50 protein-coding genes (1 of these 50 running past the window's edge) are annotated in these 53,329 nt (G+C 41.5%); 27 read left to right on the top strand and 23 right to left on the bottom strand.

Going from position 1 to position 53,329, the window contains the following annotated elements:
* Positions 1-534: 534 nt before the first annotated feature.
* Complete coding sequence (locus tag CYL18_RS14285) at positions 535-1,485, top strand: tyrosine recombinase XerC (protein WP_104850206.1); 951 nt, start codon at positions 535-537, stop codon at positions 1,483-1,485.
* 171 nt (positions 1,486-1,656) lie between these two features.
* Positions 1,657-2,100: a GNAT family N-acetyltransferase gene (locus tag CYL18_RS14280; protein ID WP_104850205.1), complete on the top strand. Its 444-nt coding sequence runs from the start codon at positions 1,657-1,659 to the stop codon at positions 2,098-2,100.
* Positions 2,101-2,392: 292 nt separating this feature from the next.
* On the opposite strand, the gene CYL18_RS14275 is transcribed toward CYL18_RS14280, so the two are convergent.
* Both CYL18_RS14275 and CYL18_RS14270 read right to left on the bottom strand, forming a co-directional pair.
* Positions 2,393-3,649, bottom strand: a complete 1,257-nt coding sequence (locus CYL18_RS14275) for an Nramp family divalent metal transporter (RefSeq protein WP_104850204.1) — start codon at positions 3,647-3,649, stop codon at positions 2,393-2,395.
* A gap of 97 nt (positions 3,650-3,746) precedes the next feature.
* A complete protein-coding gene (locus CYL18_RS14270) occupies positions 3,747-4,904 on the bottom strand; it encodes a DUF2515 family protein (protein ID WP_104850203.1) in 1,158 nt (385 codons plus the stop codon).
* A 195-nt stretch (positions 4,905-5,099) separates the two neighbouring features.
* Here CYL18_RS14270 and CYL18_RS14265 point away from each other — a divergent pair, with 195 nt between their 5' ends.
* The 23 genes from CYL18_RS14265 to CYL18_RS14150 all read left to right on the top strand — a co-directional run bounded on the left by CYL18_RS14265 (position 5,100) and on the right by CYL18_RS14150 (position 31,837).
* Positions 5,100-6,254 (top strand): acyl-CoA dehydrogenase family protein, encoded by a 1,155-nt coding sequence (locus CYL18_RS14265; RefSeq protein ID WP_236636488.1) that lies wholly within the window; start codon positions 5,100-5,102, stop codon positions 6,252-6,254.
* The gene (locus tag CYL18_RS14260; RefSeq protein ID WP_104850202.1) at positions 6,251-7,363 is read left to right on the top strand and encodes an acyl-CoA dehydrogenase family protein; all 1,113 of its coding nucleotides are present in this window, start codon (positions 6,251-6,253) and stop codon (positions 7,361-7,363) included. Before CYL18_RS14265 ends, CYL18_RS14260 begins: the two co-directional genes overlap by 4 nt.
* Entirely contained in the window at positions 7,338-8,150 is an 813-nt protein-coding gene (locus CYL18_RS14255) for an enoyl-CoA hydratase/isomerase family protein (protein WP_104850201.1), read from the top strand. Before CYL18_RS14260 ends, CYL18_RS14255 begins: the two co-directional genes overlap by 26 nt.
* 255 nt (positions 8,151-8,405) lie before the next feature.
* Positions 8,406-8,810 carry a PaaI family thioesterase gene (locus CYL18_RS14250; protein ID WP_104850200.1) on the top strand — a complete coding sequence of 135 codons (405 nt, stop codon included), beginning with the start codon at positions 8,406-8,408 and terminating at the stop codon, positions 8,808-8,810.
* 111 nt (positions 8,811-8,921) lie between these two features.
* Positions 8,922-9,701 (top strand): IclR family transcriptional regulator, encoded by a 780-nt coding sequence (locus tag CYL18_RS14245; protein ID WP_104850199.1) that lies wholly within the window; start codon positions 8,922-8,924, stop codon positions 9,699-9,701.
* A 17-nt stretch (positions 9,702-9,718) separates the two neighbouring features.
* Positions 9,719-10,921, top strand: coding sequence for a CaiB/BaiF CoA transferase family protein (locus CYL18_RS14240; protein ID WP_104850198.1), 1,203 nt, complete (start codon positions 9,719-9,721; stop codon positions 10,919-10,921).
* Positions 10,922-10,937: 16 nt separating this feature from the next.
* Positions 10,938-11,720 carry an enoyl-CoA hydratase/isomerase family protein gene (locus tag CYL18_RS14235; protein ID WP_104850197.1) on the top strand — a complete coding sequence of 261 codons (783 nt, stop codon included), beginning with the start codon at positions 10,938-10,940 and terminating at the stop codon, positions 11,718-11,720.
* Between the two features lie 24 nt (positions 11,721-11,744).
* Entirely contained in the window at positions 11,745-12,533 is a 789-nt protein-coding gene (locus CYL18_RS14230) for an enoyl-CoA hydratase/isomerase family protein (RefSeq protein ID WP_104850196.1), read from the top strand.
* 2 nt (positions 12,534-12,535) lie between these two features.
* Positions 12,536-13,711: an acyl-CoA dehydrogenase family protein gene (locus CYL18_RS14225; RefSeq protein ID WP_104850195.1), complete on the top strand. Its 1,176-nt coding sequence runs from the start codon at positions 12,536-12,538 to the stop codon at positions 13,709-13,711.
* 16 nt (positions 13,712-13,727) lie between these two features.
* Entirely contained in the window at positions 13,728-14,606 is an 879-nt protein-coding gene (locus CYL18_RS14220; RefSeq protein WP_104850194.1) for a hydroxymethylglutaryl-CoA lyase, read from the top strand.
* Positions 14,603-15,796 carry a thiolase family protein gene (locus CYL18_RS14215; RefSeq protein ID WP_104850193.1) on the top strand — a complete coding sequence of 398 codons (1,194 nt, stop codon included), beginning with the start codon at positions 14,603-14,605 and terminating at the stop codon, positions 15,794-15,796. The genes CYL18_RS14220 and CYL18_RS14215 overlap by 4 nt, the downstream gene beginning before the upstream one ends.
* Positions 15,797-15,818: 22 nt before the next feature.
* On the top strand, positions 15,819-17,105 hold the full coding sequence (locus CYL18_RS14210) for an acetyl-CoA hydrolase/transferase family protein (protein WP_104850192.1): 1,287 nt from the start codon (positions 15,819-15,821) through the stop codon (positions 17,103-17,105).
* 67 nt (positions 17,106-17,172) lie between these two features.
* Positions 17,173-18,267 (top strand): CaiB/BaiF CoA transferase family protein, encoded by a 1,095-nt coding sequence (locus CYL18_RS14205; protein WP_104850191.1) that lies wholly within the window; start codon positions 17,173-17,175, stop codon positions 18,265-18,267.
* Positions 18,268-18,405: 138 nt separating this feature from the next.
* Positions 18,406-19,578: an acyl-CoA dehydrogenase family protein gene (locus tag CYL18_RS14200; RefSeq protein ID WP_104850190.1), complete on the top strand. Its 1,173-nt coding sequence runs from the start codon at positions 18,406-18,408 to the stop codon at positions 19,576-19,578.
* Between the two features lie 468 nt (positions 19,579-20,046).
* Positions 20,047-20,352, top strand: coding sequence for a hypothetical protein (locus CYL18_RS14195; protein WP_104850189.1), 306 nt, complete (start codon positions 20,047-20,049; stop codon positions 20,350-20,352).
* Positions 20,353-21,305: 953 nt separating this feature from the next.
* Positions 21,306-22,589 carry an ABC transporter substrate-binding protein gene (locus tag CYL18_RS14190; protein ID WP_104850188.1) on the top strand — a complete coding sequence of 428 codons (1,284 nt, stop codon included), beginning with the start codon at positions 21,306-21,308 and terminating at the stop codon, positions 22,587-22,589.
* Positions 22,590-22,704: 115 nt separating this feature from the next.
* Positions 22,705-23,565 carry a carbohydrate ABC transporter permease gene (locus CYL18_RS14185; RefSeq protein WP_104850210.1) on the top strand — a complete coding sequence of 287 codons (861 nt, stop codon included), beginning with the start codon at positions 22,705-22,707 and terminating at the stop codon, positions 23,563-23,565.
* The gene (locus CYL18_RS14180) at positions 23,565-24,386 is read left to right on the top strand and encodes a carbohydrate ABC transporter permease (protein ID WP_104850187.1); all 822 of its coding nucleotides are present in this window, start codon (positions 23,565-23,567) and stop codon (positions 24,384-24,386) included. The genes CYL18_RS14185 and CYL18_RS14180 overlap by 1 nt, the downstream gene beginning before the upstream one ends.
* A 31-nt stretch (positions 24,387-24,417) precedes the next feature.
* Positions 24,418-25,473, top strand: a complete 1,056-nt coding sequence (locus CYL18_RS14175; RefSeq protein WP_104850186.1) for a LacI family DNA-binding transcriptional regulator — start codon at positions 24,418-24,420, stop codon at positions 25,471-25,473.
* Positions 25,474-25,665: 192 nt separating this feature from the next.
* Positions 25,666-26,346: a Na-translocating system protein MpsC family protein gene (locus CYL18_RS14170; RefSeq protein WP_104850185.1), complete on the top strand. Its 681-nt coding sequence runs from the start codon at positions 25,666-25,668 to the stop codon at positions 26,344-26,346.
* A 637-nt stretch (positions 26,347-26,983) separates the two neighbouring features.
* Positions 26,984-28,627 carry an FAD-binding dehydrogenase gene (locus tag CYL18_RS14160; protein ID WP_104850183.1) on the top strand — a complete coding sequence of 548 codons (1,644 nt, stop codon included), beginning with the start codon at positions 26,984-26,986 and terminating at the stop codon, positions 28,625-28,627.
* Between the two features lie 23 nt (positions 28,628-28,650).
* Positions 28,651-30,315, top strand: a complete 1,665-nt coding sequence (locus CYL18_RS14155) for an AMP-binding protein (RefSeq protein WP_104850182.1) — start codon at positions 28,651-28,653, stop codon at positions 30,313-30,315.
* Positions 30,316-30,337: 22 nt separating this feature from the next.
* The gene (locus tag CYL18_RS14150) at positions 30,338-31,837 is read left to right on the top strand and encodes a class I adenylate-forming enzyme family protein (protein ID WP_104850181.1); all 1,500 of its coding nucleotides are present in this window, start codon (positions 30,338-30,340) and stop codon (positions 31,835-31,837) included.
* A gap of 177 nt (positions 31,838-32,014) precedes the next feature.
* On the opposite strand, the gene CYL18_RS14145 is transcribed toward CYL18_RS14150, so the two are convergent.
* Positions 32,015-32,749 carry an AAA family ATPase gene (locus CYL18_RS14145; RefSeq protein WP_104850180.1) on the bottom strand — a complete coding sequence of 245 codons (735 nt, stop codon included), beginning with the start codon at positions 32,747-32,749 and terminating at the stop codon, positions 32,015-32,017.
* A gap of 508 nt (positions 32,750-33,257) precedes the next feature.
* On the opposite strand from CYL18_RS14145, the gene CYL18_RS14140 reads away from it, so the two are divergent.
* Entirely contained in the window at positions 33,258-33,635 is a 378-nt protein-coding gene (locus CYL18_RS14140) for an rRNA methyltransferase (protein WP_104850179.1), read from the top strand.
* Positions 33,636-34,290: 655 nt separating this feature from the next.
* Here the strand turns inward: CYL18_RS14140 and CYL18_RS19290 are convergent.
* Entirely contained in the window at positions 34,291-34,437 is a 147-nt protein-coding gene (locus CYL18_RS19290) for a hypothetical protein (protein WP_161497143.1), read from the bottom strand.
* 316 nt (positions 34,438-34,753) lie between these two features.
* On the opposite strand from CYL18_RS19290, the gene CYL18_RS14135 reads away from it, so the two are divergent.
* Positions 34,754-35,230 carry a hypothetical protein gene (locus tag CYL18_RS14135; RefSeq protein WP_104850178.1) on the top strand — a complete coding sequence of 159 codons (477 nt, stop codon included), beginning with the start codon at positions 34,754-34,756 and terminating at the stop codon, positions 35,228-35,230.
* A 133-nt stretch (positions 35,231-35,363) separates the two neighbouring features.
* On the opposite strand, the gene CYL18_RS14130 is transcribed toward CYL18_RS14135, so the two are convergent.
* The 19 genes from CYL18_RS14130 to CYL18_RS14040 form a co-directional block, all read right to left on the bottom strand.
* Positions 35,364-36,341: a Gfo/Idh/MocA family protein gene (locus CYL18_RS14130; RefSeq protein ID WP_104850177.1), complete on the bottom strand. Its 978-nt coding sequence runs from the start codon at positions 36,339-36,341 to the stop codon at positions 35,364-35,366.
* Between the two features lie 112 nt (positions 36,342-36,453).
* Positions 36,454-37,962 carry an ATP-binding protein gene (locus CYL18_RS14125; protein WP_104850176.1) on the bottom strand — a complete coding sequence of 503 codons (1,509 nt, stop codon included), beginning with the start codon at positions 37,960-37,962 and terminating at the stop codon, positions 36,454-36,456.
* A 152-nt stretch (positions 37,963-38,114) separates the two neighbouring features.
* Positions 38,115-39,614: a sensor histidine kinase gene (locus CYL18_RS14120; RefSeq protein WP_104850175.1), complete on the bottom strand. Its 1,500-nt coding sequence runs from the start codon at positions 39,612-39,614 to the stop codon at positions 38,115-38,117.
* Between the two features lie 157 nt (positions 39,615-39,771).
* The gene (locus CYL18_RS14115; RefSeq protein WP_236636487.1) at positions 39,772-40,149 is read right to left on the bottom strand and encodes a helix-turn-helix domain-containing protein; all 378 of its coding nucleotides are present in this window, start codon (positions 40,147-40,149) and stop codon (positions 39,772-39,774) included.
* A 361-nt stretch (positions 40,150-40,510) separates the two neighbouring features.
* Positions 40,511-40,699, bottom strand: a complete 189-nt coding sequence (locus CYL18_RS14110) for a YkvA family protein (protein WP_236636486.1) — start codon at positions 40,697-40,699, stop codon at positions 40,511-40,513.
* Between the two features lie 96 nt (positions 40,700-40,795).
* Positions 40,796-41,182, bottom strand: coding sequence for a DoxX family protein (locus tag CYL18_RS14105; RefSeq protein ID WP_104850172.1), 387 nt, complete (start codon positions 41,180-41,182; stop codon positions 40,796-40,798).
* A gap of 53 nt (positions 41,183-41,235) precedes the next feature.
* The gene (locus tag CYL18_RS14100; RefSeq protein WP_104850171.1) at positions 41,236-41,784 is read right to left on the bottom strand and encodes a DUF6241 domain-containing protein; all 549 of its coding nucleotides are present in this window, start codon (positions 41,782-41,784) and stop codon (positions 41,236-41,238) included.
* A 90-nt stretch (positions 41,785-41,874) separates the two neighbouring features.
* Positions 41,875-43,926 carry a thioredoxin domain-containing protein gene (locus tag CYL18_RS14095; RefSeq protein ID WP_104850170.1) on the bottom strand — a complete coding sequence of 684 codons (2,052 nt, stop codon included), beginning with the start codon at positions 43,924-43,926 and terminating at the stop codon, positions 41,875-41,877.
* Positions 43,927-44,110: 184 nt separating this feature from the next.
* The gene (gene nadR, locus CYL18_RS14090) at positions 44,111-45,178 is read right to left on the bottom strand and encodes a multifunctional transcriptional regulator/nicotinamide-nucleotide adenylyltransferase/ribosylnicotinamide kinase NadR (protein ID WP_161497142.1); all 1,068 of its coding nucleotides are present in this window, start codon (positions 45,176-45,178) and stop codon (positions 44,111-44,113) included.
* 196 nt (positions 45,179-45,374) lie between these two features.
* Complete coding sequence (locus CYL18_RS14085; RefSeq protein ID WP_104850168.1) at positions 45,375-45,683, bottom strand: DUF2087 domain-containing protein; 309 nt, start codon at positions 45,681-45,683, stop codon at positions 45,375-45,377.
* Positions 45,684-45,725: 42 nt separating this feature from the next.
* On the bottom strand, positions 45,726-46,334 hold the full coding sequence (locus CYL18_RS14080; protein WP_104850167.1) for an ABC-2 transporter permease: 609 nt from the start codon (positions 46,332-46,334) through the stop codon (positions 45,726-45,728).
* A complete protein-coding gene (locus tag CYL18_RS14075) occupies positions 46,315-47,196 on the bottom strand; it encodes an ABC transporter ATP-binding protein (protein WP_104850166.1) in 882 nt (293 codons plus the stop codon). Before CYL18_RS14075 ends, CYL18_RS14080 begins: the two co-directional genes overlap by 20 nt.
* Complete coding sequence (locus tag CYL18_RS14070) at positions 47,197-47,574, bottom strand: GntR family transcriptional regulator (RefSeq protein ID WP_104850165.1); 378 nt, start codon at positions 47,572-47,574, stop codon at positions 47,197-47,199.
* 448 nt (positions 47,575-48,022) lie between these two features.
* Positions 48,023-49,264 carry an RNA polymerase sigma factor gene (locus CYL18_RS14065; RefSeq protein WP_104850164.1) on the bottom strand — a complete coding sequence of 414 codons (1,242 nt, stop codon included), beginning with the start codon at positions 49,262-49,264 and terminating at the stop codon, positions 48,023-48,025.
* The gene (locus tag CYL18_RS14060; protein ID WP_104850163.1) at positions 49,264-49,680 is read right to left on the bottom strand and encodes a YciI family protein; all 417 of its coding nucleotides are present in this window, start codon (positions 49,678-49,680) and stop codon (positions 49,264-49,266) included. The genes CYL18_RS14065 and CYL18_RS14060 overlap by 1 nt, the downstream gene beginning before the upstream one ends.
* A 369-nt stretch (positions 49,681-50,049) precedes the next feature.
* On the bottom strand, positions 50,050-50,250 hold the full coding sequence (locus CYL18_RS14055; protein ID WP_104850162.1) for a cold-shock protein: 201 nt from the start codon (positions 50,248-50,250) through the stop codon (positions 50,050-50,052).
* Between the two features lie 413 nt (positions 50,251-50,663).
* Positions 50,664-51,218, bottom strand: a complete 555-nt coding sequence (locus CYL18_RS14050; RefSeq protein WP_104850161.1) for a thioredoxin family protein — start codon at positions 51,216-51,218, stop codon at positions 50,664-50,666.
* A gap of 92 nt (positions 51,219-51,310) precedes the next feature.
* Positions 51,311-52,891 (bottom strand): amidohydrolase, encoded by a 1,581-nt coding sequence (locus tag CYL18_RS14045; protein ID WP_104850160.1) that lies wholly within the window; start codon positions 52,889-52,891, stop codon positions 51,311-51,313.
* Positions 52,892-53,164: 273 nt separating this feature from the next.
* On the bottom strand, positions 53,165-53,329 hold the 3' portion of the coding sequence (locus CYL18_RS14040) for a threonine aldolase family protein (protein ID WP_104850159.1). It continues 894 nt past the right edge of the window; 165 of the gene's 1,059 nt are visible here — the last part of the coding sequence; the start codon falls outside the window, past its right edge; it ends in the stop codon at positions 53,165-53,167.

Below are 53,329 nucleotides of genomic sequence, written 5' to 3'. Positions count from 1 at the left end.
ATTTAATACACTTGGCATACAGTAGTATGTAGTGCTTCAAATCATCTTTGAATTGGTGTAAAGCATTACGGAAACTAACTGGGGCTTTAGTTAAACAACAGTGACAGCAAAAAGAGCTTTCTCTTTTTATAGTATTAGATACTATTGGTTCCAAGGAAGGTCAGATGACAAGCACCAAAACCCGAGAGAAATCGAATTCGTGGAGCGGCTGCCAAAAATACTTAGCAGAAATATATATAAAAATAAGCTTAAATAGGACGCTGTTCGGTATTCTTAAGGAAACGAAATGAATGGACCATTCCTTTGGTAAAGAGAAGATAATTTCGTCTGAGAGCCCCTCAGCAACATCCATAATTTAGAATAAAAGCTAGGTTTGATCTTAGGACGATGCAAAGACGGATCTTCATATTTATATCAAATAAGATGAATATCCCCTATAAATGAATAATTTTAATCAAAATCGAATAAAATGTTCCCAAATATGAATTTGGGAACATTTTTATGCTATAATCGCCTCAGGAAGAGGTGGCAGTATTGCAAGGAAAACAGCCAAAGTTATTGCGAGATTTTCTTATTTATTTAACGACCATTAAAGGAAAATCCATGAGAACGCGGAAAGAGTATGAATATGATTTGACCCTATTTTTCCGATTCTTGAAGATTACATATGAAGGCTTAGAGATTGAAAAGATTAATGAGGTATCCATTCATGATCTTTCGATAGAGACGATTCGGGACATATCATTAGAGGATATGTATCTATTTATCGAATATTGTGAGACAGTCCGTCACAATAATGCATCTGCCCGGGCGAGGAAGGTAGCGACACTGAAGTCATTCTTCAAGTATTTAAAGGGGAAGAGACGGTTGATTACTGATAATCCTGCGGAGGAGCTTGAGAGTCCAAAGCTTAGCAAGAAAAATCCTATTTATATGAATCTTGAGGAGGCACAGCTTTTCCTGGCTGGTATTGAACGCAATCATCATTATTATCGTAATTATTGTATGATGATGTTCTTTTTGAACCTGGGACTGCGCGTATCAGAGCTTTGTTCACTAACCATGAAATCCATACAAGGAAATGCGCTTCTCATTTCAGGTAAAGGGGATAAGGAACGGACCGTTTACTTAAATAAGGCTTGCAGGGATACGCTCGCAGACTACATGAAGCATGAGCGTATTAAGCTTCAAGGGCCTATTGATGCGGATTATTTATTCCTCTCCCAAAAAGGCACGAAATTGTCTCGGCAGCAAGTAGCCCGTATCGTAAAGAAAATCAATGAGCAATCAGGTCTGAAAAAGGATAAGCTTACCCCGCATAAGCTTCGGCACACATCAGCAACGATTATGTATAAGAGTGGCGCTGATATCAGGAGCCTCCAGCAAATTTTAGGCCATTCCAATATATCCACGACACAAATCTACACACATATCGAGGATAAAGAAATCGAGAAAGTCATCAATAATAATCCGTTTAATCATTAGGTAATCCTCAACTAGAGGGCTTTTAAAATAAATAAGTTAATAATCAAAAGACTGCTCTCATAAGGATTGTACCTTTAGAATAAAAGGGAAGCTTCTATCCATTTTACAGTGTAAAGATGTGAAATGAATAATATATATAAGCATTTGCATAAAAATAAGAGGTGAAATTTGATGAGCTGGAATTTAAAGAAATTCGATGAATTAACGAATACTGAACTATATAATCTTTTAAAGGAAAGAACCTTGGTTTTTGTGGTAGAGCAAAATTGCCCTTATCTAGAGGTTGATGGGAAGGATCCTTTTTCGTATCACCTTTTTAAAGAAAACAATGGAGAAATCGTTGCGTATTTAAGGATTTTACCTGCAGGTGTCAGTTATGAAGAAGCTTCTATTGGACGGGTCTTTGTAAAGAAAGAATATAGGGGACAAGGATTTGCAGAAGAACTTTTGAAAAGAGGGTTAGATTATATTCAAAACGAATTAGAAGAAACAAAGGTTAAAATACAAGCTCAGGATTATTTAAGGAAATTCTATGGTTCCTTTGGTTTTCAGCCTATATCGGAGACCTATTTGGAAGATAATATCCCTCACGTGGATATGCTTTTAGAAAAATAACACACTCTTCATGATCGGTTAGGGATAGGCATTATATTAATGCATAGAAGTGATTAAAAATATGACACGAACACAAAGGGCATTAATCGAGAAATGGAGGATTAATGTCTCTTTATGTTAGATTTATTATTAGAAGTTAAGGACGGCATTCCAGTCATAAATGAAAATAATATCGTGTTTTTTATGAAGAAAAGTACTTAAATAACTAGCAACAAAGTAACGAAAAGAACCTATCAAAAAAGCATCTGCCCGACTTCTAAGAAGTTCAGGAGATGCTTACCTAACCATTTGCTTAAGAGAAAATATTAATCAGTTCATTGATAGCGAGTACAAGGAATAATAGAATGCTGACGGATAGAACGACGTTGGAAACTTTTTGCGAGCGGTCGACTGTTCCGACATATTCCTTTTTATTGAGTAAATAGATTAGTGTGATAGCCAAGAATGGCATAAAGATGGCACCGAGTGCACCATATGCGATAATTAACCCGACCGGTTTTCCAAGGAAGTGGAGCAGCATCGGCGGGAAAGTCAGCCATAGGACAAAGAATCGGTACGATTTTGTTTTGCTCAATGAATCTTTGCTTATATTGCTATGAGTAATTGTTCGGACGAAATCAGAGAAAAGATAAGGAACCCCATTCCATACACCTAATACAGATGTGAAGGATGCTGACCAGAAACCAATCAGGAATAAATATTTCACAGCAGGATGAAGCTCATTGCCGATAATTCCTGCGAAATCAACTAATCCTGCCTCTCCGGCGATGTTTACATCCGTTCCATACAATAAACCTGCACCCATGACCAATAAGGAAAGGGTAAAGATAGCGGTTGCAATATAGGCTACTGCTGAGTCCATTCGAATAGCGTGAATAAAGGATGGTGTCGTCCATTTCTTCTCTTGAAGCCAGTAACCGTAAGAAGCCATGGTCAATGAACCGCCTACGCCCCCGATTAAACCAAGTGCGTAAAGTAAAGATCCCTCTGGTAAGGCTGGGACAGCCGTTCCTAAGACATCGCCTAGCTGAGGTGTAATGATGAGTGCGGATCCAACTACTGTAATGAACATAATTCCGATTAATACGTTCATGGCAGATTCAAAGATTTTATATTTTCCGGACCACACGAGCAAGAAGGCAGCAATACCGTGAATGATTGCCCATTGCGTGAGTGTCAATTGCGGGAACAGAGCCGACATTGCGAGCGCACAAGAGGCTGTTCCAGCCGCACCGTATACGAATCCCCAAATAATCGAATAAACACCGAAATAACCAGTGGCCCATTTCCCCATTTTGTGCCAGCCTTCAAGCATCGTCATCCCGCTTGTCACATGCCAGCGGCCAACCCCTTCATTCAAGGCAAATTTCAATATAGATCCAAGGATGATGGCCCATAAGAAAACGAGCCCATAATTCGTGCCGGCAACAAGTGCGGCAACAAGATCGCCAGCTCCTACCCCTGTAGCGGCGACAATCAGCCCTGGCCCGATGATGGATTTCTTAGAAATCGTTGCATCAGGCTGCAAATCTGTTTGATGTGCTTGCATAAATATCCCCCCGTTTGTTATATGTCTTTCTTTGCTCACTTTTATTCTCCTATTATTGTGTCAAAATATCAAATATTTATATAATTCAAATTTTTAACTAAAAGAGAGTGGCAGCATTTTTGGCAATGACCGTATATTCGAGCTTCTCTAGAGTACGGGAATACTCTTTATCAACGAAACCATCGAGATTCTCTTCTAAATCTGCTAGAAACAACAACACAGCCGTATCTTTAAACCATTCATTTCCGCTTGTCGAAGAATGAGAGATACTCTTCCAGACATTCTGCCATATGGGACTATACACTCTTGGTTCTCCTTGCTTTAACGAACCATTTTTGAATCGGCTATGCCTGCGTTTGATTCCTGGTACCTCCTCATTCACAAGATTAAATATATGCGGCCAAAAATCCATGCGAGAACCTGTGTGAGGGGTGTCAAAGGCCCAAAGAGCAGTCATTTGTAATTGTTCCGGTTCAAACAGGATGGCATATAAATAACGGCCTATCTGAATGCGGTTGTGCAGTTCCTCAAACTGATGGATGGTTTTTCCGCGCAAGCGTAGTCTATCTTTTCCTGTTACGGATGGAAAAAGGATTTGATTCATTGACAGGAGATCCTGCAGCTTAAATTCGATCTTTTCAAATACATTTTTCTTCATCTGTTTATCCTTCATGACGGTCTGCTCCAAATGGTTTTGTTCATTCACCACCAATGCGAGGGTAATCATTTGTGAATCACTATTTTTCAAAAAGAAGGACCAAATGACCTCCATAAAAATAGACACATTGAAGGAAGATAGCAGATAGAAATAATTTTTTTGCTCGTGTTTACTTTTTTCATATAGCAACAATTGGGGAAATGCATCCGCAAAAATAATCCAGTTTCCTTTTTCTAAAAAGGCATAAAAGCCTTCGCTTTCTTGTTTGGACAGCAAGCTTGGCAGGAAGGTGCCCTTTAAATCGGTCATGTTCCATCCAGTATTGCGTGAGACCATGTGAGCCAGGAAGGACCAATGAACCTCTGGGTTTCGTCTATAGAAGTCTAGGTAAGCTTTTGTGCGCGTTACATTATTCAGGTTGCAACGGTTTGTTTCTGCTTGAAGAGCGGCGACTAGCTGTTTTTCTTTATCCGAAAGAGAGAGATGAGGCCGAGGCAAACGGAGCCGTTCGGTTAGTGCCGCTTGCAGAGGTAAATATTTTTTAGGCGTTTTATTTGCGTGCAAGAAAATCGGAAACGTCCTCCTTTCAGGCAACATGGTTACATGTTTTCTCCTTAATTTATTCTAAAATCATTTGCTTATTCCAATAGGGGTTGGCATGCAAATTGCATGATTATTCAGGAGAGGATTAATGGATCTTTAGATAAAGGCAATATGAAGGCGCTGCTGCAAGGAGGAATCATTAGCTGCTGTCATATTAGCTAGGAAACAGAGGAAGGTTGGTGAAGGAACGTGAACATATTAGAAGTGCCTGCAGTTAGTCTGCCGATGGAAGCGGATGAGCTTCGCCGGCAGGTGCGCGACTTTTTAACGAATGAGTTACAAGCAGGAAGAATTGAATCCAATTGTGATTGCTGGCTGAGCGGTTTTTCGGCTGATTTCTCCAAAAGATTAGGGGACATGGGCTGGATTGGCATGACCTGGCCAGCGGAATATGGAGGGCATGAGCGTTCCTCACTTGAGCGCTATACTGTCATTGAGGAATTGCTTGCATTCGGGGCGCCGGTAGCAGGGCATTGGATCGCTGACAGGCAATCAGGCCCATTGCTATTGAAATATGGGACAGAAGAGCAGAAACGTCACTTCCTGCCGAGGATTGCGAAGGGAGAATGCTTTTTCTGCATCGGGCTAAGTGAGCCTAATGCCGGATCTGATTTGGCAGCCATTCAAACAAGAGCCACAAAGACTAAGGGAGGATGGATTCTTAATGGAAGCAAAATATGGACTAGCGGTGCCCATTTCTCTCATTATATGATTGCCCTTTGCCGAACAGACGACCTGGATACACAAAACAGGCATGCGGGGATGAGCCAGATGATAGTTGACTTGTCATCTGACGGAGTAACCATTCGCCCCATCCTCTTAATGACGGGTGAACACCATTTTAATGAAGTCTTTTTCGATGATGTGTTTATTCCTGATAACCGATTGATTGGCTTAGAGGGTGAGGGCTGGGTGCAAAGCATGGCCGAGCTCGCTTATGAAAGAAGCGGGCCTGAACGCTTTCTTAGCACCTACCCCCTCCTTAATGAACTGACGAATTTTCTTCTTGAGAAAGAGGAACATGAAGGCTTGCTGGTGATAAGCAGGCTTACTGCCCGTCTATGGAGCTTACGTAATTTATCCATCGGAATTGCTGACCAATTAGATAAAGATGTCCCATCCGATATATCGGCAGCTCTTGTTAAGGATATGGGGACACAGTTTGAGCAAGAAATAGCAGACCTAGCCAGAGAATATACATCCGTCATTCCGTCTGTTCAATCCTCAGACCGGTTAAGCAGACTTCTGGCAGAGTCTATCCTCCAATCTCCAGGCTTCACACTAAGGGGAGGCACGACAGAAATATTGAGAGGCATCATCGCAAAAGGAGTGTTCAAGGCATGAGTGACATGCAAGCCATAATTCTGCAGAGCGCAAATAAGATTTTTTTAAAGCATATGACCAAGGATGCTGTTGATCAGGCTGAGAACGGGCATTTTCCAACGGATTTATGGATGGATTTACAGGAAGCCGGCCTGCTCCTCATAGGGATAGAGGAAGAGGATGGCGGGAATGGCGGGGACCTAGCAGATGGTTTGAAGCTTATGCAGCTTGCGGGTAAATTTTCAGCTCCAATCCCGCTAGCTGAAACATTGATAGGTAATTGGCTTTTAGCGGAAACAGGATTGGGAATAAGTACTGAAATGAAAAGCCATCCATCCTTGTATTCGCTTAATGAGAATCATATATCTTTTGAATCAGGGTGTATATCTGGCATGGTTCCTTATGTTCCGTATGGCAGGGAAGCAAATCATGTCATGGCTTTCTTAGAGCGGGGGCAAGAGCTGGAATTAGTTCTTCTTCCTGTTCAAGCGGCGAAGATTAAAACGGGCAAAAATTTGGCCGGTGAAGTGAGAGACACGCTCGTTTTCGGCAAGGTGCCCCTCAAAGAATTGGAGCATTGCCCGATTGCGCCAGAATTACGCGAGCGCATGATTTGTTTAGGGGCATTGGCGAGAATAGGAATGATGACAGGAGCGATGGAGAGAATCATGGAATTGACTCTCGAGCATGTGCAAACACGTCATCAGTTCGGAAAGCCCCTTTCCCGCCAGCAAGCTATCCAGCAGCATATAGCGCTTCTTGCCGGTGAACTGGCCGCTGCAAAAGCAGCCTTTAATAACGCCGTTGCCAGCATAGAAAGCGGCTATCTGACGAGAGATATCGCATTAGCTAAGATCCGTTTGAATGAGGGGGCAGGCAAATTCGCAAAGACAGCCCATCAAATCATGGCGGCTATCGGATTTACCCATGAACATAGCCTCCATCACAGCACCAGAAGGCTTTGGTCATATCGAGATGAATTCGGAAGTGAAGCTGATTGGTCTAAGGTAATTGCGAACCAGCTCAGACAACGAAATCAGAATGGAAATCAAAATGGATTGTGGGAATATATAACCGGACAACATACACCGAAAGGAGAAAGAAATGAGCGACTTACTATTTACCGTTAAGAATCAAGTGGCACGGATAACGTTGAATCGTCCTGAGCGAATGAATGCGTTTAGTGAAGATATGATTCATTCCTGGATCAAAGCTCTTGAACAAGTGCGTGATTCACAAGAGATTCGAGTTTTAGTCATTTCCGGAAATGGACGCGCCTTTTGCTCTGGCGGGGATATAAAGGCAATGGCAAGGGGAGAAGGATTCTTGGACCATGAGGGCAAGAATGATTATGCCTCCACTGCCCTTGACCGAAAAAACTCCCTGTGGAAGAATGTCCAGCGCATCCCGCTTTTACTTGCCGAAATAGACATCCCGGTTATCGCGATGATTCAAGGGGCTGCATTTGGAGCTGGTTTTGACATGGCGCTTGCTTGTGATATCAGGATTGCCGCCAGGAGTGCTAAAATCGCTGAAAGCTATGTGAAAGCAGGCATTGTCCCTGGAGATGGAGCTGCCTGGTTCCTGCCAAGGCTGATTGGCACCGACAAAGCATTGGATTTATTGTGGAATGGAACGGTGCTGGAAGCTGAAGAAGCCCAACAGCTCGGTCTACTTACATATGTCGTTGACGACAATGAACTTGAACCTTTTACCGAGCAATATATCGAAAAGCTCAAAGAAGGCCCGAAGGAAACGATGCGCTTTATGAAAAGAGCTGTCTATCAAAGCCGCCAGCTCGATTTAAGAACTTCATTGGATATGATTTCTTCTGCTATGGGAATTATCACGGAGCTTGATGATTATCAGGAAGGCGTTCAAGCACTCGTCGAAAAGAGAAAACCAAAGTTTAATTGACTGATAGGGAACTCATCTGAATTTCAGAGGGTTCCTTCTTTTTGAAAGGATATGTGGGAAGTCGGGGTAAACATAGGTTGGCATAAATCTTGCATGATAGACATTAGCTGGGATGAGGTTTTACGTGATTCGAAAATGAATGAAAAGAATCAAGAGTGAATCAAAATGGCTCGAAAGAAGGTGAGCCAGATCGAAACCTATATGTCTAGAGCTAAAATGATACAGGCAGATTTGGTATAAGGAGGCAATGGAAGGATGGAATCACTTGATCACGTAAGAAAACTATTTGAAAACAGTGCATTCAATCAGCATCTTAACATCAGGACGGATATTTTCGAAGCAGGGAATGTCCGGTGCACTCTGCAAGTCCAAGACCATCATTTAAATGTGAATGGGGCCGTTCATGGTGGAGTATTGTTCAGCCTGCTCGATTCTGTGATGGGAGCCACGATCAGGTCTAAGACAGGAATTCCGCTTGTCACAGTTAATATGTCGACTCATTATTTAGCCGCGGTTTTTGAGGGAGAGAAGCTAACGGCAAGGGCTGAAATTACCCATTTAGGAAGAAGCCTTGTCACAGCAGAAGGTTTTCTTGAGGGAGAGGACGGGCTTCTTAAAACTAAAGCCATAGGGACCTTCAAGCTTCTGAGGAAAGCATGAATCAGTGAAGAAAGCACCAATTGTCAAAATATTCTATTGTTTCATTGACGAAAACTTTTTTCACTCGTAAAATTTACTTATTACCATTTTTTTCTATATGAGGTGGGCTAGATGAATCAAACGAAAGAGAAACAGAAATATACGGTCCCCGCACTTGAAAATGCTTTTTCCATTCTTCGTTTGCTTAGCCGTAACCGATTTAAGGAATCTACCATCACGGAAATTTCCAATGCGCTCAATCTAAACCCGGCGACCTGCTACCGATTGCTGCGTGTGATGGAAGAGATGGCTATCGTGCGTTATATGGATGAGAAGAAACGCTATACGCTAGGTCCATATTTGGTCGTGCTAGGGGAGCGGGCAAAGGAGCATCTTGATTACTTGCTGGTCATCCAGCCTTATCTTGAGAGACTGACGAAGGAAACGCAAATGACATCCATACTAGTCAATAAGATTAATGAACAAAAGCTTGCCATTGTCAGCAAAGCAGAAGCGAGTGATTTTGGGGTGACCGTTTCTGTCGGCAGACATTTCTCCATCACGGACGGCTCATTTGGCCTTTGTCTGCTTGCTTATCTCGATGAAGAAAAGAGAGCGGCAATCTTAGAACAGAATACTGGCTTAAGGCCGTATTCACCCCATGAGATAGCCAGGATAAAAAAAGAATGTGAAGCATTAAGGAAACGCGGCTTTCACATTACATATGGCGAGTATATCAAAGGCGTATGCGGGATTGCGGCACCTATTTTCACTGAAGGCGGTAAGGTCGACCTATCAATTGAACTGATTGGCTTTACTTCACGCCATGATGAAGAAGACCTGCAAGAAAAGGGACGGCTGATCAAGGAAGCAGCAAATGAAATCAGCCGAAAGCTATCAGGAAACGAATGAAAGAAGGAGAGTGCTTGATGGGAGCTTTATCCGGAATCAAGGTACTAGATTTGACGAGACTTCTTCCCGGACCCTTTTGTACGCTCATGCTTGCTGATTATGGAGCTGAGGTCATCAAAATCGAAGAACCCGGAAGAGGAGATTATATTCGTTCAAGGGAACCTGCGGTCAATGGAATTGGCGCGAGGCACTTGACCGTCAATCGCAATAAAAAGAGTGTGGAACTTAACTTAAAGACTGAAACTGGCATTGCTATCTTCAACAAGATGGCTGGTGAGTCGGATGTGATAATCGAGGGATTCAGGCCTGGAGTGATGGAGCGCCTAGGAATTAGCTATGAACAAATCTCCAAGATCAATCCGCAGATTGTCTATTGCTCCCTCACAGGCTATGGGCAAACGGGTCCCTATCGTTCACTGCCTGGGCATGACATCAATTATGCCGGATATTCAGGAATTCTCAGTCTCAATGGGGAGGAAGATGGAAGGCCAGTCATTCCCGGAGTTCAGATTGCGGATATTGGCGGAGGGTCTCTGATGGCACTATCCGGAATCTTGATGGCTTTATTATATAAAGAGAAAACAGGAAAGGGCCAATACATCGATGTTTCTATGACAGATGGCGCTGTCACTTGGCTATATGCCGCAGCTTCAGATTATTTTGTTTCAGGAGATGTGCCTAAACGAGGGAAAAACCGCCTGGATGGGCAATTTGCCTACTATCAGCTCTATGAGACAAAGGATGGTGAATTTCTCTCAATCGGGGCATCAGAGAGGAAGTTTTGGGACCGTTTTTGCGAGCTGATTGACCGGCCTGATTGGAAGGAATTGCACGAGGGTAAAACCGAAGTTCAGACGAAATTGAAGCAAGAATTAACAAACTTGTTCAAGGAACGAACGAAACAGCAATGGATGGAATTGTTATCACAAGAGCAAACCTGTGTCGGACCTGTCAATACACTAGATGAGCTTTTCCATGACCCGCAAATCCAGGAAAGGGAAATGCTGATTGAGCAAGATCATCCTATTGCAGGCAGAATCAAGCAAATTGGGTTTCCTATTAAATTTTCAGCGACACCTGGTGAGCTTCAAACGTATGCGCCAATTCTGGGGGAACATACGGCAGAATACTTGAACAGCTTAGGGTATACAGAAGAGGAAATCAGGAAGCTTCAGGAGGAGAATGTTATAGGGAATTCTCCGCCTATTCATCAATCGTGAAGGGGAGTGAAGACCTATGAACCATGTCCATTACAATCGATTAGGAACTAATCAGGAGATAGCCGAAATCATCCTTGACCGTCCAGAAGCGAGAAACGCTTTTACGACAGATATGGCAAGAGAAATTCTAGAACTGTGCCAGACCATTCATCACAGTGAGGCAAGGGTGGTCATCATTCGTTCTTCTACAGAAGGGGCTTTTTGCTCTGGGGCTGATTTGAAGGAACGGAATGGGATGAGTGAGGATCAGTGGAAGGAACAGCACAAACTGTTTGAAGCGATGTTTCATCAATTGCAGGACATGAAGCAGCCTGTCATCGCCGTTGTCGATGGGTATGCTCTAGCCGGCGGATTTGAAATTGTCCTAAATTGTGATTTTATCATCGCAACGGAGCAGGCCATTTTCGGTTTGCCTGAGGTGACAAGGGGGATTATGCCGGGCGGAGGTGGTACAAGACTTCTGTCTAGGAGAATTCCCATGCATAAGGCAAAGGAATGGATTTTGACAGGGAGAATGATTCGAGCGCAAGAGGCAGATCAGGCAGGTTTGATTAACCGTCTCACAACAAGGCAGTCAATCAAGGAAGAAACACTCGCCTTTGTGGAAAAAATGGCCTCTAATGCACCGCTTGCCGTCCAATATTGCAAGGCGGCGCTTGATGAACTATACAGTGCAGATTATCGGGAAGCGCGGGAGCTTGAAATAGATTACTATAATCGCTGTGTTGATACAAAGGACCGACTAGAGGGCGTTAAGGCCTTTGTAGAGAAAAGACAGCCGCAATTCATCGGCAAGTAAATGTGAAAGGCAGGGGTAATATTCATGGCTTATGAAACGATCACGACAGACACACAAAACGGAGTATGTACCGTACGGTTGAACCGCCCGGAAGTAAGGAACGCACTTGGCCTTCTTGCTCGAAATGAATTGAGAGATTTTTTCTCTAAAGCCAGTGAGGATGAGGCTATTCGCAGTATTGTCCTTACTGGCAGCGGACCTGCTTTTTCAGCTGGGGGCGACCTGAGCCAAATGGAGGGGCTGGATCCTATAAAGGGAAGGAAAAGACTTCAAAGTGGACACGCGATGATCCAATCTATGATTCAACTGGAAAAGCCGATTATCTCAGCGGTCAATGGTGCTGCAGCTGGCGCGGGAGTCAGTGTGGCGCTCGCAAGTGACATTATCGTTGCTGCCAGCAGCTCCATATTCATCCAAAGCTTCGTCCATGTCGGTCTCATACCTGATCTTGGCTCGATTTATTTTCTTCCTAGATTAGTAGGGAGGCATAAGGCAATGGAATTGATGATGACTGGGGAAAGGATTTCTGCAGCCGAAGCCTATCGGCTTGGTATCGTTAATCAGGTAGTTGATGACGAGATTCTCTTAGATAAGGCCCAAAAACTTGCCCAAAAGCTTTCTGATGGGCCGTCCCATTCCATCGGCTTAACGAAAAGACTCATCAATCGGAGCATCCTCTCTGACATAGAACACACATTGGAAGAGGAAGGATTGGCTCAAGGAATCTGTTTCCAAACAGATGACTTCCAAGAAGGAAGAAAGGCATTTTTTGAGAAGAGAAAACCAAATTTCCGTACATGGACGGAGGGATAAGCATGAATGCGGCAGATCAAAAGGAACAGTCAAAATTTCATGAGGAGTTACGTCAAAGCGTGCGCAGTATTTGCAGGAAATATCCTGATGAGTATTGGCGTGAATTGGACGCTGAATTAGCATACCCCGAGGCCTTCGTAGAGGATATTACGAAAAACGGCTTTCTCGCAGCCTTGATTCCTGAAGAATATGGCGGTTCTGGGTTAGGGATTATGGAAGCTTCGATTATCCTTGAAGAGATAAACCGTTCAGGAGGCAATGCTGGTGCTTGCCATGCCCAAATGTATACAATGGGAACCCTGCTTCGTCATGGCAGTCTGGAGCAAAAACGCGCTTACCTACCAAAAATAGCTGATGGAACCCTTCGGCTGCAAGCGTTTGGGGTAACAGAACCGAATACGGGCACTGACACGACAAAGCTTCGAACATTTGCCGAAAAAAAAGGAGACAAGTATATCGTCAATGGCCAAAAGGTATTCATCTCAAGAGCTGAACATTCTGATTTGATGATATTGCTAGTCCGTACGACACCATTAGAGCAAGTCAAGAAGAAGACAGAAGGATTATCCGTTCTTTTAGTTAATTTAAAAGAATCGGTGGGTAATGGTCTGACCATCAAGCCAATCCGTACGATGATGAACCATGCTACAACTGAACTTTTCATGGAGGATCTTGAGGTTCCGGCAGCAAACTTGATTGGGGAAGAAGGGAAAGGTTTTCGCTATATTCTAGATGGCATGAATGCGGAGAGAATCTTAATTGCGGCCGAGTGTATTGGGGATGGCAGATGGTTTGTGGAGCGGGCCGCCAATTATGCGAAAGAAAGAGTCGTATTCAATCGGCCGATCGGGCAAAACCAAGGAATCCAGTTTCCGATTGCCAAAGCTCATGTGCAGATTGAAGCGGCAGACTTGATGCGAATCAAGGCATCAGAATTATTCGACCGAGGGGAAACATGCGGGGCGGAGGCTAATATGGCTAAACTCCTCGCTGCAGATGCTTCATGGGAAGCGGCCAATGCAGCCTTGCAGACTCATGGGGGATACGGATTCACAGAAGAATATGATATCGAACGAAAATTTAGGGAAACAAGACTGTATCAGGTTGCCCCGATTTCTACGAATCTCATATTATCCTATGTTTCAGAACATGTTCTCGGTTTGCCCAGGTCCTATTAAACAAGGGGGATAGAAGATGTTTTTTCCAAAAGAAGTGGAAATAATCGAAGTTGGCCCGAGAGATGGCCTTCAAAATGAACCGAACCCCATCACGACTGAACAGAAGAAAGATTTAATTGACCGGCTGGCTGATTCAGGCTTTAAACGGATTGAGACGGCCTCTTTCGTCCATCCAAAATGGGTGCCGCAAATGGCAGATTCAGAGGAAATTGCCGCTTATTGCAATCAACTTGGACTGACCTATATTGCGCTAACCCCAAATATGAAAGCATTAGAAAGAGCGCTTGCTATGGATGTGCCCCAAATAGCCGTCTTTATCGGTGCGAGCAACGAATTCAACAAACGAAATGTCAATCGTACGACGGATGAATCATTAAAAGAGGCAGAAATACTGATTAGAGAGGCTAAACACGAGGGGAAATTCATCAGAGGCTATATCTCCATGGCTTTCAAATGTCCCTTCCAAGGCTATGTGTCATTTGAAGAGGTTAATCATGTATGCAGCCGATTTGTTGATTTGGGAGTTGATGAGGTTGACATCGGTGATACAAACGGAAAGGCAGATCCAAAACTAGTGTATGAACGTTTTGCTAGATTAACGGATTTATATCCAAATCAAACATTTGTCGCGCATTTTCATGACACATATAAAATGGCGCTCGCTAATGTAATCGCTTCCATGCAGGCGGGCATTACAAAGTTTGACAGCTCTGCAGGAGGATTGGGCGGTTGTCCGTATTCCCCTGGGTCCACCGGCAATATTTCAAGTGAAGAATTGATTTATATGGTGGAAGAAATGGGATGTACAACAGGAATCAATCAACCGAAGCTCGCCGAAGCCGGCAAGTACGCAAAAGGATTGTCGAGCGTGAAGCTGAAAGGGGAATTTATATGAAAAATGCCGTAATGATCGATTCTGTAAGAACGGCTGTTGGACGAATGGGCGGAGCCTTGAAAGAGATTGAGGTTGATTATTTAGCCGCTAAGGTTATCAGCGAGATTGTCTCACGCACTGGGCTTGATGCCAATGAGGTTGATGAGGTCATTCTTGGGCAGGCCAAACAAAGCACGGATTCACCTAATATGGCAAGGCTTGCTCTCCTAAGAGCCGGATTACCCATCGAAGTATCGGGGTACACCGTCCATCGCCAATGCGGTTCAGGTGTCCAGTCGATAAATAACGCTCATCAGCAGATTATGTGCGGGTATGCGGATGTCATCATTGCCGGAGGGGCGGAAAGCATGAGCACGGCTCCCTATTATTTAAGGAACGCTCGATACGGCTATGGAGCAGGAAACGGTCTGCTCCTTGATCCAAATACAGAAAGTCAGCCAAGAGCTCAACCAATTGAGACATATGGACCTTTGACAATGGGGATGACGGCTGAAAACCTTGCTGAAAAATATGCTATTTCGCGTACAGAACAAGATGAATTTGCGCTCAGGAGTCAAGAAAATGCCAAAAGAGCCATTGAAGGAGGTCTGTTTGACGAGCAAATTGTTCCATACGAACTGAAATCAAGAAAAGAAACGGTGGAGTTCCGGGTGGATGAGCACCCTCGTGCGACGTCAATGAACAAACTCTCATCCTTAAAACCTGTCTTTAAGGAGAACGGATCGGTGACAGCAGGTAACTCAAGCGGCAGGAATGATGGAGCTGGAGTGGTCTTGATGATGTCTGAGGAAGCCTGTGCAAGATATGAGAAGAAGCCAAAAGCGCGTATTATCGCTCAAGCAACGGCCGGCGTATCCCCAGAAATCATGGGAATCGGACCAGCTCCCTCTACTAAAAAGGCGTTAAAGCAGGTTGACTTGAAATTAGAGGATATCGGTTTAATTGAGCTGAACGAGGCTTTTGCCGCCCAATCCATTGCCGTTATCAAGGAGCTCTCCCTTGATGTTAATAAGGTCAATGTGAACGGCGGAGCCATAGCCCTTGGCCATCCGTTAGGCGGAACTGGGGGCGTGTTAATGACAAAGCTCCTTCATGAGATGGAGCGCAGGGGAGAAAAATATGGAATGGTGACACTTTGCATCGGTGGCGGACTTGGCATCACAACCATCATCGAGAATTTACTCGTATAGGGAGAATGGGGGCAAATGATTCATGAATAAATCAGACTGGCTCCATAATTATAAGAATCGGCAGGTAAAGGCGAATGAAGCAATATCCGTCATTCAATCTCATAATAAAGTTTTTCTCGCTCCTTTTTGCAATGAACCGCAAACACTAGTGGAAGAATTGGTCCGCCAAAAGGACAGATTTGAACAAACCATTCTCTATACCCTCAATATCGGGAGCCCTTGTCTGTATGCCACTCCTGACGCCGAATCACATTTCATCATCCATAGCTTTTTGCATTCTGCCCGTCTAAAGCAAGCATATGAGAATCATTTCTGTGATTATTTGCCTGTTAACTTATCGCAGATTCCGGCTTGGTTGAAGGAAAATCCGGTCGATGTCGCCCTCATTCAAGTGAGCTCTCCTGATGAGTTCGGAAAATGCCATTTAGGCATCTCGGTAGACATCATTCACACGCTCATTGAGCAGGCAAATATCGTTATTGCCCAGGTTAATGAGGAGCTTCCTGTTACACATGGCGATGTATATGTTGATGTGGCAGAGATCGACCATTTTGTCCTATCCAATCGCCCTTTACTTGATGTTCCATCTGCAGCTGGACGTGAAGAGGAGAAAATCATTGGGCAGTATGTAGCAGAGATCATTCCTCACCGAGCAACCATTCAAGTAGGGGTCGGACGCCTTGCGGATAGTATCCTTGGCTCTCTGAAGGAAAAAAGGGATCTTGGCATTCATTCTGGCTCGATTACAGATATGGCTGTTGACTTAATGGAGTCCGGCGTTGTGACAAATGCCTATAAAGAAATCAACCAACATCAAACGATATGTACGACGCTGACGGGAACGAAGCGATTATATGCCTTTGCCCATCAGAATGAAGCCATTCATCTGCAGCCGGTAGAGTACACACATAATCCTGCTGTCATTGCTCAAATCAATCAGTTTTATTCCATTAATTCCGCACTTGAAGTGGACTTGTTGGGGAATGTCAATGCTGAGCAGGCAGGAAGATACCCGCTTGGAGGTGTCGGCGGGCAGATGGATTTCATCCTTGGCTCCCGTCTTTCTACTAGAGGGCGTTCGATTATTGCCCTGCCATCAACCGCCAAAAAAGGAACGGAATCAAGGATCAGGCTATCGACCTCATTTGTCACCTCAGTAAAGTCAGAAATTGATTATGTCGTGACCGAGTACGGAGTGGCCAGTTTATTCGGAAAGACCGTCAAAGAAAGGGCTGCCGAATTGCTCGCAATCGCTCATCCTGCCTTCAAGGATAAACTTGAATGGCAAGTAAAGCAAAATGGAAGTTGACTTAAAGAATGTGTGTCAAACAATAGAAAGCTGTAACCGCTAAAAAAATGGAAAGGTGTTGGTCTGAATGTTAGAGGGAATTCGCGTCCTGGATTTCACACAATACTTACCCGGTCCGCATGCCACTTTGCGTCTTGCGGATATGGGCGCAGACGTCATTAAGGTCGAGGCGCCCTTTGGTGACCTTGCCCGTTTTTCCCTGGATGAGCATGAGCAAAGCCCCGTTTTCCTCGCCCAGAACAGGAAGAAGAAAAGTGTCGTCTTAAACCTGAAGAATGAGGAGGACAGAAAAACTGCCCTTGAACTTGCCCGGGAAGCCGATGTTGTCATAGAAGGATTCCGGCCAGGGGTCGCCGCACGAATCGGCATCGGGTATGAAGAAATCAAAAGCGTTAAACCGGATATTATTTATTGCTCCCTGACAGGCTACGGACAGACTGGGTCCATCAGCCATCTTGGCGGCCATGACATCAATTATATGTCTCTAAGCGGGATGCTCGCTCAAATGAAGGACCATAATGGCAAACCTCATCTTCCAAGCAATACGATTGCCGATTTCATCGGCGGAATAAGTACCAGTGAAGCGATATTAGCTGCCTTGGTCAAAAGAATGCGCACAAATGAGGGCTCATATATCGACCTTGCTATCACGAAAACTTTACTGCCGCTCATGTCCAATCATATTGTCATTGAGAGCCTGACAGGTGAAGAGCATGGTGTAGAAAGATTAAGCGGTGCTTTTGTTTGCTACACTCTCTATGAAACATCCGACCAGCGCTTTATCGCGATTGGCGCACTTGAAGAGAAATTTTGGTGCAACTTCTGCAAGGGAGTAGGCAAAGAGGAATGGGAGAAGGAACAATTTTCTCGGGCTGAGAGCGGGAATCCCGTTTACGAGGAAATCCATGCGCTTATCCGTACAAAATCATTATCTGAATGGTCCAGATTTGCGCGCGAAGTGGATTGCTGCATGTCCCCTGTCCTTGAAACGAGCGAGCTCATAGATACTGAGGAGTTAAAGGAATGGAACCTCATTAGCGACAGCGGCTCATACCGTTATGTGACCAATCAAGCGACAGGATTCTTCGGAGCGACTCCTGATACAGAGCCCCCAGCACTTGGGGCACATACAAAGGAATACGTTGGCAAGCTCAGCCGGTAAGATGATTATAGAAAAAAATCTCCATTTCTCATCTGAATCGATAAGACAGATTTACATACAACGAATATGAAAAAGCGGGGATAGATAAAGCGCAAGCCTGTTGAATTAAGATAAAAACGAAGGAAAAGGGGAGATGACATGAATTTTTCATTAAGTGAAGAACTGATTGAAATGAAGAGGTCCATTCGTGACTTTATTGATCATACAGTAGACCCGCTCGCCCAGCAAATCGAGGAGGAGGATGAAATACCGGAGAAAATTATGAGCATGAGCAAGGAAATGGGGCTGTTTGGACTCAGCATCCCGGAGGAATACGGCGGAATCGGTATTGATATGGTCGGAAAGTGCGCCCTTTATGAGGAAATCGGTCGCACATCTAACGGCTATACGACTGTCATCGGCGCCCATACCGGCATTGGTTCGGTAGGTATCGTTGAAATGGGAACCGACGAGCAAAAGAAGCGTTATTTGCCAGACATGGCCCGGGGTAATCGCATCGGTGCTTTCGCCTTAACGGAGCCGAGCGCTGGTTCAAACGCTGCTGCTCTCAAAACAACCGCGGTCAAAAAAGGGGATAAGTACATCCTAAACGGCTCGAAGCATTATATCACGAATGGGCCGATTGCCGATGTTTTTACGGTCATGGCCGTTACAGACCGAGATAAGGGAGCAAAAGGGATTACGTCCTTCATCGTTGAAAAGGATTTCCCCGGCTTTATCGTCGGCAAGAAGGAAGAAAAGATGGGGCTTCGCGGCTCACATTCCTCTGAAATTTTCTTTGAGGATTGTGAGGTTCCGGCTGAAAATGTTCTTGGGATGGAAGGTCTTGGCTATATCAATGCTTTAAAAATTCTCGCAAACGGGCGGGCAGGCCTTTCCGCCCGAAATCTCGGCTCCTGTCAAAAGCTGCTTGAGCTATCAACGAAATATGCCCATGAACGTGAACAATTTGGAAAGCCCATCTTTGAACAGCAAATCATCCAGCATTATCTCGCTGAAATCGCACTTGATACCGAAACCCTGCGCTCGATGACATACCGCGTTGCCTGGATGGTCGACCAAGGTATGAATGTGATCAAGGAGGCGGCCATGGCAAAGCTTTTAGGTTCAGAGATTTATAACCGAATCGCGGATAAGGCTGTCCAAATTCATGGCGGAATTGGCTATATTAAAGAATTCCCGATAGAAAGATATTACCGGGACGCACGGATAACGAAAATTTATGAAGGAACATCGGAAATCCAGAAAAATATTATCGCAGCCCAGCTTCATAAGGAATATGAGAAAAATGCCCGGTCTGTGCAAGTATAGATAATAACACTGAACAGTTGAAGGACCCTGCTCTTTTATACAATGAGCAGGGCTCTTCCATTGAGGCTGCAAGGAACCTATCTGTGTGTTTGCTAATAGTATGGAGGAATCAACACAAACGGCTCTTTACTGCTCCTGTGTTGTGAAAGGAAAGGAAATCTGGTGAGGATGTATAACATTGTCTGCCTTAAGATTATTTTTCTTTGTGAGATTACCTATCAAATTGCGTGCAAAAGCAAGGAATATAGCTAATAATTAAGTATGCCAGCCTAAATAGTTATATTTAACTTTCAATCATATACATAAAAAGACTTTCCAGTTTTTTTAGTATCGGAAAGATTTCTTAAGTTTCTTACCATTCCGGTAACATAGGCTAGGCAGCCACAACAATCATATGTAAAGAGGAGCGTACCTAGATTACGTTTACGAAATATTCTTGCCAATATCGAAACGGAGGAGGCTAGCCCAATGGATATAACAAACGTGATTTTGAATGAAATGGGTAACATAAAACAAAAAAGAAAACTGTCTTTAACGCTGACGGTCAACAAAATACATTATCACTTACAAGTTGATCCAACTGATTGCGTGGTCGACCTATTGCGTGACAGGCTCTTGTTATTTGGCAAAAAAAGAACCAGCGAAAGTGCCATGTGCGAGCATTTCAGCGTGTTAATAGATGGGAAGATAGCAGAGCCTTCCAAGCTTTTGGCCAATCAAGTTAATGGAAAATCCCTTGTTATCCTTGAAGGTTTACCGGCATCAATTAGATGATGCACATTCTATGACTATAAAACGATTGTAGATGTCGATTAACTATACATCGGAACGGTCCATCCTATTGTCATGAATAAATTGGGAAGGTGCAGGTTCATCTATTGAATGGGCAATTTTATCAATGGTCTGCCCTGCATAAAAACGCCACCTATACTCATTTACTATTACTAGCGTCTTAATCCTACCGGACATCTTTTGTAAAAGGTAGAATAGAAGATGAGTATCAAAACTGAATTTTAATGGTTTTAATCACTCGCTGAGAATTACGAATCGGAAGGTCAAACCCAAAATCGTTTAGAACCAATATATCATCCCCTTTCTTTATTAAAATCGCCTTTTCTCCTCCGGTAATCTCTACGGCCCAGAGATATCCTATCAGTCATTCAATTCTTTTAACTCCTATTCGTAAGTTCATCCAACTCAATAAGCTTTTTTGTTAAATCCCTTAATTATATTTAAGGGGTTATTTGTGTTCTGGGAGGCGGTTTGCTGATCATGTAATGATGAGGGCAGTACAGTATAGCCAAATGGTGCATCTGCCTGATACCTCCGGTGGGATGCTTGCTTTAAAGTTGATTTGCTAAGTCTTTCGATATTTATCTGAAGATGAAAGACATAATAGCCAGAACAAACGGGTATAGGTAATTATTTCCTATAAGATTTTTTAGGTCTATCTAATATCTTTTATCACTTAAAGAAAAACTTATGCAAATGTTTTCGTAGAATGTTCGCTTTGATTAAAACCTATTATTTTACATACTTACCATTTGTAGGGTTTTATTTTTAATGGTAAGATATGTATATAAAACTTTGGAAGCGTTTGCCTTATGGATTTCTGTATCTTTTGAATCAGCTAGAACAGCAGTTTAATAGAACAAATATTAATCGTTTTTAACTTTTATGCAAACGTTTTCGATAGTTTTTGGACTATTTTTAAGGAGAGTGGCCATATGTTAAAAAGCAAAATCGTAAAAGGAACATTATCTGGTTTACTTTTATCGAGCCTTTTCTTAGCTGGATGCTCATCTTCCAGCGGTGGGGATGGCGGCGATAAGACAACGGTAGAGATTTTTCAATTCAAGGTAGAGTTCAAGCAGCAGTTTGAAGCGGTTGCGGAGCAATATGAGAAGGAAAATCCGGATGTTGACTTGAAGATCACGACTGTCGGGGGCGGAAATGATTATAAATCCGCGATTACTTCTAAATTCTCTTCCGGCGAAGAACCAGCGATTTTCAATATTGGCGGGCCGACAGATGTGAAACAGTTCAAAGACCGTTTGACGGACCTAAGTGACACAGAGGCCGCCAAAGCTGCTCAGGAGGGCACACTTGACGGAGTAACGGTTGACGGAGAAGTATTAGGGGTTCCATACAACCAAGAGGGTTATGGATTCATTTACAATAAACGTATTTTAAAAGAAGCGGGAATTGACCCTATGAGCTTGACTACTTATGACAAGTTAGAAGAAGCCGTCAAAAAACTAGATTCCCAGAAAGATAAATTGGAGTTAGATGCGGTATTCGCCTACCCAGTTAAAGAAAAATGGGTAACGGGCAATCATCTATCCAATGTATTCCTCGCAAATGAATTTGATGGGGATATCTTGAAAACGAGCGAATCAAAAACTGTTAGTTTTGAAGAAGGCGATGCCTTCAAGCAAATGATTGATTTGCAAAACGAATATTCCGTTCAGCCGACTACAAGCCTTGACTATTCTCAGCAGGTGGAGGAACTATTCTCTTTAGAAAAAGTTGCTTTCATCCAGCAAGGGAATTGGGTCTATAACACAGTGTATGAAATGGACCCAGAGCTAGCTGAAAAAGGCATAGGCATCATCCCAATCCCGAATGGTGATGAAGCAAAAATGCCTGTTGGCGTACCAAACTATTGGTCCGTAAACAGCAAGGTGGATGAAGAGGTACAAGAAGAAGCGAAGAAATTCCTTGACTGGCTTTACACATCAGATGAAGGGAAAACAGCTGTCTTGGAAGAGTTTAAATTCATCCCTGCCTATGAGGGGTATGATACAGAAAAAATCTCTGACCCGCTATCCCAGGAAATCTACAAATATGCTGAGGAAGGAAATACACTCGGCTGGGTCTTTATGGGCTATCCGGTTGGCTGGAATGAAGACCTCGGAGCGAGCGTTCAAAAATATGTATCCGGTGATCAAACATGGGACGAGCTCGTGAAAGAAACACAAAAAATCTGGGAAGATAAAGCTGATCAATAATCATTTCATCTAAGAAGACAGCCAGACGCTCCAAAGGCAGAGTGATGATAATCTCTTGGCTGCTTTTGGGGCGCGGTTGTCTTCTTTTCACACATTCATAAAGGGGGCGTTTCCCATTCGAAATCGTGATTTGGCGTTTTGGCTTTTCCTGACTCCTGTTCTGGCCGCTCTCATTATTGTCGTAATTATTCCGTTATTGTTTGGATTCTATTATTCCTTCACTAATTGGAATGGTTTAGGCAGGCTGGACTTCATTGGTTTAGAGAATTATGTCAATCTATTTAATGATAATGCTTTCTTAAGCGCATTTTGGTTCACGGTGAAATTCTCTATCGCATCGATTGTGCTCATTAATATTATCGGTCTAGGACTCGCTTTGCTTGTGACATCAAAACTGAAATCAAGCAATTTCCTGCGGACTGTCTTCTTCATGCCTAATCTGATTGGCGGATTGATTCTCGGGTTCATATGGCAATTCATTTTCATTAAGGTCTTTGGCAGTATCGGGGACCTTCTTGGGATCGAGTCCTTAAACGGCTGGCTATCCACGACAGATACCGGTTTTTGGGGTCTCGTGATTTTGACAGCCTGGCAAATGGCTGGTTATATCATGATTATCTATATTGCCTATTTGCAAGCAGTGCCAGGCGATTTGCTTGAAGCGGCCGAAATTGATGGGGCAAATGCATTCCAGCGCTTCCGGCATATCACGTTCCCGCTCGTTGCACCAGCCTTCACAGTCAGTTTATTCCTGACATTGTCCCATTCTTTTAAGATTTACGATCAAAACCTTTCCTTAACAGGAGGGGCACCATATAATTCGACAGAAATGGTCGCCATGAATATCATTCGTTCCGCCTTTACGGACAATGAAATGGCCTATGCACAATCAAAGGCTGTCATTTTCTTCGTTATCGTGGCCATCATATCGCTTCTGCAAGTTTACTTTAATAAGAAAAGGGAGGTTGAACTATAATGGAGAGGAAAAAATGGCAGCTGCGCATCCTTGGCCTCATCGGCATCTTGCTCGCTTTATTATGGCTCAGCCCGTTTTACTTGATGATTGTCAATGCCTTTAAGAGCAAACGGGATATTTTTGCCGATACGCTCGGCCTGCCGCAAGAATTTACGAGTGATAACTTCATCCAGGCCTTTGAACAGCTTGATTTTCTGCGGACCTTGCTTAATTCTTTGGTGATCTCAGGCTTGAGTGTAGGGATCATCATCGTCTTTTCCGCGATGGCAGCTTATGCGCTATCAAGAAACAAAAGTAAGCTTAGCTCTGTAATCTTCTTTATCTTTGTCGCAGCAATGCTTATTCCATTCCAATCGGTCATGATTCCGCTGATTAGTCAATTTGGCCAATTTGGCATGTTAAATCGAGCGGGTCTGATTATCATGTATCTCGGTTTTGGATGCAGCCTCTCGATCTTTTTATATCACGGTACGTTAAAGGGCATCCCGCAATCCTTGGATGAAGCAGCAAAGATTGATGGAGCGAACCGTTTCCAAGTGTTTTGGTATATTATTTTCCCGCTGCTGAAACCAATGTCCATAACAGTCGGCATCCTGAATGTCATCTGGATTTGGAATGACTACTTGCTTCCTTCACTCGTATTGGGTGAGGCAGGTACAGAAACCATCCCGCTCAAGCTATTTTACTTCTTTGGCCAATACACGAAACAATGGCATTTGGCTCTAGCTGGGTTAACTTTATCAATCATTCCTGTCATCGTCGCGTATTTCTTTGCTCAAAAACAGATTATTAAAGGAATCTCTGACGGAGCGGTCAAATAACCGTATCAAAATACAAGGTGGGATTGTTTACATGGCTGTTACGATAAAAGATGTTGCCAAAAAAGCGAATGTGGCACCTTCCACCGTATCAAGAGTGATTGCTGACAATCCGAGCATCAGTGATAAAACCAAACGGAAAGTCAGGAAAGTCATGAAAGAGCTCGGTTATCATTTGAATGCGAATGCCCGTAATCTCGTCACAAAGAAGACAAAAACGATTGGGATTGTCCTAAAGCATTCGGCCAGATACTCCTTGCATAACCCATTTTTTCAGGAAGTCATGCGAGGGATTGGCTCCCATTGCAGGGAAGAAGGGTATAGCCTCTCCATTACGACTGGAGATTCTGAGACGGCTATTTATGAGGATGTCATTCAGATGGTTGAAGGAAGGCAGGTGGACGGATTGATTATTTTATATTCCCGTAAAGGAGATAAAATGATTCGCTACCTTCTGGAAAAGAATTTCCCCTTCGTTGTTGTCGGCCATCCAGGTCAGGACTACACAGGAGTCACATATGTCGATAATGATAACCAAAAGGCGGCAAAGGATTTGACCGAATTCCTTCTCTTCCTCGGTCATAAGCATATCGCCTTCTTTGGCGGTGTACTAGAATATGATGTTGTCAGTGACCGGCTGAAAGGGTATAAGGAAGCACTTAATACGCATGGAATCAAGTTCTCACCAGACTATGTAAAGCCATTGCCTTATAGCCGAAAGGAAGCGATGATTGCTATTGATGAGCTATTTGCGTTGCCGGATTCTCCCACCGCTTTCTTAGCGCTTGATATTGATTATGCAATCATCCTTTCGGGCGTTCTAACCAAGAGGAATATGAGGATCCCGGAAGATGCCTCCATCGTTTGCTTTAATAATTATGAGGTCGCCGACTATACAACCCCTTCCCTTACAACAATGGATATCCATACGTATGAGTTAGGGGCAGAAGCAGCAAGATATGTGATTGAACTTATCATCAATCCTCAAGCAATCGAAAAGAATGTGTTAATACCGACGAGAATCATTGAGCGGGAATCACATCGCCCGATTAAACAAGAAAAGCCTGCTGAAGATGTGCTTATGCACTAATTAGCAGGCTTTTTTCCAGCCGATGTAGAAATATTAAGTATAGATAGGAAAAAAAGTCCTGCTGCAATCGTCCATTTATTACTTATTAGGCTAATTTCCCTGATATTTTTCCCAATATTGTGCCATGTTTAGAGGTTTCAATCCATAAATTAGGGATAAATGTTTAGAAAGTCTCACAGTCTGAGGTGTAGCATGAATAAAATTGCCGTTGAAAAAGATATTGGCAGTTATATAGGCCGGCTCTTACGCGAGAACTTCGGCCGGGGTCCTGGTCATGTGTTAGCCACATTGTCCTATCCCTTTCTCGCAGTTCATTTATCCAACTTCCTTTCACCGATAGAGAAGTCATTAATAGCGAATAACAATAGCATCTATGTTCATAAGACAAGAGATCTCGTTATGGAAACACTCATGAATGACATTATTACCTACATAGAATTAACGATGAATCAAAAGGTGAAAGAATTTTTCTATGATTGGAATCTTGACTGCCTAACAGGAATGTTTATTATCCGTTTGGATGGACATCAATGCGACCACGTTTCATATCCGAATAAAGAAAACGTTGAGAGAGAAATGATTGAAATCAGTGAAATTGCTCAGAAGGAGCCAGAAGAAATTTATTCACATATGCTGAACAAAAGGCAGCTGATTCTGGTCAGAAAAGGGATATTGATTCGTATTGAAAAAGAATTCATACGCCTTGGTTTCAAGGAGAATCTGATGATTGCCAAACGGAATCTAGAAAAGACACTATTGAAAGAGAGAAGAAAGCATTTTGAAGGCCATCTTAACAGAAAAGTGATAGATGAATTTACCTTTTGGAATTTTGAAGAGGATTCTAGTTACATTATATTAATCCTTGATTCTTGAGAGTCTATGTATGTTGGGAAAATTCTTCATATATTGAATCATAACTCACAATATGGTAAAATATGATAAATGATAATAATAAATATCTGATGGCAATGAATGGGCATAGAACCAGTCATAAGTCAGAGAAGGATGCTTCCCGCACCTTTTCTGACTTTTTTTATTGGTTGAAGAAAACGCATAGGAGGGATTAACTATTAGTAAATTGACGTATTCCCAAAAAGAAAAGGAGCTGTTGACCAGTATTGAAAGATATAAAAAACATCAATTAGCTTTAAATAGTTCGAAAAATAAACCCAATATGATATTGAGAATCGAGCTGGAGCTGTATATTGAAAATATAGCGACTTATTTAAGCATCCCATACAAAAAAGAGCGCAAACCGACTAATACGATCTATCATTTCTGTATGGGAGAGAGGGAACTGCAGGTAAAGGTTCTCTATCGATATGGGACTTTTTATACAAGGCACCAGGCCATATTTCCTGAATAACGCAAAATTAGCTATTGATGACCGAAAAACAGTCAGATAATTCAATCAACTGATTGACCGCTTTTTAGCTTGTGGCTATACTTATATCAATAACAGCATAAAGAACCTATACATAGATGTCAGAGGAAAGGCTGGACTTAGACAATGAACGATGAAGTCATAATCATTGGAGCGGGACTTGCCGGTTTGGTCGCGGCTTGTGAAGCAGCAAAGGCAGGAAAAAAAGTTCTGCTCCTGGACCAGGAACCTGAAACAAACATAGGAGGACAAGCCTGGTGGTCATTCGGCGGTCTCTTTTTAATTGATTCACCTGAGCAGCGCAGACTGGGCATACATGATTCGAAAGAGCTTGCCTGGCAGGATTGGGTTGGCTCTGCCGGCTATGACAGTGAAGATGATGAATGGGGAATGCAGTGGGCAAAAGCATATATTGACTTTGCAGCCGAAGAGAAACGTCAATGGCTTCATGATATGGGTGTCCGCTTTTTCCCGATTGTCGGCTGGGCCGAAAGAGGAGGTCATTTAGCGAATGGGCATGGCAATACGGTCCCTCGTTTTCATATCGTCTGGGGTACTGGTCCGGCCATTGTGGCACCGTTTGAAAGACAAGTGCGCAATTTTATCCAAAGCGGGCTAATTGATTATAAAGCTCGGCATCAGGTTGATCGTTTGATAACAGCAGATGGACGAGTCTGCGGTGTCAGCGGAACGATATTAGCTCCTTGCACGTCCAAAAGAGGCGAACGCAGCAACCGCAAAGCAATAGGCGTATTTGAGTATACTGGTCATGCCATTCTTATCTCAAGCGGAGGCATTGGCGGCAATCATGAGCTGGTACGCCAAAACTGGCCTAAAAGGCTTGGAAAAGCGCCTCAAAGGATGATCTCCGGTGTGCCGGCACATGTGGACGGAAGAATGCTTGCCATAGCAGAACAGGCAGGCGGAAGACTCGTGAATAGAGACCGTATGTGGCATTACACGGAGGGAATTCATAATTGGAATTCTGTCTGGGAAAATCATGGTATACGCATCCTTCCCGGTCCATCATCCATGTGGTTTGACGCAAAAGGTAAGCGCTTTCCGATTCCAGGCCTGCCTGGATTTGATACACTCGGTACTTTAAAGCTGATTCAGGACTCCGGCTACGATTATTCCTGGTTTATTCTGACAAAAAGCATTATCGAGAAGGAATTTGCTTTATCCGGCTCAGAACAAAATCCTGATTTGACAGGCAAATCTATCGGGAAAATCCTGAAGCGCGCTCTGCCTGGTGCCCCAGAGCCCATTCAATCTTTTTTGGATCATGGAGAGGATTTTATCATCAAAAATACGATAGAGGAGCTCGTTGAAGGAATGAATGAGCTGACAGGCGAGCATTTGCTTCAGGTTGATGACATTCGTGCTCAAATTGAAGCACGTGACCGCGAGATAGAGAACTCCTTCGGGAAGGATTTACAGCTGTCCGCCATTCGGGGAGCAAGAAAGTACATCGGTGATAAATTAATCAGAGTAGCTAAACCTCATAAGCTGCTTGATCCAAAGAACGGACCTTTGATTGCCGTTAGATTGCATATTGTCAGCAGGAAGACATTAGGCGGGCTGCAAACAGATTTGGAGGCTAGAGTACTGGATGCACATCAAAAACCTATTCCGGGACTATATGCGGCTGGTGAAGCAGCCGGTTTCGGAGGCGGCGGGGTTCATGGGTACCGTTCACTGGAAGGCACCTTTCTCGGCGGATGTTTATTTACGGGTCGAACCGCCGGCCGGGTAATAGGCCAGCTCTAAAGCAAAGAATGGAGGTAACGATAATGGTAAATGTAAAGGAAAAACCATACTGGCCTGATGGAGTTCCAGCAGACCTAATGTATATACATGGCGAGAAGCCTATTCATGAATACCTCAAAATGCATGCAGCCATCCGACCTGACAAACCGGCCTATCTTTTTTATGGAAATCCGATTTCATATAGCGAGCTCGATTATTCCGTTGACTGTTTTGCCCAATTCCTACATAACCAGCGCGTTGCAAAAGGCGATAGAGTCGCTCTCTATATGCAAAACTGTCCTCAATACATCATTGCTCATTATGCCATTCAGCGCATTGGCGCAATCGTGGTACCGTTAAACCCGATGTATAAGGAGGCTGAATTGCTTTACCTCTTGAATGAAGTGGAGGCTAAGGCCATCATAGCTGGCACAGAGCTATTTCCGAGATTGAAATCCATCCGCTCACATATCCCATCCATCGAGTTTATCATCACCGCTCATTATGCAGATTTTCTTCCCAAAAAACCGCTCTTGCCCATACCGCAAGAATTGACTACAAAAAAATATACGATTCACGATGCAATTGATTTTAAACGAATTTTATATTATGCCACACCCTTCAAAGAAACTGTGAAGGTTGATTTATGGACTGATATAGGGATGATGGTCTTTACCTCTGGAACGACTGGTCGTCCAAAGGCAGCTATGCTCACCTATGGCAGCAGTTTATTTAAAACAGCGGCAACATTTTCGGCGAATCAATTTGAAGAGGGATCCTATATGTCAATTGCGCCGCTTTGCCATATTGCCGGGATGGTCATGGGTGTATACTTGCCCATATACTGCGGGGAATCCTGCGTCCTGCTGACCCGTTTTGATGCCGTCGCCGCAGCACAAGCCATCGAGCAATATCAGATTTCTCATTGGTACAGCACTGCCCCTATGAATCTAGCTATGATGAATCTTGAAGAAATGAAGGCTAAGGATCTATCATCCTTGAAGCAAAATCCGGCCACAAGCTTTGGGTCTTCTGTCACGGAGAAACTCGCAGCACAATGGGCCGAGCTGACAAATGGATGTCAGCTATATGAAGCGGCCTATGGGCTAAGCGAGACTCATACATGTGATACCTTCATGCCTAAGGACAGGGTGAAATGGGGAAGCTTCGGTATACCTACTTATGAGACAGAAATCAATATAATCGACACGGTGACAGGTCAACGCCTGCCTGCAGGAGAAAAGGGAGAGATACTCGTCAAGAATCCAGCTGTATTCAAAGGTTATTATAAGAATGAACAAGCGACAGCTGAGAGCCTATTAGATGGATGGGTCCGAACCGGTGATATTGGCAGCCTGGATGAGGAAGGGTATCTCTATTTCCACGGAAGGCTCAAGGAAATGATTAAGACCTCTGGTTTTAGCGTATTTCCAGAGGATGTGGAAGCAATGCTGAACGAGCATCCCGCCATTTGGCAGAGCGCCGTCATTGGCGTGCCCGACGGACAAAAAGGAGAGGCTATCAAAGCCTTCGTCGTCTTAAGACCTGGCATTAGCCATAAGCCAACAGCCAATGAATTGAAAGCATGGGCAAGGGTGAAAATGGCTGTCTATAAGGCTCCAAGCCATATCGAATTCATAAGGGAGCTTCCAGCAACGAGCACCGGAAAAATCTTAAGAAGATTATTAAAGGAAGGGTCTATACATTAATAGTCATTGGAGGTAATGGAGGATGTATATATCTAAGCAATTAATGGAGCATGCGATTCAACACCCGGAGAGAATCATCACCTCATTCCAAGGTCATGAAATGAGCTATGAAGAGTTTTACGAGAAGGCTTGTAATCTGGCGGGTTATCTGAAGAAAGAGCATTTTACCAATGACGACATTATCGCACTGTATTTGCCTAACTCAGATTCTTTCCTGATTGCCTATTATGCCTGTCAGATGGCAGGACTGCCTGTTCTGCCGATCAATACGAAGCTTGCTCCCCCTGAGGTAGAGTATATTCTCAAGCACTCAGAGGCAAAGGCCCTTATATATGATAAAAGGCTTGAGCCTGGATTACAGAATATTCGCTTGGATACGTTCCGAACTGTTCTGGAAATAGGAGGAGAGAATTCCCTTCCCGCTGTGCTTCATGATACAAAGCCCAATTTTGAGCCGCCATCGTTAAAAGGTGAGGATACAGCGGTTATATTCTATACTTCAGGGACAACAGGCAGGCCCAAAGGTGTCATGCTTTCGGTTAGCAATGTTGAGGCGATTGCAGAAATATGGGCGGGTTCTCTTGAGATAACTCCGTCTGACCGGATGCATATCGTGACGCCGCTATTCCATTGTGCAGCAAGCCATTGTTTCTCCATCCCGACGATACAGCGGGGAGGAACAGTCATCATTGAGGAGACCTTTTCACCGGCGGAAACCCTTAACACAATGGAGAAAGAAAAAGTCACGATATTCTTTGGTGTTCCTGCCATCTACAGCACGCTTTTGAATACACCATTAATGAAAGAGAAGGATTTGAGCCATCTTCGCCTGTTCGCCTATGGGGCAGCGCCTATGCCATATGAGTTAGTTAAACAGCTGAAAACCCGGTATTCGGATGTGTCGCTCCAAAATCTATACGGGCAGACTGAAAACTCTCCAGGCGCAACGACTTTGAAGGATGAATATGCCTTAGAGAAAATAGGATCGGTAGGCGAACCTCTCCCTAATACAGAAATACGTGTTATCAATCCTACCGGACAAGATGCGGCACCTGGTGAGGTCGGAGAAATCCTAGTTAAAGGCCCACAGATCATGAAAGGCTATTTGAAGAATAAGCAGGCAACAGAGGCTGCACTTAAAGACGGCTGGCTCTATAGCGGAGATCTAGGAAGGCTGGATGAGGACGGATTGCTTTACATCGTGGATAGGAAAAAGGACATGCTCATTCGCGGCGGAGAAAATGTGTACCCGGTCGAAGTGGAGGAAGTTTTGTATCAAATGGAGGGAATCCTTGAAGCGGCGGTTGTCGGCATCCCGCATGATACATACGGAGAAGTTCCGAAGGCTTACGTCGTTTTGAAGGGATCAACGCAGCTGACAGAAGAAGAAATTATTCTTCATTGTAGAAAGAACCTGGCTAAATATAAGGTACCAAACAGCATCACATTTATTGATGAGCTTCCTCGCAACGCAAGCGGGAAAGTCTTGAAGCATACGTTAAGGGAGCAAACAATGGTCTAAAGACGTTTATAAAATCGTATAGAAAGCCTATCTTATTTAACCGTAAGATAGGCTTTCTTTTTATCTATCTATGTAAAAAAACAACAACAAACTACAACAACTATGTGCTAAATCTTCAAGGTTACAAAAATAACTCATCAACAAGAAAATATAAATCAAATTAAGAATAACAGACCCTCATTCATCTTCTTTAAATAACTCGTCCAACATTTTTTCACGATGCTGCAAGAAATATTTCGTGATTGTGTAATGGTCTGTCATCTCATAGGATACCTCTTTAATCTCATTGTCATCAAAGCTGTAAATCTGCGCATTCGGATAACCAAGTAATATAGGTGAGTGGGTAGCAATAATCATCTGAACATTTTTCTGTTTCACTAGATCATGGATGACCCGTAAAAACGTCAATTGGCGAGCGGGAGAGAGGGCCGCCTCTGGCTCATCCAGCAGATAAATAGCTTTACCATGAAAACGATTGGAAAAGAGATTCAGGAAAGATTCACCATGGGATTGCTCATGAAGGGATTTACCACCATAATCCCTAAAATTATTCCCATCGTTTCTTTCGATTTTATCAAGATAGGAAGCAAAATGATAAAAGGTTTCAGCACGAAAGAAGAATCCATTTGAAATCTTCGGCAGCCAAGATAAACGTAAGCATTCCTCTAGTTGTGTAGAAGAGGCTCCGACATCAAAAGAATTGCTGCGACTCCCGCCGCCCGGATTAAAGCCTATATTCGCCGCAATTCCTTCCAATAAGGTGGATTTTCCAGTTCCGTTTTCACCAACGAAGAAACAAATAGGTTTTTTAAAATGAAGAGAATCAAGTGCTTGAATGGCTGGGATGGAGAAGGGATATTGGTCTGCGGCAGGAATCCGATCCCGCAATAACGTCACTTTCTTTAAAAACATCATTATCCTCCTTATCAGTTACCACATTATCTCAATTAAACCCTTTCCTTCAACCAATTTCAACAACTATTCCGAAAAAGAGCAAGTAGCAGTTAGAACAACATTCTTCTGAAACTATGTTCTAAATCTTCATAGTGACAATTTAACATTATCATTAAAATGAAGAAAGACCTACCTTGAATTGCCGAATATCATAGGATTATAGAAGATTATTGTTCGGATTTAAGATGGTGAAATGCGATTTGCTCACTGGCTGAATACCAAGACTTTTACGTAAAACACGAATAATAACAAAAATGTTATTCATTTTAACATTTGCTGTAAAATCCAATCTTAAAATAGGGCAAAAGGGGGGAATTGATATTTTTAGTATATAGGAACATATGTTCTTAGGGAAGGGAGGGGATGTAGTACTGATTTAGAATCATCATGAAATTAAATCTGTCCGCCCATAGCTAAATCATTTATACTTCATATATATAAGAAAATCATTAAGGAAGGATCAACAATGTGGAAAAAAATTGACGGACGTTTAATTCAAGCAACAGACACTTCACGTGTGAAATTCAGGACTAATATCAGTAAAAAGATTCTTGATCAACTGGCTGATATGGCTGATGAGCATGATACATATATCAATTATTTATTAGAGACAGGCCTTGAGAATGTATTAAACCGCGGTGAGATTATCTACAGCAAAGAAACCCGGCCTAAGGATCGCATCCAGTATAAAACAACGTATGATAAGGATTTATTAGAAAAAGTAAAACAGTTCGCCAAGGATCATCATTTATTCATCAATGATGTCATCGAATACAGCGTCAGCTATATTGATATTGACAAAACCAAGGACCGCGATTATAAAAATCGAATTGAGCATCAATAAATCAGCTTTTTACCTAAGATAACTGCAGTCAGCCTGGCTGCGGTTTTTTATATGCTTTATAATGGAATGCGACTTGCTGATCCAGAAACATAAAGATGGTGTAATACAAGGAACCATACATGTGATTAATTTATATATACATGTTAATCATAGCGAAAGGTGCATCGAAGAATAAAAAATACATTAGCGGGTGCAGGAAAGGGAGAGATTAAGATTAAATTGAATTTCTAAATCAACGCCCCGAACATAATATGTATTATAGGAAGTTATTGATTTGGAATTTATAAGTGTCTCATTTCTAAAGATTACTTAAGCAATTGAGACAAAACAGAGAAATTTAAGAAAGTATCACATTTAATTATTAATTCTAATTTTAGATTCATTTAATAATTATATGTATCAGCTTACAGATATTTATTTAGCAGCGTATTAAAAAGCATTTTAAATCATACTGAATAATTTCTGTTTACTATTCATTCTCAGCAATTATCCCATTAATTAGGATGCTTCAAATTAGCTCTCAGACGAAATTAACTTTTATTTTGTGAGCAACTACCCAATTCATTTCATTTCTTCTCGTTCTAGTTAACATAATACATTTATAGTTTTATTCTTCTATTAAAAACCGCGCCAATTGAATTAGCGCGTCTTCCAATTATAAATTGGTCGTATCAATCCGATTTTTATCATATGTCTCATAAGTCTGGATGTTCTCGATTTCATCGAGCATATCTAGTGTATGCTGCTGAAGTTCTTCATTTTTTTCATTGTCATTTGTCTTTTTGTTTTTTTCTTTCATCATAACCACTCCTTTCATCGTTATCGATAGTTTGGCTTTATAGACAGCATATATACAAATTTCTTCTTCAGCCAAACGTCATTCATGTAAATGCTGCTGGAATCGTTACGATCACAAAATCATTTACATTTGCTCTGCAGCTGTTTATTCTGCCCTCCTCCCTCCTTCTTTCTGGATTTACTTTATAAAAATGGCTGTTTTCAGATAGATTGTTGCTTTTGAATAATAAGGGACAAATCAAATTTGTGATACCATTAAATGGAGATACTTTCTTCAACTAAAGGGAAAGGTTATTTTAAGATATGAAGGGGAAGTTTATATGAAAAATAAAAATTTATTAGCAATTGTAACGGTTGGTATTGTGTCCGTTTTTGTTTTAGTAAATCTATTAATGAAGGACTTATGGGATATTAATGAAGATTTATTGAAAGAAGAAGTATTATCTATTGATAAAACTGTTGAAACAGTAAATTTAAGCGATATAACCCCATTTGAATGGGATGTAGTTTATTCCTTTGATCCATATACAACAAAAGATACGATATATGAAACAGTTGGCTATAAATGGGATAACATTAGTGAAACAGTAAATGAAGGAATAAACCAAATTGTTTTTTTAAAGGATGGTAAAGTTGTATGTTATTTGTATGGATACCCACAAAATAATGGTTACGGGATATATTTTACCAGTCAAAATGAAACAGGGAAAACCTCTTCCTCTATTCTTAGTATTAAGGATGACTTGATCTTCGAAATAACAAGAAGTGATGATGTTGTGGTTTTATCGAATAATTAATAGGCAAATACATATTCAACTAACGCGGAGGCTTTGGCTCAATAACGGAGGCAGCAAAAAAAGCTGTCTTTTTTTATGGCATTAGCAACAATCCTTACGAAAACAGCCATAAAAAAGAAGCCTTAAAGGCCTCTTATTTCACTTGATTGGCTGCAAAGATTCGATCGATGATTCCCATGACTTCAATAGAATCAGACCATGTCATATATGGGGATTCGAGCAAGCCCTCGTTCATGCATTTTACGGCTTCTCTGATTTCATATTCAAAGCCATTGATTTCATATGGCTCAGCAATCGTTTTTTCTTTGCCGGAATCAAAATATATCGTCGCCGCCTGGGCATTCGAAAAGATAGGGATATGTATGCGTCCTTCTGTACCTAAAATACTTGCTTCTTTAGTGGTATTCACTTGGATCGTTGAATATAATTGAGCTGTTGCTCCATTCTCATAACCAAGCTGGATAGCATTGCTCTCATCAATACCTGTTACCCCATAAGTCAATTGGCTATCAATCTTTAAAGGATTGCTGCCTAAGAAGTAAGCAGCATAGGAGACTGGGTAAATACCAATGTCTAGCAAGGCTCCTCCTCCCTTTTCCTTATTATAAAGACGTCCTTCCGGGTCAAAATCTGCTTTAAATCCAAGTTCTGCGCGCATATTACGTACGTCCCCAATGATACCCTCTGAAATTAGCTTTCGCAGCTGGATGTTAATCGGCAAAAATCTGGATTTCATGGCTTCCATAAAAAATACGTTATGTTGTCTCGCAACCCTTATAACTTCCTCTATTTCATTCTTGTTCATCGTCACTGGTTTTTCACATAAAACACCCTTTCCATGCTCTAGGCATAGGATAGCCTGCTCTTTATGGAATGGATGCAGTGTTGCTATGTAAACAGCATCGATTTCTTCATCATTTACAAGATCTTGATAGGAACCATAGCATTTTTCACTCGGCACATCATATTGCTTGCCAAAAATCTCGGATCTTCCCTTATCTCTTGAAGCAATGGCAGCAAGCTCCATCCCATCAAGCTTTTTTACAGCAGTTGCAAAACGGTGTGCTATCGTGCCAGCACCAATAATTCCCCATCTTATTGCCTGTTTCATTTTGTTCCTCCTTGCCTAATTAAATCGTACTACTATTAATTCTATCAAGTTTTATTCGGTGAAGATATGGTTAATAGATAAATAAAAAAGACACTTCATAAAGAAGTGCCGTTTAATTCACGGATGATTCTTCTACATGCTTAACATGTTTAAATGTAATCACAAAACCAGTTGTATTTGTTGAACTTTGGACACTTACGGCAGCATCGTAGATCTCTGTAATATTCTTAATGCTCCATAATCCAATTCCAGCGCCGACCGTTTGTTCTTTTGCCCAATTTGTCCGATAATATTTATCAAAGATTTTGCCGATTTTGCTATATTCAATGCTAGAATCGGTATTTACAACATCCAAGACGACAATATTATCATGTAATTGCTCACGAATGCCTACAAAAATAGAGGAACCATTCTTGGAGTATTTGATTGCGTTATCAAGGAGGTTTCTTATAATAAGTTCCAGGGAACCGTTGTCAATCCATATTCGCACATTTGAATGGATGCAATAATTATAATTGAATTTCCGATCCGGTCGTTTAGTACGGTATTCTTCAAAAATCGGCTCTATAATATCGACTGGATGCACCCAAATGTCAGGAGCTGCAGCGCCTAAATAATAGATATCATACATAATTTTTATGCTAGATAGCAGCGAGCTAATATTTTCCGTTTCCTTTTTAACGGATTCAAGTCCTCTTTTTATCTCTTCATCTTCGACATAATCCTCAATCAATTCAAGTTCATTCTTAATGTTATGAGCAGGATTTTTAATTTCATGAACCATTTCGTCAAGGAATGATTTGGACTCTTTTAATCCATCCTGTAGTTCCAAAATTGCTCGATTTACTACGTCCACAGTTTCATGTATTTCTTTAATAGCTGGTTTTTTACTTTTGTACACTTTCATATTAAATTTTGTCGAATTAAGATAATGGTTTTTTAAATCTTCTAGGGGTTTAAAATATAGTTTTTTATTAACATAATAATTAAGTAAAATGATAGCAATAAAGACCATTAATAATTTTAAACATTGATAGAAAATATGTTTGAAATCATTTAAAATTTCCATGCTAACATTACTAAATAAAACAATTTCTCCTTTAAAGGAGTTCGAATCAACTTCTGTGCCAATTTGAACAAAGGCACAATCTAAATGTTCAAACACACGAAGATCAACATAACTATCATTATAAAAATTGTTGACATCTCCCAAATCAATATGTACTAGCATTTTAGTTAATATAGAATTAAATAGTTCATCATGATAGGACAATTGATTAAATTGTTGGATATTTTCATTTTGATAATGAATTCTCTTGTCTTTCGTGTTTTCATTATGTACATATAGATATTCTTTTTCTATTGGAAGTAATGAAAACAGTTCTTCTATCTTTTTACTTGTAAGATTTTCATCCTGATTTATAATGTGCTCAACATTAAGGTAGGTCTGATATAAATCGTAAGCTTCCTTCCTTAGGTTAATTGCAATTCTGGTATACCCATAAAGAAAAATAGTACTCGCAATAAGCACGATTAATAATAGATACGGTATCGTGATCCAAGACCGCTGTGATAATTTCCAATTGGGTGGTTTAATCTGCCGATCAGTAAATTTCTTCACCTTTTCACCTTTTCATCTTTTATGCTATCAAAAAACACAATATACATTATATCAAAAAAATAACAGTTCATTATTATTAACATTATTCTAATTTTTATGCAAAATAAAAAAGCTGGCAGATAAGCCAGCTTTTGCTTTTAATCATTTGAATCTTATGAAGGTATCGCCTTATTCTCAGTATGATGATCCTTTTGAACCACTTCTTTATAATGCTTGGTTGAAAATACAAATCCAGTTGTATTTGTTGAACTATGTACGTGGACATTTGCTTTATAAATTTCTGCAATGCTTTGGACCAGCCAAAGTCCAATTCCTATGCCATCTGTTTTCGCTTTAGCTTGATTTGTTCGATAATATTTTCCGAAGACTTTCCCTAGATTACTATATTCAATACTCGAATCAGAATTAATCACATCAATAAGGATCTTGTTGACTGCCTTGTACTCGCGAATGCCAATAAAGATTGTAGACCCATCTTTAGAATATTTAATTGCGTTATCAAGCAAGTTTCTAATCATTAATTCGATTGAACCTGGATCAATCCAAATATGTATATTGGGATTAATATGATATTTGAAATGAAATTGGCGGTTAGGGTATTTTTCCTTGTATTCTTCGTAAATTGGTTTGATTTTCTCAATAGGATTCAGCCAGCTGTCTGGAGGAGCTGCTCCTAGATAATACAAGTCATAAATAATCTTAATGCTAGATAAAAGCGAGGTGATATTTGTCGTTTCATTCATGACGGATTGAAGTCTGGATTTAATTTCTTCATCCGCTTCAGGAAGCATATCATCTATGAGTTCTATCTCATTTTTAATATTATGGGCTGGGTTTTTAATTTCATGAACCATTTCATCAAGGAACGATTTTGATTCTTTGAGCCCATCCTGTAAATCCAACATCGTTTTATTAACCGCGTTTACCGTCTTTTGCACTTCAGGAATGAACGGTTGGTCATATGTAAAAGGTTCTAAATGAAAACGTGACATTTTTAGATAATGCTCTGTCATTTTTTCTAATGGAGAATAATACACTTTTTTCATAAGTTTATAGTTTAGAATGATAAACGAACATGAAAGCCCAAAGATTAAAAAACATTGTCCCAATGTATTCTTAAACTCCACTAAGAGGCTTTTAGTGACGTCGCGAAAAGCAACAATCTTACCTGTAAAAGCATCTGTTTCAACATCGTGGCCAATTTGAATATGCATGGAGTTCTCGTGCTCAGCTAATTGAATATCAATATGCTGGTCAATATAGGCATTATAGACATTTCCTAAGTCAATTTGCTTAAGTAACGAGTTCAATAAAGGGATTAACATTTCATCCATGTCAGCATACTGTGGGCTCAATACGGTTGAATCTTTAAAATATAAAGCCCTTTTCTTAGCTTCAGTGTCATAAAGATAGATATACTCATTGTCCTTCGGAATCATCTGCAACAATTCGGATAAATCCTCGATATCCTTATACCGATAAATTGTTTCCTCTATCCAAATATGGGTCGGAAACAATTTATATGCTTCATGACGCAGAGAAGTGGACATTCTGGCACTACCATATAAAAGCGTTGTTAGAAATACGAGTAAAACGAATAAAATATGGGCAAGCAGTAAATACAAGGACTGATTATTTTTATACTTTTTCATAATTCTTCTTATTTAACACGATTAAATCCTTTCTCTGTTTTTATCAAACTTTATTATAACAAAATATTTATTTTCTGATATTTGTATTTAATTCCATTCTTTTTAATATAAAGAAACAGCCATCTTATCCATAAGGATGGCTGCTTCTTGTCTGAGGTTATTTTTTCACAGGTCCATAATGGTCTTCCAATGCGGTCTGCAAAATACCGATGGATCGCTCTAGTTCCACCTTCATAAGCTTGCGGTAAACTTCTAACTCCTCTTTCCCCTTTTCTGTTAAATAATAAATGAACACCTCTTGAATATTTTCATGAGGGTCTCCCTTAATCTCGCTTCTTCTTTTGACGAAGCCTTGTTTATATAATTCTTTATATGTTTTGTAAAATTCGGTATGTGACGGAGAATATCCGTATGGCTTAAACTTTGCTCTCAAATCGTCCAGTACAACAGAACCATAGTCTTTCGGGCTTGCGGCAATTTCCAGCAAATACAGCTTTAAAAAAGCTTTTTGTTTCAATAAAAATCCTCTGCTCACTGACGTCACCCTCTCTCAACCCTTCCATTCTTATCTATAATTATACAACTAATTGAGAGAAAACACTTGATTTTGAGCCATTTTTTGTTAATTTCTCCTTGTGGACTTTGGTTATAGATAACTATGAAGATTTGGAACATAGTTTTATTAGAACTATGTATGAGAACATGATTGATTCTCTACGTTTGTCTTACTCTTACAGCTAAAAATCTTTTGTAAGAGTCTCAGTTTTTCTATATACTTAGCTACCATATGCTTAGTCACCATGAAGATTTGGAACATAGTTATTTTATATCGTTAATCGATGTAAAAGCACAGAAAAAATCCAGGCTTATTATGAGCCTGGTCTCGGATACATCATTTATAGAATTCTCGCTTTTTTTGATTTTTTCAAATCTGCGTATAAGCATTTGAGCAAGTATGTTGCTACTCCAAGATCATCTACCTGGCCAAATCCAACAATAAAATCTGGAATCAAATCTAATGGTATAATAACATACAATCCCGCTCCCAAAAGAGCTACTTTCGTTTTCTTAGATAGCTTCGACAACAGCTATATCCTCCTTTATCCCACTATATCGGGCTTGACCCATTTTAGCAGAATCATAGGGATGCTGTCTATGAAAAAGTTATTATATATGTAGTATCATTTTTCTGTACTTTTCTTCTCTTCTAAACTCCACCGATATGCCCCAATGATCAATGGGATTTGCAGCGGAAGACGAAGCCATAGTGCTGCTGGGTATGCTTTTTGGTTTGGACCAAGCGGTTTTTTCTTTATAGCCATATAGATATTAACGGGATAGATAAGAATCATGAAGATGGTTAAAAGAGTGCCTGCCAGCTTCTTAAAGAGGTTAAAAAAGAGGGCAATTCCGGCTAGAATTTCGCAAATTCCAGTAAACAAAACGAAGAATGAACGAAATGGAATGATTTTTGGCATGATAAATACAAAGTTCTTCCTTCGCGTAAAATGAAGAATTCCTGCTGTTATCAAGATAAAACTGTAAAGCAAACGAGTAATCTTTTTCATATAAGTTCTCTCCCTTCCCTCTTTAGATTCCTTAAGAATAGGGAGTTTAAACATTATTCCTTTTTAGAAAATTTACCGAAATTATTCTCAATAAATTCTTTTTCTTGTTCTTCTGTCATAATGCCATAGGCTTTCCCAATGGTGCCGCCTTGCTTTTTCCAGAAATAATTATGGTCATGGTCTATTTGGGAGAAGTCTTCCCTTTCCCATTTAGCGAGTATTTGTAGCAAATCGCTTTTATCCTGAATATTCAATTGGGAGATTTGCTCCTTCGCTGCGCGGACATTCGCCTCCGTCATCGGAATGGCTCCCCATTTATCTTCTGCGGTAACTTTTTGATGGGTCATTTTATGTAGAGTTTCTAGTGCATCATCAAGCTTCTTAATTGAATCATTTTCAATGGTCTGCTCGATTCCTCCAATAAAACCAGTCTGTTCTTGTCTTCCATTTTTCGTTGACTCATTTGTTGAATGACGGTCAGTTGCGGAAGCCTCTTGCTCTTTGCCTCCCTCATCTAATGAGGCCATAATCCAAATAACGCCAAGAAATAGGGCTGCTCCTAATGCTAGTGATGCAAAGATCCATAGTAACGGTTTTTTCATCGTTATCATCCTCAGATTATGTCCTATCTAAATTGTGACAAAATATTATAATTATTTCAAGATGTTTACAAACAAAAAAAGCCGGTATTATTACCGGCCACTTGTTAATTGCTCAATCGCTTTTTCTGGGTCTGTCTCTGGTGCATGGCAAACAAAGTTTTCGCATATATAATAGGTCTGATTGCCGATTACACGATAATCCTCCGTGAAAGGAGCTACTTTCAACAGTTCAGAGGCATCTGCCCCAGCCAAATAGGTCACTTCTGGATGAAACGCTTGCTGCAGGTAAGCTAGGAAAGGGTCTTCTTTATAGTCCTTGCCAAACACGATTGCTTCCTTCATCTTCATCTGGGTCGTTAAATAAGCCATCAGCATATACGTATGTCCCATCGGATAATGGCTTGCCTCTGCCCCGCTCACCTTGAATAGATCTTCAACCTTCTCTTCATGCTTATAGTCACCCGTTAGCCGCGCAAGTCTCACAAGCTGCAGGGCAGCTACGCTATTGCCAGAAGGGAGGGCACCATCATAATACTCCTTAGGCCGTATGAGAAGCTCTTCATTATCCGTCCCATAGAAATAAAATCCGCCTTGCTCATCATCCCAAAAAAGGTCGATCATATCAGCCGCAAGATTCTTTGCCCGCTCGAGGTACGTGGGGTCCACGGTTGCTTCGTATAACTCTAAATACCCCCAAGCAAGGTAGGCATAATCATCTATGAAGCCCTCCTGCTTAACCTCTCCTTCCCGGTAGCGAACCATGACACGATTATTGATGATTAATTGCTTCTCAATAAAATGAATGGCATCCTTTGCTGCCTCAATGGCATCTTGGTTGTTAAACGCTCGTCCTGCCTTGGCGAGTCCTGCTATCATAAGGCCATTCCATGCCGTCAGGATTTTGTCATCCTTATGCGGATGAACCCGTTCCTCCCTGACAGCAAACAGCTTTTGCCTCGCTTGTTCAAGGTCTCTTTTAACATCATCCGCATTCAAGTCATTATGCTTGGCAAAGGAGTCAATCGGTTCACGAATGAGATTAGGGATGGACGCCCCTTCAAAATTTCCTTCAGGCGTTATATCATAAACCGCGCAATAGAGGTCACCTAGCTCTTCCCCTAGAATATCAAGCACGTCCTCGTAATCCCACACATAGAACTTCCCTTCTATTCCTTCAGAATCCGCATCCTCTGCAGAATAAAACCCGCCGTCTGGGTGACGCATATCCCTTAAAACATATGTGATGATTTGTTCGGCCGTTTCCTTATACGACTCATCCTTTGTCACCTGATAAGCCTCTGTATAAGCCATAAGCAGCATGGCATTATCGTACAGCATCTTCTCGAAATGAGGGACGAGGTATAGCTCATCTGTTGAATACCGTGAAAAACCAAACCCGACATGATCATAAATGCCGCCGCGCCGCAAACCGTCCAATGTCTTCTCGACCATCTGAAGGGCCCTCTCATCCTTACTGAAATGATAATAACGGAGAAGAAACATCAGATTATGCGGGGTAGGGAATTTTGGCGCCGCTCCAAAACCGCCATACTGTTCATCAAACATGCTCTTAAATTGTTTGACAGCCGCATCTATCGTGACAAGCGTCAAAGCCTCTTGGTCTGCTGGGGGAGATTGGAGCGCCTGACTAAGCCGCTCACCTGTATGCGCAATTTTCTCCGGATCGTTCAAATACACATCATAAAGCTGAAGCACAACATCCTTCATTCCAGGGAGACCATAGCGGCTATGCTTAGGGAAGTACGTTCCCGCATAGAAAGGAACCTGCTCAGGTGTCAGAAACACATTGAGCGGCCAACCACCCTGACCAGTCATTACCTGACATACACTCATGTAAATCGAATCAATGTCTGGCCGCTCCTCCCGATCGACCTTAATAGACACGAACCGCTCATTCAATAGAGCAGCAATCTCCTTGTCTTCAAAGCTTTCCCTTTCCATGACATGGCACCAATGACAAGTCGAATACCCAATCGATACAAAGACAGGCTTATTCTCCCGCTTCGCCTTCTCAAATGCCTCTTCACCCCATGGATACCAGTCAACGGGATTATGGGCATGCTGAAGCAGATAGGGTGATTTCTCATGAATCAGTCTATTCGGCTTAGCTTTTTCACTCATTTATGAACGACTCCTTTATCAATCAGCTAATTTATCGTAACTATGTTTACCTGCTTAAAAATACAATCTATTTTCTTTATTCCATACACATCTGTCATTAGTATAAACGTATTTAGAGTATTTATTGGTTTATAAGGATTTCAAAAAGAAAAAAGGCATCCTTTTTTGGATGCCATCATTAGTCTTATGTGTTGAACAAATCATCAATCAAACCTTTAATCTCTTTTATGTCTTTGATTGACTTAACGATTTTTATATCTTTATTGTATTTCCTATATAGATCCTTCAGCAGTTGATTTTCCCGCTCTTTATCGTCTAATGTTTTAACTTGCCTAAAGCCATCCAGCTCATGCGGTAAGGATGGCTCTATATAGATGTATAAGTCAATCTCGTCTACTCCGCTATTTATGATAGAGGAAATCGTTTGGTTTTCTTCGCCAAACATCTGCAGATAAAAGAACTGTGTATAAATATTATCTGTGTCAATGAATAAAACCTTATCTGACCCTTTTACTTTCTCTTCAATCAGATAATTGTGCCCCATAGCAATCTTGAGAAAATCTGACTGCCTGACGATATCAAAACAACCGCCTATCTCCTCGTAAAAGTCTCGTCCATATTCATTTACATATTGAGTGTTGTATAACACTGCAAGCTGCTTTGTCAGGAACGATTTCCCTACGGATTCAATTCCGCATAGGCAAACCCTTTTCGTGTAGTCTTTCTTAATGGACTTAGGTAAGTACTCCCAGGAATCATAAATCCCTTTTTCTCTTATCTCGGTTGCCGATATATCTATATACGCTCGTTTTGGATCAATGACAATATGCTTTGAGGAAGGATAGTAGCATTCGAAATAATCATCATAGTGTTCTTCACTGCTGAATACATAGTCGACTCTCCCACCAATAGCAGCCAGTAATCGTTCATTAGCCTTTCGAATTTCATCATTATTCAAGTAATCATCCATGCGCGGTTCATACTTTGTCAGCACCCTAATATTCCTTAATCCGCTCACGGCTTCAGTAACCCATCTCTCCCTTGTGCTGCTAGGTACCCACTTAAACTTTGTCCCTTCACATAAGGATTGATCATAGACGTCATCATATGAAACAACCACAAACAGCACATCCACCATGGAGGCAGCTTCAATAATGCAATTCAAATGACCAATATGAAAAGGCAGGAATTTCCCTCCATAATACCCGACTACTTTATCTTTGTATGATTCTATAGATGGTCCATTGTTCATAATGATTTCCTTTCTGAATCTTATACATGATTGTATAAACATGAGTTCATGATACTATTTTTTTACTATATTATAACCAGTATGATTTTATCTTGCCATTTGTTATTGTCGTTCTCTATGCAGCCTATTCAATACCGGCAAAATAAAAAGACCATCTGGTAAGATGATCTTTAACAGGAGTGTATAATCAGGATGTCTATTCCTGATGATTTTGATGATTAGCTGGGTTTAGCCAATATTGTGTCCCATTTGCAGTTCTTTTCATCAGTCCGAACGTTATCAAATATCGCCTTTGCTCGACATAATCACTGACCGAATATCTCTTTAGCAGTTCAGCATTAATTTCATGCTCCGTATACATTCTCTCTTCATCCAATCCCTTGATGAAATCATGCAGTAATATGTATTTTTTCTTCTCCTTGGAAGGGATGTGGATGACTCTCCCGTCCTTCATAAAATTCGTTATGACTTGGTTTCTCTCTTTTTCGCTATATAGATAATTCAATGTTTATCCCCCTCTTTTCTACAAGCACACCTCTTAAACTAATTAAAACACTTTCCTGCTATATATGCGCATAGAAATCAAGAAAGATAGAATAGAGAGAATTCCGGATACCAATAATACGTATATATATAATTGTGTATGATCATAGGAAAGGATAGATTGCGTCAAGTTCCTTATCCGGTCATTTAAATCTGGGATAAACATATTAGCAATGAACAGATAGACTACGAATGTTATAATACCTGCAATTAATAGATATTGACTGTTTAGCAGATATGATAAAGGAAAGGCTGCAGCAATAAAAATCACAACAAATGACGATATCAGCACTAATTGAATCAATGGAATGCTTTCTCCATGGATTATCCAACTGCCCATCATAATCGTCATCAGGACAATAGCCGTAAACAAGCATGCACTGATGTATTTGGATATAACAATTTCTTTTCGGGTATATGGAAGGGAATTCAGCAGTAAATTAATTGACGCTTTTTCGTCGACGGCAAAGGCATTCATGATAAGGGCTATACAAAATAAAATACTGACATAGATAATGGAAGTTTCTTCATATAAAAAAAGGAACAAGAATGGCAGCATAATCAGCATCGTATTTCGCTGCAGGCGAATATCTTTATAAACTAATCTCAGCATGAGTTCTACTCCCCTTCTTTGTATATAGCATTATATCCTCTAGGGTCGGTTTCTCCACCAAAACCGTATCACCAAATAAGGTTTCGATGCGATTTTTTTGAGAGGCTAATGCTTCAAATCCATGCCTGGACTTCTGTATACCGATAAACTCTTTCTCCGTATCACGGTCCAGCAAGTCTAAAGTACCTTTTACAATCGCATATTCCTCTTCAATTTTGTAAAACTCTTTCGTAAAGACATGCTGCCCATCATGCATGAAGGTGATGTAATCGGCAATCCGCTCTAAGTCTGTCGTGATATGGGTAGAAAAAAAGATCGTCCTGTTTCCATCTTGCATGATGTCATGAAGTAGATCCAGCAGTTCACGGCGGAATATTGGGTCAAGACCAGAAGTTGGCTCATCCATGATGATTAACTCAGCATGGTGTGATAGAGCGAATGTCAGGGAAGCTTTCATCATCATTCCTTTAGAAAAAGTCTTTAACCGCTTCCTCAAAGGCAATTCAAACATATCTGCATAGTGATTAAACAAGGAATCATCCCAGCTGGCATAGGCAGATTTAAGCAGGCTCTTCATTTCTAATAAAGTAAGATGCTCATAAAATATGTTCTGGTCGAACACAAATCCGATTCTCTGCTTAATCTCCTTTTCATGTTTTTTGTAATCCAGCCCAAAAAGCGACACCGTCCCGCTATCTGGCTGCAATAAGTTCATGATCAGCTTAATCGTTGTTGACTTTCCAACTCCATTACCACCAATAAAACCTGTCACGTAGCCCTTTTTAACCGATATTGTTACGTCTTTTAATTGAAACCCATTAAACGCCTTATTTACCTGCTTCAGCTCAATTACGTTTTTCAATTATGCCTCCCCCTCATATAACATTCTTAGTAGCTCCTCTAATTCAGATAAACTGATTCCAATTTCTTTGCTGTTTTGAATGGCTGCCCTTAACTGCTCTTCAATCACAGTCATTTTCCGTTCAAGAATCATTTCTTTATTTTGCTCAGATACAAAGGAGCCTTTTCCGACGACTGAATAGATGTAGCCTCGTTTCTCCAGTTCTTCATAAGCCCTTTTTGTCGTGATGACGCTTACGCCTAAGTCTTTTGCCAGCTGTCGCATAGAAGGCAGCGGTTCCCCTGCTGGAAGCTCATTAGTCAAAACTTGTTTCTTTATTTGAGCAGCGATCTGTTCATAAATCGGTTCTCTCGATTGATTTGAGATGATGATGCGCATTCAATGACCTCATTTACAATATTGTATATATACATTATATACAATTGATTTAAATATGCAATCTTTTCCATTTAATTAAACTTGTGGCTCAAGTTGTATTCCACTGAATTAAAAAGATTCCCCATTACAAAGAACCTTCTCGGATAATGAATTCATTTTGTGTAGTTCCTTGAGTCAGCTAAGATCATTAATGACCTCCAAAAAGCACATCACAGCGAAACCACCTTGCTTTCCTTAGGAGTTTTGTTTTTAAGGTCACGACTCATTAAAAAAGAGAACCTGAAAGAAATCAGGATCTCTTGAAAATTGCCTATTAACCTTTTTGGAGGTTAGATGCTTGCGGTTACAACCTTAAGCATAAGCCACTACTAAAAAGCCTAATTTCGCAACTACAATTAATTGTAAAGAAATTAGGCTTTCTATAGAGCATAAATAGTGCGACTTAAATTCAATTAGTTGATCGTTTTAGAAGAAGGGCACGCTCTTGTTCATTCTCTGTAAGTGATGCTGCACGCCTGAATTCAGCACTCGCTTCCTCATGTCTCTTCAGCTTAGCGAGCAAGTCGCCTCGAACCGCCGGCAACAAGTGATACTTTTTCAAGGCTGGTTCATCTTTCAATATATCCACAATCTTTAACCCGGCGGCCGGCCCATAAGCCATGGAATAAGCAACAGCACGGTTCAATTCCACGATGGGAGATGGTGACACCTGGGAAAGGACATCATATAGTGCTGATATTTCTTGCCAATCCGTATCTGCTGCCGTTGGTGCCTTGGCGTGACAAGCAGCAATAGATGCTTGCAGTGAATACGGACCATAAGGACCGCCGATTTGCTCAATCCGTTTAAGCGCCGAAAAGCCGCGGTGAATCAAAAGATTATCCCAAAGAGCACGATTCTGATCCTGAAGCAATATCGGCTCTCCCGATGAATCAATGCGTGCTTTGAAACGTGATGCCTGTATTTCCATGAGAGCAATTAGGCCGTGTACTTCCGGTTCCTCAGGCAGAAGTTCCGCCAGAATCCGTCCAAGGCGAATGGCTTCATTGCACAGCGTTGGACGAATCCAGTTCTGCCCGCTACTTGGAACATACCCTTCATTAAACATGAGATAAATCACTTCAAGAACTGTTGACAATCGATGTGAAAGTTCAAGTCCACATGGAACTTCAAAAGTTACGTTTGAAGCAGAAAGTGTACGCTTTGCTCTGACGATTCGTTGCGCAATGGTTGATTCCGATGTAAGATAAGCTTCCGCTATTTCATCTGTCTTTAATCCGCAAAGCAGTTTAAGCGTTAGAGCGACCCGAGCTTCCCTGGAAAGCGCCGGATGACAAGTGGTGAAGATGAGTCGCAGAAGATCGTCATTGATTTCCTCGTCAACGAAATCATACTCCGAATCTATATTGAATTTCATGTTGCGACTGATTTCCTCATATTTTTGATCACGTAATTGATTTCTCCTCAGAAAATCAATTGCTCGTCTTTTGGCAACTGTCATGAGCCAAGCTCCCGGTTTTTCCGGTATACCTGACACCGGCCATTTTTCAAGCGCAATGACCAACGCCTCTTGCGACAAATCCTCTGCAATACCGATGTCTTGAACAATCCGGGCAACCCTCGCTATGATTTTTGCCGATTCGACGATCCAGATTCCTTCAATAGTACGATGGGTTTCATACCTTGTCACTATCGTATCTCTTTCTTTGCTTTCTCGCGCAATTTAGCTGATTCTTTTGCAAATAAAACCGGGTCCTCAATTACTTGACGCAGCTCAATCTGACCTTCTCCATATCCCTGTGGGTCCGGCATGCGCATAGCCCATTCGATAGCTTCCTCCCTCGATTTCACATCAATCAAAATGAATCCAGCAATCAATTCTTTCGTTTCCGTAAAGGGGCCATCTGTAACGACTGGCTTTTCCCCTGGTTTCGGAAACGAGATGCGAATCCCATTTGAACTTGGATAAAGTCCCTTAGCTGCAACCCGTACACCAGCCTTAACTAATTCCTCATTGAACTTACTCATGGCTTCATTGAGCTCAGAACTTGGGAGATTTCCACCTTCTGAATTGCGTGAGGCTTTGACAATCAGCATAAATAGCATAAATTTTCCTCCTAATATTAAGTCAGATTTTTTTAAAGACCATTCGTACTCGGCCTCTGTATAAATACAACGAATAAGGAACATCAAAATCGACAATGGAGATAAACTTTCCAGCATATTTGGCCCATAATTTATAAAGTTAGCTTCCTAAAGGTTTGTAACCGTCCTCAAGGACGTCATTCAACTTATGATTCTTCTCACTGTTCTTATGTATAATTCTTCATATATCCCGCTCCTAATAAATTCACCATAAAGGATATGAATCCCTTGTACGAGTGGTTATTTTTTAAGAGTGAGATTCGATTGCCAATCTTTTTTCTCGAAAAAAAGAGACCCTGATAAAAATCAGGGTCTCTTGAAAATTGCCTATTAACCTTTTTGGACGTTAGATGCTTGCGGTCCGCGAGCGCCTTGTTCGATATCAAAAGTAACCTTTTGACCTTCATCTAAAGATTTGTAGCCGTCAGTTTGGATTGATGAGAAATGTACGAATACATCATCTCCTGCTTCACGTTCGATAAATCCAAAACCTTTTTCTGCGTTAAACCATTTTACTGTACCTTGTTCCATGTGTGTTGCCTCCTAGTGCTAATGCACGAATGTTACTATCCTTGCTCAAAACCTTAGATGAAATTCAAAAGTCTTTCTTGTGAAGAACAAAAAATAATACTACCTAACCTTAACAGTAATGTGAGCGAATAGCAAATGATATGGCCTAGAAAAATACAAAAACTATTTTTACCCATTCTTTGAATGAATGAAACCTTACACTTTTTATTAATCACCATACTTCATGAACGGCAAATTTGGTCTGTAGACGGATAGCTGACAGAGCGGGGATTTCATTCAGCTGCAGTTAAGGATCTCTATTCAACAAAATTGAAGCAGATGACATTATTGAGGTATCTGAGGGAGCAGGGTATCGGGCTTTGAAGGAAAAATAAAAATCCCTTTGCGGATGATCACAAAGGGATTCTTATTATTTATATAGATTTTTGAACCGCTTCCTTGAAGCTTTCATAAACATTCATCCAAAACTCAGGACGGTCGGTGTACGCTTTACGAAGATCTGTATAGAAGGCTTTTGATTTTTCTTCAAATGCAGGGTCCTCTTTAGCAGGCAATTGGGCACGGCCATCCATCACGAATTGTTGCAATTCCGGTGCCCGCGGACCCCATTTACCGATGACCTCTCCTGATTCATTCAGCAAAAGATACATCGGGATTGCACGGCCGCCATTTGTTAGATAGCGGTCAATCAGATCTGTATCAGCATCACGCAAAACGGCGTGAACCTCTACTTTGGCAGCTTCTGCGACCTTGCGGATGATGGGGTTATTTAGCATGGCATCGCCGCACCAATCTTCTGTAATGGCAAGGATATGTACATTAGCACCCTCGAGTTGTTGGATGAATGTGTCATCCGGTACCTCAAACTGATGGTAAATTTGAAACGATTCTTCCTTTAGCTGGCTCATATTGTCCATATACTCTTGAATGGTCGGCGATTCCTCATAATACTGTTGTTCCGTTTTCATGCTTAAACCTCCTTTTTCCAATTGGGATGAATCCTATATATGTCTCATTATACAGTTCTTCCCTCGTTTTCACGAATGGATGGCTCACTTAATTACAATCGTTGGAAGACAATGCGGCCGTCTACTACCGTTTTTACCGCTCTTGCCTTCAGCATATCTTCAGTAGTCCCCGCAAATAAATCCCGATCGAAAACAGAGAAGTCGGCTGCATAGCCCCGCTTGATTAAACCTCGTTCATGCTCCTTGCAAATAGCCTGGGCACTACCGACCGTGTACATTTGAATTGCTTCATAGCGTGAGATTTTCTCTTCGGGAATATAACCGTCATGCTGCTGATTAGGACTTTTCCGTTCAACAGCGGCATAAATGGTCCAAAGCGGGTTGATGTCCTCCACTGGGGCATCCGTTCCTGCCGCACAGATAAACCCTTCGTTGATGAGCGTTTTGCAGGTATAGGACCATTTCAATCTTTCTGAGCCCAAGCGGTCAATGACCCAAGGGAAATCAGATGGAACGAAGGCAGGCTGAAGGTCTAAAACGACCGCGAGCTTTTTCATACGCTCAATTAAGTCTGGGCGAAGGACGCTGCAATGGATGAGGCGATCACGTTTACCTGCTGCAACAGGGTATTTCTCAAGGACACTGATCACTTGCTCTGCAGCCATATCGCCAATGATATGGACAGCGACCGCCTCATCATAGGCCCTTGCCAGCTGAACCAATCTCACTAGCTCTTCATCCGAATGAATGAGAAGTCCATGAGTTTCTGGATTATCTGCATATGGACTGGATAAGGCGGCCGTAGAGCCTCCGAATGCACCATCCGCAAAGATCTTCATCGCACCCGGTTCAATGAAAGGCTCATCATATTGAGGCTTATCCTTTATCATTTGCTCAAAGACCGCATTATGCCTAAGCAAGTGGACCCTGAAATGATGAGCTTTCCCGACTGTCCGCTGGAAAGCGGTAAGCGGGTTTTGATAAGGACCGAAATAATCCATATCCTCCGTATGCACACCAGTCAACCCATAGCTCTGCAGCTGCCGGATGGCTCTCTCAAGCGCCTCCGTTAAGTAGGCAAGATACTCTTCTCCTTTTTTGGGCTGTGCATCATTCACCGCATTCATTGCCTGATCATATAATAGCCCATTTAAGTTGCCGGTCTCATCGCGGCCAATCTCCCCGCCTTTAGGCGCGATGCTATGTACATTTATTCCGCCGACTTTCAGGGCAGCCGTATTTGCTAGAGTCATATGGCGGCATACACGTGTTAATAGCATGGGGCCGGTATGGATGGCATCAAGCTCAGCAAGGGAGGGTATTCGTTTATCAGTAAACTGATTCTCATTCCAGCCATCACCAAACAGCCATTTCCCATCAGGCGTTTTCTCTGCTGCCTCCCTGAGCATATCAAGCATCTCATCTGCTGACTTTGCCTGTGATAGATCCAGCCTCATAAGCTTTTCTCCCTGATAGAGAAGGTGAATATGACTATCAACAAACCCTGGGTACATAGCGGCTCCTTTCAAATCGATCTCTTCATCCGCCAGGTCTTTCAAATCAGCAAGCTTTCCAGCATCAAGGATGAAGCCGTTTTCCACCAGAACAGCTTCGACCGTTTCCATCTCCCGCTCCATCGTGTAAATAGGGCCGCCAAACCATAGTTGTTTCATCCTTCTATCCCCTTTTATCAAAAATCAACGTCTATTCTCTAATGTTTTTATTATTGTACAAACTTGGAATAATATGGTCAATTTCTTTGTTCGTCCTTACAATATATGTTTTATCAGGATCATTATTGTCAAACGAAGAGATGGAATTGTGCTTAGAATGAGATGAGCCGGATCGTTTTTACATGGATTGGCTTCATATAGCCCTGACCTCTATAAGTCCTGATTCCTGTCCTAACAAAACAACCCCCTCTATAGTAGAAGGGGTTGTTCCTATTAAGCAAAGCTCGTTTGTTTTTTCTCTATTCTGTTTTTAATCGCCTTGACGTCCGCGATAAATTGGTCCACCTTCTCTTCTCTGGTCGCCCATGAAGTGATCAGGCGAATGGCGGAAGTTTTCTCATTCACTCGTTGCCAAATATAGAATGAATATTTCTTTTG

Origin of the sequence: Pradoshia eiseniae, from assembly GCF_002946355.1 — a bacterium.
Lineage (GTDB): Bacteria > Bacillota > Bacilli > Bacillales > Pradoshiaceae > Pradoshia > Pradoshia eiseniae.
The sequence above is the reverse complement of the archived record's forward strand: the minus strand, read 5'-3'. Positions and strand labels throughout refer to the sequence as shown.

Excerpts from the sequence above, each read along its gene's own strand:
- CYL18_RS14140 (WP_104850179.1), top strand. The coding sequence starts at position 33,258 with ATGTGGAAAAAAATTGACGGACGTTTAATTCAAGCAACAGACACTTCA.
- CYL18_RS14155 (WP_104850182.1), top strand. The coding sequence starts at position 28,651 with ATGGTAAATGTAAAGGAAAAACCATACTGGCCTGATGGAGTTCCAGCA.
- CYL18_RS14180 (WP_104850187.1), top strand. The coding sequence starts at position 23,565 with ATGGAGAGGAAAAAATGGCAGCTGCGCATCCTTGGCCTCATCGGCATC.
- CYL18_RS19290 (WP_161497143.1), bottom strand. The coding sequence starts at position 34,437 with ATGATGAAAGAAAAAAACAAAAAGACAAATGACAATGAAAAAAATGAA.
- CYL18_RS14095 (WP_104850170.1), bottom strand. The coding sequence starts at position 43,926 with ATGAGTGAAAAAGCTAAGCCGAATAGACTGATTCATGAGAAATCACCC.
- CYL18_RS14270 (WP_104850203.1), bottom strand. The coding sequence starts at position 4,904 with ATGTTGCCTGAAAGGAGGACGTTTCCGATTTTCTTGCACGCAAATAAA.
- CYL18_RS14215 (WP_104850193.1), top strand. The coding sequence starts at position 14,603 with ATGAAAAATGCCGTAATGATCGATTCTGTAAGAACGGCTGTTGGACGA.
- CYL18_RS14050 (WP_104850161.1), bottom strand. The coding sequence starts at position 51,218 with ATGAAAACGGAACAACAGTATTATGAGGAATCGCCGACCATTCAAGAG.
- CYL18_RS14105 (WP_104850172.1), bottom strand. The coding sequence starts at position 41,182 with ATGAAAAAGATTACTCGTTTGCTTTACAGTTTTATCTTGATAACAGCA.
- CYL18_RS14060 (WP_104850163.1), bottom strand. The coding sequence starts at position 49,680 with ATGCTATTTATGCTGATTGTCAAAGCCTCACGCAATTCAGAAGGTGGA.
- CYL18_RS14235 (WP_104850197.1), top strand. The coding sequence starts at position 10,938 with ATGAACCATGTCCATTACAATCGATTAGGAACTAATCAGGAGATAGCC.
- CYL18_RS14145 (WP_104850180.1), bottom strand. The coding sequence starts at position 32,749 with ATGTTTTTAAAGAAAGTGACGTTATTGCGGGATCGGATTCCTGCCGCA.
- CYL18_RS14135 (WP_104850178.1), top strand. The coding sequence starts at position 34,754 with ATGAAAAATAAAAATTTATTAGCAATTGTAACGGTTGGTATTGTGTCC.
- CYL18_RS14100 (WP_104850171.1), bottom strand. The coding sequence starts at position 41,784 with ATGAAAAAACCGTTACTATGGATCTTTGCATCACTAGCATTAGGAGCA.
- CYL18_RS14240 (WP_104850198.1), top strand. The coding sequence starts at position 9,719 with ATGGGAGCTTTATCCGGAATCAAGGTACTAGATTTGACGAGACTTCTT.
- CYL18_RS14190 (WP_104850188.1), top strand. The coding sequence starts at position 21,306 with ATGTTAAAAAGCAAAATCGTAAAAGGAACATTATCTGGTTTACTTTTA.
- CYL18_RS14230 (WP_104850196.1), top strand. The coding sequence starts at position 11,745 with ATGGCTTATGAAACGATCACGACAGACACACAAAACGGAGTATGTACC.
- CYL18_RS14260 (WP_104850202.1), top strand. The coding sequence starts at position 6,251 with ATGAGTGACATGCAAGCCATAATTCTGCAGAGCGCAAATAAGATTTTT.
- CYL18_RS14245 (WP_104850199.1), top strand. The coding sequence starts at position 8,922 with ATGAATCAAACGAAAGAGAAACAGAAATATACGGTCCCCGCACTTGAA.
- CYL18_RS14070 (WP_104850165.1), bottom strand. The coding sequence starts at position 47,574 with ATGCGCATCATCATCTCAAATCAATCGAGAGAACCGATTTATGAACAG.
- CYL18_RS14150 (WP_104850181.1), top strand. The coding sequence starts at position 30,338 with ATGTATATATCTAAGCAATTAATGGAGCATGCGATTCAACACCCGGAG.
- CYL18_RS14175 (WP_104850186.1), top strand. The coding sequence starts at position 24,418 with ATGGCTGTTACGATAAAAGATGTTGCCAAAAAAGCGAATGTGGCACCT.
- nadR (WP_161497142.1), bottom strand. The coding sequence starts at position 45,178 with ATGAACAATGGACCATCTATAGAATCATACAAAGATAAAGTAGTCGGG.
- CYL18_RS14120 (WP_104850175.1), bottom strand. The coding sequence starts at position 39,614 with ATGAAAAAGTATAAAAATAATCAGTCCTTGTATTTACTGCTTGCCCAT.
- CYL18_RS14045 (WP_104850160.1), bottom strand. The coding sequence starts at position 52,891 with ATGAAACAACTATGGTTTGGCGGCCCTATTTACACGATGGAGCGGGAG.
- CYL18_RS14255 (WP_104850201.1), top strand. The coding sequence starts at position 7,338 with ATGAGCGACTTACTATTTACCGTTAAGAATCAAGTGGCACGGATAACG.
- CYL18_RS14055 (WP_104850162.1), bottom strand. The coding sequence starts at position 50,250 with ATGGAACAAGGTACAGTAAAATGGTTTAACGCAGAAAAAGGTTTTGGA.
- CYL18_RS14275 (WP_104850204.1), bottom strand. The coding sequence starts at position 3,649 with ATGCAAGCACATCAAACAGATTTGCAGCCTGATGCAACGATTTCTAAG.
- CYL18_RS14130 (WP_104850177.1), bottom strand. The coding sequence starts at position 36,341 with ATGAAACAGGCAATAAGATGGGGAATTATTGGTGCTGGCACGATAGCA.
- CYL18_RS14225 (WP_104850195.1), top strand. The coding sequence starts at position 12,536 with ATGAATGCGGCAGATCAAAAGGAACAGTCAAAATTTCATGAGGAGTTA.
- CYL18_RS14195 (WP_104850189.1), top strand. The coding sequence starts at position 20,047 with ATGGATATAACAAACGTGATTTTGAATGAAATGGGTAACATAAAACAA.
- CYL18_RS14080 (WP_104850167.1), bottom strand. The coding sequence starts at position 46,334 with ATGCTGAGATTAGTTTATAAAGATATTCGCCTGCAGCGAAATACGATG.
- CYL18_RS14205 (WP_104850191.1), top strand. The coding sequence starts at position 17,173 with ATGTTAGAGGGAATTCGCGTCCTGGATTTCACACAATACTTACCCGGT.
- CYL18_RS14210 (WP_104850192.1), top strand. The coding sequence starts at position 15,819 with ATGAATAAATCAGACTGGCTCCATAATTATAAGAATCGGCAGGTAAAG.
- CYL18_RS14220 (WP_104850194.1), top strand. The coding sequence starts at position 13,728 with ATGTTTTTTCCAAAAGAAGTGGAAATAATCGAAGTTGGCCCGAGAGAT.
- CYL18_RS14170 (WP_104850185.1), top strand. The coding sequence starts at position 25,666 with ATGAATAAAATTGCCGTTGAAAAAGATATTGGCAGTTATATAGGCCGG.
- CYL18_RS14160 (WP_104850183.1), top strand. The coding sequence starts at position 26,984 with ATGAACGATGAAGTCATAATCATTGGAGCGGGACTTGCCGGTTTGGTC.
- CYL18_RS14280 (WP_104850205.1), top strand. The coding sequence starts at position 1,657 with ATGAGCTGGAATTTAAAGAAATTCGATGAATTAACGAATACTGAACTA.
- CYL18_RS14200 (WP_104850190.1), top strand. The coding sequence starts at position 18,406 with ATGAATTTTTCATTAAGTGAAGAACTGATTGAAATGAAGAGGTCCATT.
- CYL18_RS14250 (WP_104850200.1), top strand. The coding sequence starts at position 8,406 with ATGGAATCACTTGATCACGTAAGAAAACTATTTGAAAACAGTGCATTC.